Annotated in this window: 37 protein-coding genes; 17 read left to right on the top strand and 20 right to left on the bottom strand. The window is 45.8% G+C overall.

All coding sequences use genetic code 11. The features are described from left to right. Positions 1 to 420: 420 nt before the first annotated feature. Together RIC07_RS10040 and RIC07_RS10035 are read right to left on the bottom strand one after the other, a co-directional pair. Complete coding sequence (locus RIC07_RS10040) at positions 421 to 2,400, bottom strand: PP2C family protein-serine/threonine phosphatase (protein ID WP_446394390.1); 1,980 nt, start codon at positions 2,398 to 2,400, stop codon at positions 421 to 423. A 153-nt stretch (positions 2,401 to 2,553) separates the two neighbouring features. Then, a complete protein-coding gene (locus tag RIC07_RS10035; RefSeq protein WP_446394389.1) occupies positions 2,554 to 2,760 on the bottom strand; it encodes a hypothetical protein in 207 nt (68 codons plus the stop codon). Positions 2,761 to 2,812: 52 nt separating this feature from the next. On the opposite strand from RIC07_RS10035, the gene RIC07_RS10030 reads away from it, so the two are divergent. The 4 genes from RIC07_RS10030 to RIC07_RS10015 all read left to right on the top strand — a co-directional run bounded on the left by RIC07_RS10030 (position 2,813) and on the right by RIC07_RS10015 (position 5,842). Next, the gene (locus RIC07_RS10030; RefSeq protein WP_446375216.1) at positions 2,813 to 3,241 is read left to right on the top strand and encodes an NfeD family protein; all 429 of its coding nucleotides are present in this window, start codon (positions 2,813 to 2,815) and stop codon (positions 3,239 to 3,241) included. A 71-nt stretch (positions 3,242 to 3,312) separates the two neighbouring features. Then, positions 3,313 to 4,308 carry an SPFH domain-containing protein gene (locus RIC07_RS10025; RefSeq protein WP_446394388.1) on the top strand — a complete coding sequence of 332 codons (996 nt, stop codon included), beginning with the start codon at positions 3,313 to 3,315 and terminating at the stop codon, positions 4,306 to 4,308. Positions 4,309 to 4,398: 90 nt separating this feature from the next. Next, a complete protein-coding gene (locus tag RIC07_RS10020) occupies positions 4,399 to 5,367 on the top strand; it encodes an ADP-ribosylglycohydrolase family protein (RefSeq protein ID WP_446394387.1) in 969 nt (322 codons plus the stop codon). Between the two features lie 322 nt (positions 5,368 to 5,689). Continuing rightward, positions 5,690 to 5,842: a hypothetical protein gene (locus RIC07_RS10015; RefSeq protein WP_446394386.1), complete on the top strand. Its 153-nt coding sequence runs from the start codon at positions 5,690 to 5,692 to the stop codon at positions 5,840 to 5,842. 502 nt (positions 5,843 to 6,344) lie between these two features. On the opposite strand, the gene RIC07_RS10010 is transcribed toward RIC07_RS10015, so the two are convergent. Further along, positions 6,345 to 7,442: a tetratricopeptide repeat protein gene (locus RIC07_RS10010; RefSeq protein WP_446394385.1), complete on the bottom strand. Its 1,098-nt coding sequence runs from the start codon at positions 7,440 to 7,442 to the stop codon at positions 6,345 to 6,347. A 290-nt stretch (positions 7,443 to 7,732) separates the two neighbouring features. Here RIC07_RS10010 and RIC07_RS10005 point away from each other — a divergent pair, with 290 nt between their 5' ends. The 4 genes from RIC07_RS10005 to RIC07_RS09990 all read left to right on the top strand — a co-directional run bounded on the left by RIC07_RS10005 (position 7,733) and on the right by RIC07_RS09990 (position 13,768). Then, complete coding sequence (locus RIC07_RS10005; RefSeq protein WP_446394384.1) at positions 7,733 to 8,305, top strand: helix-turn-helix domain-containing protein; 573 nt, start codon at positions 7,733 to 7,735, stop codon at positions 8,303 to 8,305. A 3-nt stretch (positions 8,306 to 8,308) separates the two neighbouring features. Then, on the top strand, positions 8,309 to 11,062 hold the full coding sequence (locus tag RIC07_RS10000; RefSeq protein WP_446394383.1) for a peptidase domain-containing ABC transporter: 2,754 nt from the start codon (positions 8,309 to 8,311) through the stop codon (positions 11,060 to 11,062). Positions 11,063 to 11,320: 258 nt separating this feature from the next. After that, positions 11,321 to 12,922, top strand: a complete 1,602-nt coding sequence (locus RIC07_RS09995) for an HlyD family efflux transporter periplasmic adaptor subunit (protein WP_446394382.1) — start codon at positions 11,321 to 11,323, stop codon at positions 12,920 to 12,922. A 96-nt stretch (positions 12,923 to 13,018) separates the two neighbouring features. Then, entirely contained in the window at positions 13,019 to 13,768 is a 750-nt protein-coding gene (locus RIC07_RS09990; protein WP_446394381.1) for a peptidylprolyl isomerase, read from the top strand. Positions 13,769 to 13,965: 197 nt separating this feature from the next. Here the strand turns inward: RIC07_RS09990 and RIC07_RS09985 are convergent, their stop codons facing one another. The 5 genes from RIC07_RS09985 to RIC07_RS09965 all read right to left on the bottom strand — a co-directional run bounded on the left by RIC07_RS09985 (position 13,966) and on the right by RIC07_RS09965 (position 21,240). Then, positions 13,966 to 17,331 (bottom strand): type 2 lanthipeptide synthetase LanM family protein, encoded by a 3,366-nt coding sequence (locus tag RIC07_RS09985; RefSeq protein WP_446394380.1) that lies wholly within the window; start codon positions 17,329 to 17,331, stop codon positions 13,966 to 13,968. Between the two features lie 336 nt (positions 17,332 to 17,667). Continuing rightward, entirely contained in the window at positions 17,668 to 17,985 is a 318-nt protein-coding gene (locus RIC07_RS09980) for a Nif11-like leader peptide family natural product precursor (protein WP_446394379.1), read from the bottom strand. 429 nt (positions 17,986 to 18,414) lie between these two features. Next, the gene (locus RIC07_RS09975) at positions 18,415 to 19,536 is read right to left on the bottom strand and encodes a T3SS effector HopA1 family protein (protein WP_446394378.1); all 1,122 of its coding nucleotides are present in this window, start codon (positions 19,534 to 19,536) and stop codon (positions 18,415 to 18,417) included. Positions 19,537 to 19,792: 256 nt separating this feature from the next. Next, complete coding sequence (locus tag RIC07_RS09970) at positions 19,793 to 20,995, bottom strand: phosphotransferase family protein (RefSeq protein WP_446394377.1); 1,203 nt, start codon at positions 20,993 to 20,995, stop codon at positions 19,793 to 19,795. Between the two features lie 41 nt (positions 20,996 to 21,036). After that, complete coding sequence (locus RIC07_RS09965) at positions 21,037 to 21,240, bottom strand: hypothetical protein (RefSeq protein WP_446394376.1); 204 nt, start codon at positions 21,238 to 21,240, stop codon at positions 21,037 to 21,039. A 648-nt stretch (positions 21,241 to 21,888) separates the two neighbouring features. On the opposite strand from RIC07_RS09965, the gene RIC07_RS09960 reads away from it, so the two are divergent. From RIC07_RS09960 to RIC07_RS09940, 5 genes are all read left to right on the top strand, one after another. Then, positions 21,889 to 23,619, top strand: coding sequence for an AAA-like domain-containing protein (locus RIC07_RS09960; protein WP_446394375.1), 1,731 nt, complete (start codon positions 21,889 to 21,891; stop codon positions 23,617 to 23,619). Between the two features lie 117 nt (positions 23,620 to 23,736). Next, entirely contained in the window at positions 23,737 to 23,982 is a 246-nt protein-coding gene (locus RIC07_RS09955; protein WP_446394374.1) for a hypothetical protein, read from the top strand. An 18-nt stretch (positions 23,983 to 24,000) separates the two neighbouring features. After that, complete coding sequence (locus RIC07_RS09950) at positions 24,001 to 27,114, top strand: WD40 domain-containing protein (RefSeq protein WP_446394373.1); 3,114 nt, start codon at positions 24,001 to 24,003, stop codon at positions 27,112 to 27,114. Between the two features lie 49 nt (positions 27,115 to 27,163). After that, entirely contained in the window at positions 27,164 to 30,283 is a 3,120-nt protein-coding gene (locus RIC07_RS09945; protein WP_446394391.1) for a WD40 domain-containing protein, read from the top strand. 307 nt (positions 30,284 to 30,590) lie between these two features. Continuing rightward, positions 30,591 to 34,136, top strand: a complete 3,546-nt coding sequence (locus RIC07_RS09940; RefSeq protein ID WP_446394372.1) for a GAF domain-containing protein — start codon at positions 30,591 to 30,593, stop codon at positions 34,134 to 34,136. A 371-nt stretch (positions 34,137 to 34,507) separates the two neighbouring features. Here the strand turns inward: RIC07_RS09940 and RIC07_RS09935 are convergent, their stop codons facing one another. After that, a complete protein-coding gene (locus RIC07_RS09935; RefSeq protein WP_446343132.1) occupies positions 34,508 to 34,648 on the bottom strand; it encodes a hypothetical protein in 141 nt (46 codons plus the stop codon). A 301-nt stretch (positions 34,649 to 34,949) separates the two neighbouring features. Beyond that, the gene (locus RIC07_RS09930; protein ID WP_446343134.1) at positions 34,950 to 35,315 is read right to left on the bottom strand and encodes a phage holin family protein; all 366 of its coding nucleotides are present in this window, start codon (positions 35,313 to 35,315) and stop codon (positions 34,950 to 34,952) included. A 346-nt stretch (positions 35,316 to 35,661) separates the two neighbouring features. Between RIC07_RS09930 and RIC07_RS09925 the strand changes: the two genes are divergently transcribed. After that, entirely contained in the window at positions 35,662 to 35,835 is a 174-nt protein-coding gene (locus RIC07_RS09925) for a YqaE/Pmp3 family membrane protein (RefSeq protein WP_446343136.1), read from the top strand. A 265-nt stretch (positions 35,836 to 36,100) separates the two neighbouring features. On the opposite strand, the gene RIC07_RS09920 is transcribed toward RIC07_RS09925, so the two are convergent. Continuing rightward, complete coding sequence (locus RIC07_RS09920; RefSeq protein ID WP_446394371.1) at positions 36,101 to 37,003, bottom strand: YegS/Rv2252/BmrU family lipid kinase; 903 nt, start codon at positions 37,001 to 37,003, stop codon at positions 36,101 to 36,103. Between the two features lie 225 nt (positions 37,004 to 37,228). Here RIC07_RS09920 and RIC07_RS09915 point away from each other — a divergent pair, with 225 nt between their 5' ends. Continuing rightward, complete coding sequence (locus tag RIC07_RS09915) at positions 37,229 to 37,411, top strand: CsbD family protein (protein WP_446343140.1); 183 nt, start codon at positions 37,229 to 37,231, stop codon at positions 37,409 to 37,411. Positions 37,412 to 37,506: 95 nt separating this feature from the next. Here the strand turns inward: RIC07_RS09915 and RIC07_RS09910 are convergent, their stop codons facing one another. The 4 genes from RIC07_RS09910 to RIC07_RS09895 all read right to left on the bottom strand — a co-directional run bounded on the left by RIC07_RS09910 (position 37,507) and on the right by RIC07_RS09895 (position 42,684). Then, positions 37,507 to 38,958: a TrkH family potassium uptake protein gene (locus tag RIC07_RS09910; protein WP_446343142.1), complete on the bottom strand. Its 1,452-nt coding sequence runs from the start codon at positions 38,956 to 38,958 to the stop codon at positions 37,507 to 37,509. Between the two features lie 311 nt (positions 38,959 to 39,269). Next, the gene (locus tag RIC07_RS09905) at positions 39,270 to 39,680 is read right to left on the bottom strand and encodes a potassium channel family protein (RefSeq protein WP_446343144.1); all 411 of its coding nucleotides are present in this window, start codon (positions 39,678 to 39,680) and stop codon (positions 39,270 to 39,272) included. Positions 39,681 to 39,907: 227 nt separating this feature from the next. Continuing rightward, complete coding sequence (locus tag RIC07_RS09900; protein WP_446394370.1) at positions 39,908 to 40,723, bottom strand: DUF1206 domain-containing protein; 816 nt, start codon at positions 40,721 to 40,723, stop codon at positions 39,908 to 39,910. A gap of 197 nt (positions 40,724 to 40,920) precedes the next feature. Further along, positions 40,921 to 42,684, bottom strand: coding sequence for an alpha-amylase family glycosyl hydrolase (locus tag RIC07_RS09895; RefSeq protein ID WP_446394369.1), 1,764 nt, complete (start codon positions 42,682 to 42,684; stop codon positions 40,921 to 40,923). A 251-nt stretch (positions 42,685 to 42,935) separates the two neighbouring features. Here RIC07_RS09895 and RIC07_RS09890 point away from each other — a divergent pair, with 251 nt between their 5' ends. Both RIC07_RS09890 and RIC07_RS09885 read left to right on the top strand, forming a co-directional pair. After that, positions 42,936 to 44,264: a glucosyl-3-phosphoglycerate synthase gene (locus RIC07_RS09890; RefSeq protein ID WP_446394368.1), complete on the top strand. Its 1,329-nt coding sequence runs from the start codon at positions 42,936 to 42,938 to the stop codon at positions 44,262 to 44,264. Between the two features lie 76 nt (positions 44,265 to 44,340). After that, positions 44,341 to 44,613 (top strand): hypothetical protein, encoded by a 273-nt coding sequence (locus tag RIC07_RS09885; protein ID WP_446394367.1) that lies wholly within the window; start codon positions 44,341 to 44,343, stop codon positions 44,611 to 44,613. Between the two features lie 14 nt (positions 44,614 to 44,627). On the opposite strand, the gene queF is transcribed toward RIC07_RS09885, so the two are convergent. The 5 genes from queF to RIC07_RS09860 all read right to left on the bottom strand — a co-directional run bounded on the left by queF (position 44,628) and on the right by RIC07_RS09860 (position 48,518). Then, complete coding sequence (queF, locus tag RIC07_RS09880) at positions 44,628 to 45,110, bottom strand: preQ(1) synthase (RefSeq protein WP_446394366.1); 483 nt, start codon at positions 45,108 to 45,110, stop codon at positions 44,628 to 44,630. A gap of 95 nt (positions 45,111 to 45,205) precedes the next feature. Then, positions 45,206 to 45,616, bottom strand: coding sequence for a hypothetical protein (locus RIC07_RS09875; RefSeq protein WP_446394365.1), 411 nt, complete (start codon positions 45,614 to 45,616; stop codon positions 45,206 to 45,208). A gap of 47 nt (positions 45,617 to 45,663) precedes the next feature. Then, positions 45,664 to 47,127: an RNA-guided endonuclease InsQ/TnpB family protein gene (locus RIC07_RS09870; protein ID WP_446384131.1), complete on the bottom strand. Its 1,464-nt coding sequence runs from the start codon at positions 47,125 to 47,127 to the stop codon at positions 45,664 to 45,666. Between the two features lie 356 nt (positions 47,128 to 47,483). Further along, a complete protein-coding gene (locus RIC07_RS09865) occupies positions 47,484 to 47,861 on the bottom strand; it encodes a phasin family protein (RefSeq protein WP_446394364.1) in 378 nt (125 codons plus the stop codon). Positions 47,862 to 47,978: 117 nt separating this feature from the next. After that, entirely contained in the window at positions 47,979 to 48,518 is a 540-nt protein-coding gene (locus tag RIC07_RS09860; protein WP_446394363.1) for a Uma2 family endonuclease, read from the bottom strand. Positions 48,519 to 48,748 lie beyond the last annotated feature (230 nt).

The following is a 48,748-nucleotide window of genomic DNA, read 5'->3' as shown; positions in this document are numbered from 1 at the left end:
ATTGGTTTTCTTCCTGCTTGACTTAAATGAGAATGAGAAATTCTTTATAAAACTTCATCTAATCAGACCTCTGACAACTGTTGTGTCAACCCATTTTCTCATGCTTTACCCCCATCGTGATTACTGGACCGGCGCTCTAGGAACCATAACGTACCATTTCAGTAAGCCGTCATAAAAAACCGTGGAACTCTCTAAGTCCCACGATATTTGGCATGAGGAGTTTTAGCTTTACCTTCGATTCTAAAACCCCTCACTCTTTAACATGTCCCCGTAACCATTTTGGTAACGAGATGTTAGAAAAAGTTATTTGTGTTGATTGTTTACCGTTCATTGTTCATTGTTCATAGGACTGATGCATAGGATCTATCTGTAGGGTGCGTTAGCGTAGCGTAACGCACCATTGCCGCTACGCCCTGTCTCTTAATCCTCTAATTCAGGTGGTGAATCAGGGATAGACTCAGGCTGTTCTATCGGTTGGGGAGGCGAAAAGCGATCGCGCATTTGTTTGAATGCTTGGGGATTGAGTAGCCACTGGGCAATAAACACAGCAGCGCCCGCCGAGAAGATAATCAACAGTATGCCAAAAACTCCGATGATGATCTTGAACCAATCCTGACTAGAGGATGCGACTTCAACGTCTATGGGTTCGGACATTTCCTCGTCCTCCTCACCAACAGGTTCCTCTGGGGTTGGCAATTGAGTCTCTAACTCGATAGTCTGGGCATTCTTTTCCAGTTGTAATCCTTCCAGATTCAACACCACTGGATATTGTGGAGAAACACCACAATAGGTGAGAACAACGGAAGCATTATCATAACCATTCCGTTGATTTGCCTGATCAACCAGAAACTGTACTGCTGCTTCTAGGGATAGCTTGCCACTGAACACATCTTTGGCAAAATCCGCATAAACAGACTCGATCAAATTGTTATCACTTACCCCATCGGAACAGAGCAACAATAAACCATCTTCCTCTAAAATCAAGCGGCGTACATGGGGATAAAGAGACTCCGCATCCTTAGTTCCTACGGCTTGGGTCAATGCGCCAGCATCTGGGCGCTGTAAGGCATGACGGTAAAAACTTCGACCCATCCTGACTTCCCGCGTTGTCACATCATCATCGACAGTAAGCTGTTGGCAGTAGTCGGGAGTGATCCAGTAGGCACGACTATCCCCGACACTGGCAATGTAGAGTTCGTGACTATTGCCTTCGCTATCCGATTGAATCACCGTTTGCGGCAATTGTAGGGCTAGGGTTAAAGTTGTACCCATACGCCGCCGGGATTCTCGTTCTTGTTGGTCGTTCTTAGAAGCAATAAGATTATTGACAACTCGAACAATTGCCGATAGTTGTTGTGCCACTAAATCCGGACTCATCAGTTCCGGATCTTCGAGTAACTCAGCTAGCAACGCCCGCACCTGAATTTTCACCGACTGCATGGCGATATGGCTAGCGACTTCGCCGCCTTCATGTCCGCCAATCCCATCACAGACGAGGGAGAGATGAGAAATCAGGGGATCAGGTTCTGCGGTCAAATCCGATCGCAAAGGATAGCAGCTATCCTCATTGTGGTCATGTAAAGGACCCGTATCCGTGAGTCCAGCTACTTCTAAACGTAGGGGTTGTCGCGAAGATTGAGCCAACAGAAGCTGATTAAGCTGAACGGCAATTGCCTCAAAGGAGGGGTTAGGCGTTTGCATTTGCTGGGCGATATCTCGCAGTTGATCCGCCACCGCCACGGATGCTGTGCGACACCAAGATTCCCAACATTTTCCTAGCTGTTGCAGACTCGCCTGAGTTCGGGAGTGGGGTAGGGTTGTTGTACCTCTAGACGCAATGGTTGATGAGTCGGTTTTTTTACCTCTGACTGACAGGGGGACAGGTGTGGGATCAGAATCCGTCGTCCCATTCCTAACCAGTTCCCGCAGTCGCACCCGCCAGCCTTCGACTCGCACCTGTTCGGGATCAACCAGGGTGGCAGCTACGCCTAATTCAACTAACGGTTGCCATAACTCTAAAATTTGCCATAACCAATAAATCTGACGCACAGGGGAGGCTTTTGACCATGCTGTGCTGATGGCTGGATAGAGTTCACCGTTGTTGTTAATTGGGACATTTTCCAGCAAAATAATCGGCGTATCCGATTGAGAGTCTGCCCCGGAACAAACGCCATAAACCTCTGGAACGTGCAAACGATGGGGATAGAGGCGTAGATAGGGGAGAAACATGCCACTTATGCGATCGGGAGCCTGAGGTAACTCCTCTGGGTGCAGATCCAGCCAAATTTGAGGGGCAACGACTTGATACCGTTCGGCAACCATTTCCCCCGCTGGGATCGATGCAGCCGTTGCACCTACTGCCCACAGATAATGATTAGTTTGCGGCTGATCAGTACTCATAAATCTTAAAAAATAATTTTGGAATGAATTGGCAACTGGAGTGTTTTAATACCAAGCGTCCCGATTCAGAGTTTAATTCCCTGTCATTCCCCTCGAATTAATAAGCATAATCAAAACATGGCGCTGTGTCTATAGTTTGTCCCTCATTCTTGGTCATTTTTCATTGGTTATTGCTTCCCCAGCTCCCCCAGCTTCCCCAGCTTCCCCAGCTTCCCCAGCTTCCCCAGCTTCCCCAGCTTCCCCAGCTCCCCCAGCTTCCCCAGCTTCCCCAGCTCCCCCAGCTTCCCCAGCTTCCCCAGCTTCCCCAGCTTCCCCAGCTTCCCCAGCTCCCCCAGCTTCCCAAGAATGGCACAGTGGCAAACTAAACTAGAAGAATAAAATCCTTTCAACCCAGGATACGCTGGATTTTTATATGTCACTCAATCCTTCCCTACTTTGGCTCCTGGCAGGATCAATGCTTTGTCTGGTGGAGCTATTCGTGCCGACGGCGTTTGTTGCCTTTACCATGGGAATTAGCGCTTTAGTCGTGGCGCTGGTGGCGTTAATGATTCCCCTGTTTCCGGTACAAGTTGTGCTATGGTTGGCGCTATCCACAGCGCTGGTGATTGCATCTCGCCGCATTCTCCCAGCCGCCAAGATCGCTAAACGTTTCGATGCGGTGGAAGCTCGAACCCTGACCGAAATTCCCCCAGGAGAAACGGGACGCATCCTCTATGAAGGCAATTCTTGGCAAGCGCGTTGTGATGATGAAATGGCGGCGATCGCACCTAACCAAAAGGTTTATGTTGTCCGCCGTCAAGGTAACACACTCATTGTGGTTCCCCAGGATCTCTTACATTAAATTTTCCGTTTGAAAACTCTGGCTATTCTTTGTCGGTGGCATATTATCAAACTTTTAGGAGGTAGAATAACATGAATCCATTCGCTTGGCTGATTATTTTGGTGCTTGGCGGTTCCACGATGGCTAGCTCCATTAAGATTGTTAATCAAGGAAATGAAGCGTTAGTGGAACGATTGGGGAAATACAGTGGCAAAAAACTGGAACCCGGCTTGAATATTATGGTTCCGATTCTGGATCGCGTCGTATTCAAGGAAACGATCCGGGAAAAAGTGCTTGACATTCCTCCCCAAAAGTGCATCACTTGCGATAATGTTTCCATCAGCGTGGACGCCGTGGTCTATTGGCGGATCATGGATATGGAAAAAGCTTACTACAAGGTAGAAGATCTGCAAGCAGCAATGGTGAATTTAGTGCTGACACAGATTCGTTCAGAAATGGGCAAACTGGAACTGGATCAAACCTTTACGGCGCGTTCTGAAGTGAATGAAACCTTGCTGCGGGAATTGGATATTGCTACTGATCCCTGGGGCGTGAAAGTAACACGGGTGGAATTGCGGGATATTGTGCCATCCAAGGCGGTACAAGACTCGATGGAGTTGCAGATGTCAGCCGAACGGCGCAAACGGGCGGCAATTCTCACGTCAGAAGGGGAACGGGAATCGGCAGTGAATAGTGCCAGAGGGAACGCGGAAGCCCAAGTGCTGGATGCAGAAGCGCGACAAAAGGCGGCGATTTTAGACGCAGAAGCGCAACAAAAGGCGATTGTCCTCAAAGCCCAAGCCGAACGCCAGCAGTCCGTTCTCAAGGCGCAAGCTACCTCAGAGGCGCTGCAAATTGTGGCGAAGACACTCAAGAGTGATCCTGTTGCCCGTGATGCCCTGCAGTTCTTACTGGCACAGAATTATCTGGATATGGGTAAAGAGATTGGCAGTAGCGATAGTAGCAAGGTAATGTTTATGGACCCCCGTGCGATTCCGGCTACGATTGAGGGGATTCGATCCATGGTTGGCGATCGCGAATCGTTGGATTCGGAACCGTTCAATTTTGAGTCGCACAATACCCGTTAAGCTGGTAAAGGATCATTTGTTATTTGTCATCGTTTTCGGGTGGGCTATGCCCACCTTTTTTTTATTGTCTCAAGTGGGGAGAAATTGTTCATGGAAACCCGCCAATCTCAAGTCCTCGCCGGACTCCTGGGAGTCTGTGTGGGCGATGCGTTGGGTGTACCTGTGGAATTTACCACTAGGGAGGAACGCCTGCGATCGCCTGTCACCTCTATGCAGGGCTATGGAACCTATAATCAGCCCCCAGGAACCTGGTCAGATGACAGTTCTCTCACCTTCTGTTTAGCCGAAAGCCTCTGTCAGGGATTTTCCCTCGACGCGATCGCCCAATCGTTTTGTCGTTGGCATGATCAAGACTATTGGACGCCTCACGGAACGGTTTTTGATATTGGGATGACAACAGCAGCCGCCCTACGTCGCCTGCGTTGGGATCATGTTTCTCCCTTAGAATCAGGGGGTAGGGATGAACGGAGTAATGGTAATGGGTCATTGATGCGAATTCTGCCCATGGCTTTTTATTATCAATCCCTCGAATTTCCTGATTTAATTCGCAGAGTTCACCAGGTTTCTAGCATTACTCATGCCCATCTCCGTTCTCAGATGTCATGTGGGATTTATATCAGTATCGCGATTCAATTACTAGAACGTGATGATCCAGAACCTGCTTATTTCAAAGGAATTCAAAAGATTCAGGAACTCTACAATCAACCTCCCTACACCTCACAACTGGATCAATTTACTAGAGTATTCAATGGAAAAATTGCCCAGTTATCCATGGAGAAAATTAAATCGGGAAGCTATGTTGTTCATACCTTAGAGGCAGCATTGTGGTGTTTTTTAACCAGTACATCCTATTCCCAATCTGTGTTAAAAGCCGTTAATTTAGGCAGTGATACCGATACCACGGCAGCCGTTACCGGAGGATTAGCGGGTCTATATTACGGAGTGGAACAAATTCCTCAAGAATGGCACGACCAAATTGCCCGGAAAGATAATATTGTTGACCTCGCCCAGCGTTTAGCGTCGGCTATAGCCTCGGAAAACTTAACAAAGGACAAATGATCAATGACAGGTAAAAGGGTAGAAGGAGGCAAAAGTTATATCGTATTGTCGGGGCGGGCGCGAGCCGTTTAATTGATGGGTATACCGATAACTTATCAACAAAACCCGCCCTCTTGTCGTTAAGATTTGAGACTAATAACCAATAACCAATAACCGCACAGATTAACTGGATCGAAATTATTACCCAGTATATCGAAAAAAGAAAGTTAATCAAAACAATCGAACGGTATAAAATACCTGTACGAAAATGCCGACTTTTCACCCGAATGTCCCATCAACGGATTGAATTCTCCCAGTTCATCTCCCAACGGGAAAGGAGTGGGTGGTTGAGGAAGTAACCGCTTTTCTGGAACATGAATGGTTAGTGATTGCTGATAGGAGTCAATCGCTAGCTGGTATAGCGGTACTAAGACAGGTTAGGACATTCTTTACTGTTCCCTGTTCCCTGTTCCCTGTTCCCTCTTGGACTAACTGATGTCCTAACGTATCCTCGTAGCGCTATATTCCTTTACATATTGGCAAGCAATGCCCAGATTTAGAATTAGAGAACTTGTGGTCTCGCCATTGCCAAGTCAAACCCTGTCAGAAAGTTGGGGGAATCCCCTAATTTTAGCAATATTCCCTAACTGTCTATCGCTTATTGTAGAAAGTTTCTAGCGTCCGGCGCGGGTAGCTGGTTTGAAGGCAATTCCCCCAATTATTCTAAGTTCAACGGTCAAATGACTGCCAAGCACCGCCAGCATGAGGAAGATTGTGATGTGAGTGTGAACAGCAGTCTTGATTTGTTGTGAACTTTAGTTGGCTACAGCCATGTATTACTTTGCACTCATCGGTAACTCTATGTCTACTCACTCTATTCAGGAGGATGATGATGAGGATGATGAAAATGATGTGCCAATTGTTCCTAATCCTTGAAGCCGAACTCTAGTACCGCTACCTGGAACGGAAAACGTCACTCGTTGTCCAGACGTTTTTGCCTAATTGCCTACAGGTTTTAGGCGTTCGCGTGCCTGAAACTGCCAGAAGTCTAATTCCGGAGATCTCCAAGCGACTTCTTTTCGTCTCTTGTCTCTGGTGTCATAGGTAAGGCAGTTTGCCCATGATGCCAGAGCGCTTTCCTCGTCCCCTTGAATGTCTTGCACTTGTGCCAGTAAACAGTAACTAGCCGCACGTTCGCTATCTAATTCAATTGCCTTTTGCAGGTGATATTGGGCGTCAGAATAGTGTTTTTGTAGCAGATACGCCCAACCCAGATTTTTGTGGACAGAGGATTTCACCGAAGCATCCTTAACCTGGTTTATTCTTGGTAAGAGTCGCTCAATTGCTGTAGCGCTGTTTCCTGCCAAAATGTCTAAACGAGCCAGGTTACTCAGGGCAGCATCGGCGGCGCGTCCCTTGTGGTTGGCTGCTGTTTGGTAATGGTGGTAGGCACGCTCAACATCTTCCAGCTTTTCATAGGTTGAACCCAGGTTGTAGTGAGCGCCGCCTAGGTTGGGATTAAATTCAATTGCCCACTGTAAATAAAATGCAGCACTTTGGAAGTCCCCGTCTAGGTAGCGTTCATAGCCAATTTTGTTGAGATTTTTAGCAATTTGTTTCCGTTTGGGTTCCTCGTCAATAAGTTGGCTGAAGGTTTTGAGGAGCTGCTCGCGAACGGGTGGGGTCATGGCGGGTAACTGCCAGATGACATCAGGTTCATCTTGAGAGGGTTCAGCTAACTTTGTCGGCTCAGGGGTTTGGGTATCCCCTCTCTCAGCATCACTGGTGTCTTTGGCATTGGCTGTTTCTGTGACTTCATTGGCAGTGACAGGGGTGGAGTCTGTGAGTAGTTCAGGTTTGTACTTGGCAACGAGCTTAGCGACTTCCAAGCGTTTGTAGCGGCGCTCATCGGCATGGTTATTGTCTAAGCCTAATGTTTGACAAATCCGCTCAATATGTTTTCTGACTGTCGCTTCTCCAATCTCCAGAGACTTGGCGATCGCTCCATCGGTTTCACCCGCCAATACTCGTTGTAACACCTGTTTGCGTCGGGGTGTTAGCCGATTAAATGCTTCCTCGAACTCCTTTTGATTCATTCTGGTTCATCGCTGGCTAGCTCATCCACACTTGTGACTATTACTTAAGCGAGTTGGCTGTGACTTTTAATTCTCCCCAATTCTAGCCGACATACTTTCCTCTGTCTGTAGGGGTGTTCGTCTATTGCCGCAACTAGATTGACAACTAGCGAAATAATTGTCACAATAGTGACTAACAAGTCACAAGCGTGACCAACTCAACCAACTTGTGACTGTATCGGCAAGGGGAAATCATCACCCTGATGGTTGACGCTCAGTGATTCGCCATAACTGAAATTCCATAAGGAGAGATGACGGTGAAAACATCGGGTCAGTATCTAACACCGTTTCAGCGCAAACTACTGCAAAAAAGTCTGCAAGAGGATTTACCGGAAAAGTACCGCCAGCGGATTGAAATCATGTTGCTGGCAGATGAAGGGATATCGCAAGCCAAAATTTGTCAAACCTTGGGGTGTTGTCCAGCAACCGCACGGCATTGGATACACATCGCCCGTGCGGGAATGGCACACCAATGGCAAGAGAGTCGGATTGGTCGCCCGAAGACGGTGAATGATCAGTATTTAGAGCGGTTGAAAGAACTGGTGAGCCATAGTCCTCGTGACTATGGTTATTCATTTGGGCGTTGGACCGGGCAATGGTTAAGTAAGCATCTGGCGAAAGAATTGGGGATTGAGGTGAGCGATCGCAATGTTAACCTTTTGCTCAAGAAGATGGGACTCTCCACTCGACCCAAATCCGATTCAGCACCAGAGGTAACGGAGTTAGAAACCCCTCAAGGCTCTCGCATCAGAATTGGCGACTTGCAATCTGCTTGTGAGTCCGAACTCCCGTGGTCACTCAATTTTATCAAGACCAGTCACTAACTCATGGTTCAGAAGTCATCAGCTTTTTCCCAGCAACAGCTTGGTCAACAGCTTGCCCAAACCTTGGGACAGGCTCTTTCCGAGGCGGAACTCTCAAACTGTTTAGAGCAGATTCAAATTCTAGAGCCAACCCCAGGCAAACGGTTCTGGCAAACAGCAGAGGCGACGGTGGGACTCTATATCATTTTGGCGGGTAAAGTCAGACTGCTCAATAGTACAGATGATTTAATCACGTCACTAGAGACAGGGGCATCATTTGGTGAACTCACTCTGTTTCCAGAGGAGGAATTCCACCCCTATGCGGCTAGAGCTTCCGTCAAGTTGAGGCTTTGCTATATTCCCGGTGATGTTTTGCGATCGCTCATTCGCCAGTATCCTTGTATAAAAGAGCATTTGTACTCATCCGCAGTACGCCGCGATTCACAGGTGAGGGGGGCAAACGCTAGCCAATCGACGGACAACCCCTCGGTTACAGAATATGTCAGTCACTCTGAGGCGGTTGTCATGTCTCAACCGCCTGAGGAACAAAAACCCCAGTCCCAGATAAGTCGAGCGTACTTCCCCAACCCTACTGTAAAAGTGGGTCAGTGGTGGGGGCGAATCACCCGACGCTATCCCTTCTTTGCTCAGCAAAGTGCCTCGGATTGCGGTGCTGCTTGTCTGGTGATGGTGGGGCGCTATTGGGGGAAGCGGTTTAGTGTGAATCGCCTGCGGGATATTGCTAATGTTGACCGCAATGGGGCGTCACTGCGGGGGTTAGCCGCCGCCGCTGAGAGTATTGGGTTTACGACTCGTCCGGTAAAAGCCAGTCTGAATAAACTGGCTGAACAACGGTTACCGGCGATTGTCCATTGGCAAGGGAAGCACTATATTGTCGTTTATGAGGTGACTCGCGATCGCGTGATTGTGGCTGATCCGGCTATTGGTCAGCGTAGCCTAACTCATGCCCAATTTAAAGCGGATTGGACGGGCTATACATTATTACTCCAGCCTACAGCCCTACTCAAGCAGGCTCAAGAAGCTAGCACCCCCTTCTGGCAATTCTTTGAACTGGTGAAACCCCACCAACTCGTGTTGCTGGAGGTGTTGATTGCATCAGTTTTGATTCAGATTTTTGGACTGATTACGCCACTATTTACTCAATTGCTGTTAGATCGGGTGGTTGTACAGCGCAGCACATTGACGTTAACCGCCGTCGGGTTAGGGTTACTCATCTTTGGCTTGTTTCGAGTCGCCATGACTAGCTTGCGGCAGTACCTTCTGGATCATACCGCCAACCGAGTCGATTTAGCGCTGATTGTCGGTTTTATTAGCCATACGTTCCGGCTTCCTCTGAGCTTCTTTGAGTCTCGTTATGTGGGAGACATTATTTCCCGTGTCCAGGAAAATCGCAAGATTCAGCGTTTTCTTACAGGTGAAGCCCTATCCATTCTGCTGGATTTACTGACGGTGTTCATCTATGTGGGATTGATGCTTTGGTACAGTTGGAAGATGGCACTGTTAACGTTAGTTATTGTACCACCATTTGTGTTACTGGCGTTAATTGCGACACCGTTTTTACAGCGGGTTTCCCGTGAGATTTTTGGGGCTTATACGGAGGAAACGGGGTACTTAATCCAATCCCTGACGGGTATTCGTACTGTCAAATCTATGGCGGTTGAGCAGACGGTGCGCTGGCATTGGGAGGATTTGCTTGGCAAGTCGATTAAAACGTCCTTTTCTGGGCAGGTGATTGGTAATACGCTGCAGACGTTTAGCTTAACCATTGAAGCCGTAGTCACGACAGCCTTACTCTGGTTTGGGGCGTGGCTGGTGATTCAAAATGAACTCACGATTGGGCAATTAGTCGCATTTAATATGTTGCTGGGGAATGTAATTCGTCCCTTTCAGCGGCTGATTGTGTTGTGGAATGATTTCCAGGAAGTGGTAATTGCGGTGGAGCGGATTAATGATGTGATTGATACTGAACCGGAGGAAGATTTACACTCGTCATCTCGTCAGTTTTTACCCCCGATTCGCGGACATATTCGGTTTGAGCAAGTCACGTTTCGTTACCATCCCGAAAGTGATCTGAATACCCTAGAAAATCTCAGTTTTGAGGTGCAGCCAGGGCAAATGGTGGCGTTAGTTGGGCGTAGTGGTTCGGGGAAGACGACGATTTCTAAGCTGGTTTTGGGACTTTATCCTGCTACTGAAGGAAAGATTCTCATTGATGGCTACGATGTTACCAGTTTATCGTTGCGATCGCTCCGTCAGCAAATTGGTGTGGTTGACCAGGATACGTTTCTATTTGGGGGTACAATACGGGACAATATTACGGTGGGTCATCCCGAAGCTACGTTAGATGATGTGATTGAAGCGGCGAAACAGGCGGGAGCGCATCAGTTTATTAAGGAATTGCCCATGGGTTATGAAACCCAAATTGGTGAAGGGGGAGGAATGTTATCGGGGGGACAACGACAGCGTCTGGCGATTGCTCGTGCTTTATTAGGAAATCCGCGATTGTTGATTTTAGATGAAGCGACGAGTAATTTGGATGCTGAATCAGAACGGATTATTCAGACGAATCTGAATACAATTCTGACAAATCGGACAACACTGGTGATTGCTCATCGCCTTTCAACAGTACGGAATGCTGACCGAATTTTGGTGTTAGATAGAGGTGTTGTGGTAGAAAGTGGAACTCACGATGAATTAATGGCAAAACGGGGTCAGTATTTTTACCTCAATCAGCAGCAACTGACTGTGACAGGTTGAATTAACGGTTAATCGCTAATGGAAATTAGAGACTTTCTAGTGTACTTTGTCATTTTGAACGCTGACATTTTAATCCGTCTCAGACATGCCCTTAGAAAGGAAGCCTATCACCTTTGTAGTGGCGTGGCACAGCTAAAATAGTGCTTTGTTTGTAGTAAGCACTTTAGTGCTATAACGCATAACTTTAGAGGGCTAAAGCCCTCACTACAAAACAAATATATCCCACAATTAGCTGACAGGCTTTCCTTATAAATTCCAATGAACAATGAACAATTAACAATTAAGGATAAAATGCCAAACCTATCGACACAGGAACCAGGGAGTCGGAATGGTCACTATAGTGGTGAGAAAGAACTGTCTGAAGCGATTATGACTAATAATCCGGCTCAAACAGCACTACCCAATCAGGTAAATTCATCTGAACTGATTAGTGAAGATTGGTCATCGTTGACCAAGGAACTGATTGATACTGTACCGCGAGTTTGGACGCGGGGGTTGTTGTATTTTTTAGTCGTGTTTGCGGGGATTGTCTTACCCTGGGCAATGTTAGCTAAGGTGGATGAAACTGGGAGTGCTAGAGGGCGACTAGAGCCGCAGGGAAATGTGTTTAAAGTGGATGCACCCGTGGCGGGGACAGTAGCTAATGTTTTAGTTAAGGAAGGTCAATTTGTCACCAACAAACAGCCGTTACTGGAACTGGAATCCGAGGAGATTAAGAGCGAACTCCAGCAAGCTCAGACGAGATTAGAAGGGCAACAAAATCGGCTGGCGCAGTTGGAATTGATGAAAAACCAATTACTTCTGGGAGTTCGCGCTCAACAACAACAGAACCAAGCTCAAGCCTTGGAAAAACAGGCTCAAGTGGAGCAAGCACGGCAGAATTTGGAGTCTCTCAGGAATTCTTACAACTTACAAAAGGAGGAGAAACTGGCTCAAGTAAATCAGGCAGAGAAAAACCTCGACTATAGCAAAACTGCCTTGAATTTAGCAGAAATTCGTTTAGCTAAGGCACAACGAGAAGTCCAACGTTACCGCCAAATTCAGGAGCAAGGTGTGGTTCCTGAAATTAAGGTAGTTGAACAGGAAGATTTGGCTCAAGAACGGCAACGATTGCAGGAACAAGCGGAGTCGGATGTTCAGCAATCTAAGCTACGGAAGGAAGAGCAACAAAGTAGCTATCAGAGGATTATTCATCAAGCTCAGTCTGATATTGAGCAAGGCAAACTTCGCTTACAAGAGCAGGAAAAAAGCTATCAGAGTTTGAGTCATTCGGGGGATATTGCTATGCTTAAAAGTGAAGAACAGATCAAAGAACTGCAAACCCAAGTTACGACGCTTAAAGCCGAAATTGCTCAGAGCAAAAGTCAGATTCAAGCTTGGGAATTTCAGTTAGGACAACGAGTGTTACGTGCCCCCGTGAATGGGACAGTTTTTCAGTTACCGATTCAACGAACTGGGGCGGTAGTACAACCGAGTACGTTAATTGCTGAAATTGCACCCAAGAATGCTTCCCTTATCCTGCGGGCGCAGATGGCGACATCTGAAAGTGGAACGCTGCGTAAAGGGATGCCAGTCAAGATGAAGTTTGATGCTTATCCGTTTCAAGATTACGGGGTAGTTGAAGGAACGGTGAGTCAGATTTCACCTACGTCTAAAGTGACGGAAACTGAGCAGGGACAGATAGCGACGTTTGACCTGGAAATTGAGTTGAAACAGACTTGTATTAAAAGTTCGCAAGGTTGTACAGATTTAGCGGCTGGACAGACAGCAACGGCTGAGGTGATTGTCCGCCAGCGTCGGATTATTGATTTTATTCTTGACCCGTTTAAGAAGTTGCAAAAAGGGGGGTTTGAACTTTAGATGTTTTAGGAAATGGATTCGTGGTTACACGAGAATTAGCCCAGCTATGTGGGCTTGCTGAAATAGACAGTCACTAACAGAATTTAGGAGTATATCATGTCACAAGCAATCACTATTTCCAGCGAGGATATCCTTCATCAAGTCAAGTTATCCTGCAAAATCCCCTCTGTCATTGAGGAGATTGTTACCCGCAAGATTATTGCGTCTGCCGCAGCTGAGGCAGGTATTAAAGTGGAGACTGAAGAACTTCAGAAAGCAGCAGATAATATCCGGTTAATGAAAAAACTTGAGAGTGCTGACGATACCAGGGCATGGCTGCAAAAGCATAGTCTATCTCTAAATGATTTTGAAGAATTGGTTTATATAAGCATTATCTCCAACAAGTTAGTTGCCCATCTCTTTGCAGATCAAATTGAACCCTATTTCTTTGAACACCAGCTAGACTATGCCGGTGTACTCATGTATGAAGTCGTCCTGGATGATGAAGACCTAGCGATGGAACTCTTTTATGCGCTACAGGAAGGCGAAATGAGTTTCCCAGAGGTGGCTCACCAATACATCCAGGATAAGGAGCTACGCCGAATAGGTGGATATCGGGGGATAGTGCGTCGCCAAGAGCTGAAACCGGAGATTTCTGCTGCTGTCTTTGCTGCTAAGCCTCCCCAGGTTCTCAAACCCATAGTGACTTCTAAAGGAGTACACCTGATTTTGGTTGAAGAGATTATTCAACTGCAACTGGATAATCAGCTGCGCTCTAAAATTTTCTTAGATTTGTTTTCTGAATGGAGCAAGCAACAAATTGAGCAATTTGAATACCTATTCGCTGTGAATTTGCATGGAATGTAGGGGAGCTTCTAGAGCTTCTGGAGCAGGGAAAGAGCTTCACCCCTGCCACTACAGCCTCTGGTTTCTCTGTGCCAAATAAGTTGCACTCATAAAGCGAAATGTAAAGTTTTGACCAACCTCGACCTAGGCTGTCAAACAGCCTAGGTTTCGAGTGTAAGGCTCACCTCCTGGATACTGTTGCAGTCCGCCAGCAAAGTTTATTCCCACAGTAGCACCGAAGGCAGTGCTTCTGGATACGCTAACCGCAGCAACTCGTAGCCGATGCCAGCTGTTCCCTGAAAAAAACTGGGGCTGAATACAGGGTTGGACAAGTTGTTAAACAGTTGATACTCCCCTATTTTGTCTGCTTGAGCCACCGCCCAAGTGGCTCGTTTCTGAGCGGTTTTTAGCAAATCTGGGCGCGATAGTTTTTGACCCGCCACCAGCAGCGCTTCTATCCGACCAAAGTTGCCGCAGCAGAGATGATCTAAGCCCTGCAAGCCATATTTCTGGGTAGTTTGCAATGCCACTTCCACATCTTGACGTATTTCATCCGTCTCTAAAATCGACAAACCGCCCAACCGTGCTAAGCCAATCCCAGGAGCCCCATGACACCAATTGACTACAAACCCAAATTGACCATTTTGTCCTCCGCTGTCACGGAAATCGGGCCAGTTGGCGGCTGCTGGAGAGAAAACACTGCGTTCATAGGTAATTCCCTCCTCAGCTGCCTCTAAATATGCTCTGTCGTGCGTTACTGCATAGAGCCGCAAGAGTGCATAAGCAATGCCAGCTGCACCATGAGAGAAACCTGTTAACGGCTTCTCCTCCAAAGTTCTCCACGCTCTGGGGGAATTATCAACGCTAATACGGTGCGCCAGCAGATGCTGACCACAGGTCACAGCCTTGTCTAAGACTGCCAGCTCACCCGTCTCAGTATAAAGTGTCAATAGCCCCAAAATTGCACCCGCTGCCCCTGCCATTACGTCAAACTTTCGATCAGCAGCGATGAGTTCGGGTGTAATTAGGTTAGCAGCCCGCTGGGCATCTTCTAAGAGCACTGCGTTTTGAAGGAAGTGGCTCATTCTGACTAGGGAATAGATTATGGAACCAAGTCCCATAGTTCCACCAATCCCGATGCGCCGAACAAATCTTTGAATAAATTCAGCATCAGATGTCTGCAAAACTCTCCGTAAAGACCGTAAAGCCCCCAAAGCTAGGTCGCGGAACTGAGTATTGCCCATGACATGATCCAAAGCTGCTAGAAACAGGGCAATGCCACAACTTCCATCATAGAGATTATCACCTAGAACCTGGATCTGGAAGCGATCAGCATTGGGAACATAGGCTAAACCAATCCAGTTTAAGCTACCGTCCATTGCATTGATGGCACGTTCTTGAATTTGCTGAGCAATTACTTGAGCCTTCTGGAGTAACTGTTTGGACGTCAAAAGACTCCTTTGTGAGAGATCAGCAGCTAAATGAGCCAATGAGTTTGGGACTTCGGGCTTCCCAATTCTACGAGTCTGCGCTACTCTGGCATAAAAAGCCCCCTGGATAATCGCAACTTGCTGAGCTAAATCAGTCTCATTGAGCTTTTGTAGCCGGGAGATAACGTTGCTTTTGCTAGGCTCTTTAAAATACTTTTCTATGGGTTGCTCTAGCTGAGCAGTGAGGGTGTCACTGTCGGAGGATACGCTAAAGTACGGAACATCTAACTGCTCTACTGCCCTTAGTTCTGCCTGCAAAATCGACCAAGCTTTGGACTTATCGTGAGTTGTGAGAAAAGCCCGACTGAGGATATCCAGTTCGATGCTCCTGTCAGCGCCATTATGGAGGAATTGAGGAGCAAGAGACTTTTCTAAAATTACCCCATAAACCTTAGTGCCCCGGAAAACAAACCGCACCTGCTGATGGTTCAGTGCTGCGAGAGGGCCACCACCCGCTAGCAGCACCTCCCGCTGCTGTATCAGGAAGTGATACATCTGCTGAAACCCTACAACAAGTTCGTTGAGATAGTCATTTGGTGACAGGGCAATCCCATTTAAAATGGGTACATTTGCCTGAACAGGTAATGCGACTTTCTCGTGCGCCAGACGCATATTATCCGTATTGATATACTTCCATTGCGGCACCCGCCTGGGGACTTGCTGGGGGTCAACACTCCCCAAACCGCTGACATCGTAGGCGATTCGGTAATCTTGGGTAAACTCCCAGCGGGGCAACAGCCCACTGCACAGTACTGAGTCCCAGACTTGTTGATTAATGGTAGTCTCAGCTTCTACTGCTTCCGGAGAGTCGGACATGGGGTTGGCTTCATGGTGCATCAAGGTTTCCAAGTCAATCAGCACCAGATGTTCGCCGCTGGAAATTAAATTCTCGTAGTGACAATCAGTTCCTCCCAAGGCATACAGAAGGCACAGCAGTATACCTGCCCGCTCATAGAAGCGCTGCGCCGCTGCCTCATCCTCACAGGGCAGGTGATCAACATATTCCACCCAGCCATAGCCCTGGCGATTGAGCACCTTTAGGACTTTGAATGTTAGAGGGACGCCGTGCTGATTGCACCAGCTTAGAAACTGGTTAAAGGCAACTTCTAATCCCAAGTCCTTGGGTTTGTAGATGAGTTTCAACCCGGACTCAAAGGTGAGGGCAAGCACAGAGCGGCCTCGATTGTGGGGATCAGAGAGGGAAGGCTTGATTTCCGTAACTTTTCCTAGCTGAGTTTTGGAGACTTCATTCCCTTTCTCCGTCGAGTGATTGAATACTTGCTGAATTTCGGATAAATCAGCTTTCATACGTTGCAGAAACTCCGCTGTCGCTTCCACCCAGAAATCAATCGCCGTTGCCATTAACCTGCCCAGCACCGGATAGTTCTGGAAAAAAGCCAGCAAACCATCCTGCAATAGTTTCTGAACAAAGGCATTGTAGCGAACTTTGCTATGCGTGCCTTTCGTCTCTCCTCCCAGAAGGGAGAGCAAGGTTTGCCCAAATGGACGAAAATGGGAAAATTCAAATTCCAGGGTTTTGGCGCAGAGCTTCATAAGCCTCTGGAGCAAGCTGCGCTCTAAAGTCAGGTAGGCTTCCTCAGAAAGCAGTTCCAAGGGTAAATAGCCTGGGGATAATGACGGAGACCTCAGCTGAGTTAGTAATTGCTGCCGCGCCACCAAAACGATAGGCAGCAGAACGTCTTCAAATGGCAGCGGATTTTCCGGGTCAAGACAGGATTTGGGATTTGAGATTTGGGAGGGGTCAGTAGCTTCTTCTTGAAAAACAAGTTCTGAGGCGGTTTGAATAATCTCCCTCAGTGTTTCTGCCCAGGTTGGCAGGACTTGACTATCCGCGAGAGGCAGCGCACCCAACACCGGACGCACTGCATCAATATCTAACCCATCCCACCGCAGCCGCTTCTGAAATTTTTCCCAGTTTCCCTGAGCAACGACCTGACACCAATGTGCTAGGCGGTCATCGCTTATCTGCTGTTCACTAACTTGGGCGGCTTCAAGCTTGAAGCCCCGATTGCTGAGACGTTCAGATAGAGATCTGGCCTGGGCAATAATCTGTGCTAAGTCGGATTGAATCATTATAATTGAAGAGAGTAGAAACTGATAAAAAAGTGATCGCACTCAGAGTGGAGTTAACGCTGTTTCCTCTGTTGGCGGCGATTTTTGCTGAGTTTGTTAATAGTTACACTATTGGGGATTCTGCCAACGCTATAAATCTAAAGTGGAGCCAGCCAGCAAGTCTCATATCAAATCCTATTGGTTACTTTTCATTAATTAAAGGGATCAGGTGTCAGGGGTCTAATGTCAGGGTTGCTGAAACTTAGAACCTGAAACCTGTTCCCTGACAGCAATCTAATAAATGATTAACTGAATTTGATATTACAGGGGCAGTAAGCTACTGGCTAGTTTAATAAGTCAGAGCAACTCCATCATTGCTTGTGCTGTGTGACCACAAGTATGCCCACACCTTACTGAGTAGCTGCATCCACCGGCTACAGCCAACAACTCCTCCTCTGGCAGATCTTCTAGAGCCTCCGGTGTGACAAGATGATTTTTCATGGCAGCTTGTAGTTCCAGCTCGGTAAAGTCATAGCCATTCTCAGCGGCAATTTTAATTACGCTTGCTGGACTGTCAGCAGCCTTAAGCTCTTCTTGCAGTGCCTCATCGGTTTCGACAGCTTTGAAAAACTCTAATACTTCAGGGCGCAAGTCGGAGATTGTAATCTTAACCATTTGGAAATGTCCTCTCAAGTAAATTTTTGTCGGTTGGGATTAGACTTTGAATTCCCTCATCCCATGACCATATTATGATACTTGCTCTAGTATTTCCAGACCTTTAAAGCTAGATTATGGCAATAAATATTACAATTATTTCTTAAATTTTGCTCAAATTAACCCACGTTTGAGTTAAATTAATCAAAAGAGTCTGTTTATTCCAAAATAATGACTATTTTAATAAATAATTAAAGCAGTTTATTCTTTTTTTCGTTTCCATTGCCTCCTTCATGGCTCCTCTTAGAAAAGCTCACAAAAAATCAACCCACGGTAAACATTGGGTTGAAAGAGAATAAGACCTGCTGAACGTCAAATCCCCTTTTCTCGTTCCCAGGCTCTGGCTAGAAACGAGGGGAAAGCAAAATCCTCTTCAGAGGCTTAGGAGTATTAGCTGCATAATTGCACCGACGTGTAGATGTTTTCAGAGTTGGCATTGAGGTAGGCACGCTGCCAGTCAATTCCCAGGAGGGAGAAATGCTGAAGAATGGCTTTCATCCGCTCCTCTGGCGATTCATCCCCTTTGTACCAAGCTTCCAGCAACCCATTCGCCACAATCTGACACCGATTCATCCCAAAGCTTTCCTGCTCAGCAAATTTTTGGTCAGGTTCCTCAGCCAACCCCAACCCCGGTGCAAGCGGCATCGTAAATAAAGGAACCTCATCCTGAAAATACGCTTGATTCTCCCCATACACAGCCGACAAAACGTCCCTAACTCCCTCATAGTCACTCTTATCAAAGTACAGCACCCCTGAATCATGCCGCCCATAATCCTTTGGATTGTACAAAACCTTGAAACTAAAAGGAATCGCCTTCTCATTTAGCCGCCGCGTCAGGCTACCCATCACCGCAACTGCACCTTCAGGAGTCAAATTGAAGTAGATACGCACCGTCACCGACTCACCCTTTGCATCCTCAAGACGATTTGACCCCACATTGCCAACCGCCATATAAAAGCCGTTTTGCACAAAATTCTTAGGCATCCGGATAGCTACCGAATCACCCACAACAGCAGCCTGTTCCGATGGTTGAAGATGCTTATCGCGCTGAATATGCAGCCTCAAACTCCCCTTCGTCACCGCTAAACTGCCATCACTTTCCTCCCTGAGAACATACCAACCTCTATCAAAATAGCCAGTACCGCTATTGCTGTCATGCAATCGCTGATAAAACCCCAAATCTACCCCCAACATAGTATTATTCTCCAGGTCTAGTGGCAGAGGATTTGAATCCGCCTCTGGTGCGAGGGCGGTTCGCATCGAGCCATTGTAATAAATCCCGTAGAGAAAACTCCGCAGTTGCAGACTCAGATATTTCTGCTGAATATCCCCAGGCATTTTCTGAAAACGGGCAACCACCTCAGCAGGTAATTCAAAGGGTTTGTAATCAGGATGACGAATCGAGAAATCAGACTGAATCTCAACCTTGTTAACAATATCTTCTAGAACATCCAGTAATCGCCCAGTTGCCTCAGTCGTTCGCTGAGTTTGAGGAGAATCGAGTAATTGCATAATCGTTTGTCACTAAATATCTTGGAACTTACGCTTCCTTCTTACTCCCCTCTCCCCAGGGTGGGAGAGGGGTTGGGGGTGAGGGGGTTGTGGCTTTTGACTTTTCACGGGAAGTCTAGAAACTATTGTAGAGACGCGCCATGGCGCGTCTGGGCGGGTTTAGTCACATCCGGGTGTCACCGAAAAGTTGTAGAGACGTTGCATGCAACGTCTCTACTAACGTTGCGCCACATGCCGTGAAAAGTCAGGTTGTGGCTTAAGTTGACACGGATGGGCACGGCAGTGCCGTGTCCCTACTATCTGTGGCATTTGTGCTACGCTGAGTCAATTGAACCGCCGCAGCACCAAAAATCGTCGCCATCGATTGTTCCGGACGACATAACAACGTCTTAGCAACCTGAAGCATCGCAATCCCCATATTGCCAAAAGACTTTTGATACTGAATCATCGCCTGAATCTGTTGAATCAAGGCAAAACCCGCAAATTGCACCACCCGCCGTAAGAAATCAGGGCGATAGTCTAAGATTTCCGGAAACCTGTCAAAATAAGCTTGAGTCAGAGCCGCAATAGAAGGCTGAAGCTGTTCCAGAGGTGTCGCCGCTAACCGCAGAGACTCTTCAAGACTGAGTGAATTACTGATCACCAAACTACCCAGCCAAATTTGCACATAGCTAGCAATCAATGTTCCCAAATCAAACGCTGGATCTCCCCACGTCGAGCGCTCCCAGTCAATGAAACGCACAATGCTATCATCGGTTTGCTCCCAATCCCTGTGCAGCAGGATATTATTCAACTTCAGGTCATTGTGCGTCAGGCAACAGGGAGAAAAAGCACCGCCCAATTCCGCGATCGCACACCCCAAACTATCATACCGCTGATATAGGGCAAAAAACTTCAACCCATCAGCAGGCACTTGACCAAAAACTTCGGGTCCAATTCGTTCCAACCCCCGAATTAATTTAGGAACTTGCTCAGTTGTAAGAGTATCCGACTGTTGAGTAAAGAAATGCTGATAGTCTTGACAGTTAAATGTATCGCGATGGAGAGTTCCCAGAAACCTACCCATTGCCACCGTAATTTCTGTAGGAAAACTATTTTCCTTCGTATAGAACTCCATTAAATCCCGGTAATCATCCAGATAACGGCAGACAAGAATGGAATGATCCCGATCAAAATGCAGCACGTCTGGCAGAAATGGGCGTAGGTGTTCAACGTCAGGAAATTGTTGCAAAAACAGTTGCATCTGCCACTCCCCCCAAAACTCACCAGCCGCTTTTCCGTCCTGATTGTGCCGTTCCTGCTTAACCAAAAGCTTATGAGTGTCAGTAAATTTTACCAATAAATTAAAGTTTTTGGCAGCAACTGGCTCAACCTGACTGAGAGCTAGATCTGAGGGATGGCAGAAACTACGCTCAACTAAATAATCGAAAATATTATCAGAATTCAACAGGAATGTCATAACCGATGAAGCTATTTAAATATAAGGGAACGAGCAATCCATCACGCAATGTAAGAGATAGACTTAGAGAAAACATCCTCGCCACCGATGGGAACCGTATCAACGATGCTGAATCTAATTAGAGGGAATGGTAGTCCAGCCGTAATCGACAGGTCATCTTCTATTAGATCACTGAGAAAGCTTTCAGCACATTGAAACAACTCAGAACCAGCTAAAGGCAAATCGGAAACGGTAATCCTAGACATAGGTTTACTTCGCTTAACCCTCTGATTAATCCACCGTTACTATAGTTCACTCAAACATTAGACTTCAAGCTTAAGTCAAAACTTGTTTAGAAAAAAATAAAGAAGTTTTATCTCATTTCCTTTAATGCCAACAGAAAACAAAATAGATTGAACTGGGTTCCCCTGTGAGGCTTATGGGATTGAACCCAATGTTAAAGAAAGCCGAATCCACACCGTCTAAAACTACTCAAAGCCAGAACCAGCCTATAACAGAGCCATATTAAATACCAAGACGGTTCCTTACTAATGAGGACAGTAAAAGCCGCTCAAGCTGAACTGGCTTTTTTCCAGAACCTGGATAATTATTGTGACAATTTTTTCCGAATAGCCGCTAGCAGAGGTCAGAACAACTAAACGGGAGCATATAGCAATTTCCGGTTTGATGCGATACATCGTTAAGGGCGCAAGCTTTGCGCCCCTACATTGCCCCTACATTTAGGTGTACCTCACACGCTGGGAAAGCGCTATATCACCGTTGTGGGGCTATGGGAACGTAGGCGGAGCCTTCTTTCCGAGTAACCCAACCCAATCGGGTTAGCCTGTTGGGTAACGCTTACGCTCTACCCAACCTACAAACTATCTCTTATTGAGGTGCTTGAGGCACGAAGCGTGCCTACTACCAACGGCGGAACTACCCTCAACTTAGCTACCTGTGCTGGTAGCGAGAAGTTATCTACAATGGGGGATAAATCGTTAGGGGATGTTACCCAACTTAGGGGAATCCCCCAACGTTTTACTGGGTGGGATTTGTCGATGGCTAGACCGAACTATGGACCTCAAGCGAAAAAACGGGCAAAACGCCTGTTAGAAGCGTTGCTGGCTTACGCCAATGACGAGTGGGAGAATACAGAACATCTACAGATAAAGGTCAACTGGCAAAGTGAGAACCAGTTGGTTGTCAGGACAAAAGTGCGATTTCTCCAAGAATTGACATCCTTAGATCCCTATGAAGGCAAATTAAATAGCGAACAAATTAAGGAAGCACTGAGACGGCTGGCAGATTTTGTCGAGATTCTGGAAGATAATCGTCCGGGAAAGAAAGGATTACATGATTGGCACTTTACCCTGAAACTCTGGCACAAACGGTACGATAAAGAGGCGATTATGCAACGGTTCAATCTAGAGTGGGAACGTCGCCGCCCGGAAAAATCCAAACAAGTCGCCCCTAGTGCATCACCACCGCCTTCTGTAACCACAGGCGTGCCGCAACGGGAACAGAAGCGCTCTGTTGTAGGGGCGGGTTTTACTGATAACATTCTGGAGACAACCCCCTTGTACAGACGCGCCATGGCGCGTCTCTACACTAAACCCGCCCTTCTTGGGCAACTACCGAATAGTGCAGTGGAACTCAATTCGCAATTTTATATAGAACGCCTACCTATTGAGGAGCATTGTTATCAGACAATTCGTCAACCTGGGGCGCTAATTCGGATTAAAGCACCTCGGCAAATGGGTAAAACGTCGCTGCTGGATCGAATTCTGGACTATGCAGAACACCAGGGTTATGCCACAGTGCGGTTAAATTTGCTACAAGCTGAGGCGGACGTTTTTAGCAGTCTGAATCGATTTTTGCGCTGGTTGTGTGTTTGTATCAGTTCTAAACTCAAACTGGATGCTCAACTGGATGAGTATTGGGATCAGGATCGGGGTAGTATTGTTAATTGTACAACCTACATCCAAGAGCATTTATTAGAACAACTGGATTCACCTTTAGTCTTGGCATTAGATGAAGCGGATCGAGTGTTTCAGTCCCCCGATATTGCACAAGGATTCTTTCCCATGTTACGCAGTTGGCATGAGGAAGCCAAGACGGTTGATATTTGGGAAGAATTGCGATTGGTGGTGGCGCATTCAACGGAAGATTATGGACCGTTGGATATTAATCAATCCCCGTTTAATGTGGGATTACCGATAGAATTGCCAGAGTTTACCTCGCAACAAGTCGCCGATTTAGCTCAACGCTATCAACTGGATTGGGATGAGACGCAAGTTCTACAGTTAATGGCAATGGTAGGGGGACATCCCTATTTAGTGCGATTGGGACTGTATCACTTAGCCCGTCAGGATGTGACACTCGGCAAATTATTGCAAGATGCGCCAACCGAAGCAGGAATCTATGAAGCACATTTGCGCCGACATTGGGGAATGTTGAAAGAAAATTCAGAATTAGCCGCCGCCCTAAAACAGGTTGTCAGTGCCACCGAACCCGTACAAATCGAAACCATGCAGGCGTATCAATTATACAGTATGGGACTGATTCAGCGAAAGCGCGATCGCGTCATTCCTCGTTGTCAGTTATATCGGCAATATTTTCAGAGAATTATGAATTATGAATTCTAGCGACCCAAATTGTAGAGACGTTGCATGCAACGTCTCTACGGGGTTTTTGTTACTGGGATTACACTAGCCGATGCTATAGCAATTTACTATCAATTCCAACTAATCTAAAATGACTCTATGTCAGATAGCGATTATTACAAAATAGGAGGAAGTTTAGAGTATCACCACCCGACTTATGTGGTGCGACAGGCGGATGCTCAATTGTATCAGGGATTAATTAACGGAGAGTTTTGCTACGTTCTCAACTCCCGGCAAATGGGTAAATCCAGCTTGCGGGTGCAGATGACGAAAAAACTGAAAGCCCAAGGTGTAAAATGTGCCGCTATTGATATGACTCGCATTGGTAGCCATGTGACGCCATAAGAATGGTATGGCGGATTGGTGTCTGAGTTGTTGCGCGGGTTTCGACTTTCGAGGAAAATTAACTTTAGCAACTGGTGGCGCGATCGCGAAATTTTATCCCCGGTACAACGGTTGAGTGAATTTATTGATGATGTCCTCCTAATTGAGTTATCCGACAAGATTGTTATTTTTATTGATGAAATCGATAGTATCCTGAAAATTCAGTTCAAAGATGACTTTTTTGCCTTTATCCGGGCTTGCTATAATCAACGGGTGGATAATCCCGACTATCAACGTCTCACCTTTTGTTTGTTGGGAGTGGCTACGCCATCGGATTTGATTACCGACAAACAGCGCACCCCATTTAATATTGGTCAGGCAATTGAGTTAACCGGGTTGACTTTTGCCGAAGCCAAGTCAGCGTTAATCAAAGGATTGCAGAATCACGTAGAGAATGCTGAAGCGGTTTTATCTGAGGTCTTGGATTGGACAGGAGGGCAACCGTTTTTGACCCAAAAATTGTGTTATCTCATTGTTCAAGAATGGGATACAATGGGTCAGGAATTCTATCCCGACAATCCATCGGCGGCTAATGAGATTGAGCCGTTAGTGCAGCAGTGTATTATAGAAAACTGGGAAGCCTGGGATGAACCAGAGCATTTGAGAACGATACGCGATCGCATCCTGGTAAATGAACAGCGTGCAGGTAGATTACTGGGACTCTATCAGCAAATCTTACAGCAGGGACAAATTCCCACAGATGAGAGTCCGGAACAAGTCGAATTGCGACTGACAGGCTTAGTCGTTAGACAGCAAGGATATTTAAGAGTTTATAACCCCATTTATGCCGGGATTTTTAACCATCGTTGGGTAGAGGAGGAATTAGCCAATTTGCGACCTTACTCTCAAGCGATTAGAGCCTGGGAGGTATCCAATCGTCAAGACAAATCCCGACTGTTGCGCGGCGAGGCATTACAAGAAGCCTTGGCGTGGGCAGCGAATAAAAGTTTAGGGGTTGTCGATTATGCATTCTTAACCGAAAGCCAACAACAAGAATTAGAGGCAGAACGGCAAGCCAAACAAATTTTAGCTTCAGCCAAACAAAAAGCCGAACAACTCTTAGCAGAAGCCAAAGAAGGGTCACAAATTGAGAGGGCAGGTGTGAAAGCACTGCGACAGTTTGAGTCAGGTTTCGGCGAAATCGAAGCCTTACTCGCCGCCATGGAGTCAGGGGAAGCGTTACGACAGCTAGTGCAAGATGGTCACCCCGTACAAACCTATCCAGCAACCAGTCCGCTACTGGCATTACAGGTGATTTTGGATAATATTCGAGAATACAATCAATTCTCCTTCAATCAAGGCAAGGTTAGACATGTAGATGTAATGTTTAATTCCAATGGGAAATACTTTGCCACAGTCACAGAATATGCCTCCCCCAGACTATGGAATTTATCGGGTAAGCAGCTAGCCAAATTTAAAGGGCATCAGGGCATGGTGAAGCGTCTCAGTTTTAGTCCAAATGGGCAATATCTTGCTACTGCCTCAGAGGATGGAACTGCAAAGGTATGGGATTTATCGGGTAACCTGATTGCTGATTTGATTGGACACAGCAAAGGGGTCAGGTCAGTTTGTTTTAGTCCCGATAGTCAATATCTTGCCACGGCTTCTGCGGATAGTACGGCAAGGTTGTGGGACTTATCCGGAAAAAAGATTACTGAATTTATTGGACACAACGAATGGGTCAATAGCGTCGATTTTAGTCCCAATGGTCAGTATCTTGTCACGGCTTCAGGTGACAGCACAGCCAACTTGTGGGACTTATCGGGGAAACAGATTGCCGAATGTAACGGGCATCAAGGAGTCGTCACTTGTGTCAGTTTTTCTCCTCAAGGTGACTCCTTCGCCACCGCCTCTACCGACCAAACGGCACGATTATGGGATTTATCCGGTAAACAGATTGCCACGTTTAACAGACATCAAGGGGGAGTCACTTGTGTCAGGTTTTCCCCTCAAGGTGAGTTTCTCGCTACCGCCTCTGCCGACCAAACGGCACGATTATGGGATTTATCTGGTAAACAGATTGCCGCATTTAACGGACATGCCAACTGGGTTAAAAGTATCTCTTTTTCTCCCCAAGGGAATCAGTTAATTACTGCCTCAAGTGACAGAACGATTAAACTGTGGCACTTATTGCCCAACCCGCAACCGGAATTTAAGGGACATACAGACTGGGTTGAACAGGTTAGTTTTTCTCCTCAAGGTGAGTATCTGGCTACCGCATCTGCTGACGGTACAGCGAAGTTATGGGATTTATCGGGCAAGTTAATTGCTGAATTTAACGGACACGAGAGTTGGGTGAGAACGGTATGTTTTAGTCCAAGGGGAGAACATCTTGTCACTGCTTCAGAGGATGGTACGGCAAGACTATGGAACTTAGCTAGCCAACAGATTGTAGAAATTAGGGGACATCAGGGCATTGTCACCTGTGCCACTTTTAGTCCAGATGGGAAGACAATTGCTACAACTTCAGATGATCGCACACTGAGGTTGTGGGATTTATCGGGAAACCAATTGAGGGTACTCAAATCCCATAAGAGTCGGGTATGGCATGTCTGTTTTAGTCCAGATGGAGAACGCCTAGCCACGACATCAGGTAACCGCAAAGCCCAGCTATGGAACGTGTCAGGAAAGCTATTGGCAGAATTTAAAGGACATCGAGGTAGAGTTGGACATATTAGTTTTAGCCCGAATGGTCAGTCTATTGCCACCGCGTCCACTGACCGCACAGCACGACTATGGAATTTATCAGGAACGCTGTTAGCCAAATTCAAGGGACATCAGGGCGGAGTATCAAGTGTGAGTTTTAGTCCGGATGGTCAGTATCTTGCCACTGGCTCAGGTGACGGCACAGCCAGATTGTGGGACTTATCGGGAAATCCAATTGCCGAATATAAAGGACATCAAGGCAGAGTGTCAAGTGTGAGTTTTAGTCCAGATGGTCAGTATCTTGCCACTAGCTCAAATGACTGTACGGCAAGACTGTGGCGGGTAGAAGGATTAAATCAACTCCTTTATCGAGGTTGTCAATGGCTGAAGGATTATCTGGCTAGTCATCCTCAAGCACGTAGGAGAGTTGGAGAGTGTAGAGAGTGACGAGGTTAAGTAGGTGGGCACAATAAAAGTTAAGTCATTCGTCAAGGGTATGCCAGATATAAACTATTACAAAGTCGGTGGAAGTCTAGAGTATCAACATCCAACCTATGTGGTGCGACAGGCGGATGCTCAATTGTATCAGGGATTAATTAACGGAGAGTTTTGCTACGTTCTCAACTCTCGACAGATGGGTAAATCCAGCTTGCGGGTGCAGATGACGAAGAAGCTAAAAGCCCAAGGGATTAAATGTGCCGCGATTGATATGACTCGCATTGGTAGCCATGTGACGCCAGAAGAATGGTATGGCGGATTGGTGTCTGAGTTATTACGTGGGTTTCGTCTTTCCAGGAAAATTAACTTTAGCAACTGGTGGCGCGATCGCGAAGTTTTATCCCCAGTACAACGGTTGAGTGAATTTATTGATGATGTACTGTTAATTGAGTTATCTGAAACCATCGTCATTTTTATCGATGAAATCGATAGTATCCTGAAAATTAAGTTCAAAGATGACTTTTTTGCCTTTATCCGGGCTTGCTATAATCAACGGGTTGATAATCCCGACTATCAACGTCTAACATTTTGTTTGTTGGGAGTGGCTACGCCATCGGATTTGATCGCAGATAAACAGCGCACCCCGTTTAATATTGGTCAAGCCATTGAGTTAACCGGGTTTACTTTTGCCGAAGCCAAGTCAGCGTTAATCAAAGGATTGCAGAATTACGTAGAGAATGCTGAATCCGTTTTATCTGAGGTATTGGATTGGACAGGAGGACAACCGTTTCTGACTCAAAAATTATGTTCTCTCATTGTTCAAGAATGGGATACAATGGGTCAGGAATTCTATCCCGACAATCCATCGGCGGCTAATGAGATTGAGCTGTTAGTGCAACAGTGTATTATCGAAAACTGGGAAGCCTGGGATGAACCAGAGCATTTGAGAACAATCCGCGATCGCATCCTGGTAAATGAACAGTGTGCAGGTAGATTACTGGGACTCTATCAGCACATCTTACAGCAGGGACAAATCCCCACAGATGAGAGTCCGGAACAAGTTGAATTGCGACTGACGGGGTTGGTGGTGAAACGGCAAGGATATTTAAAGGTTTATAATCCCATTTATGCCAGGATTTTTAACCGTCGTTGGGTGGAGCAAGAATTAGCCAATCTGCGACCCTATAGTCAGAGAATTACTGCCTGGGAGGAATCGAACTGTCAAGATCAATCACGGCTGTTGCAGGGACAGGCATTGCAAGAAGCCTTGGCGTGGGCAACTAATAAAAGTTTAAGCGATCGTGATTATCAATTCTTAGCGGCTAGTCAAGAATTGGATAAACGAATGGCGTTGGAGTTAGAGAGAAAACAGAAGGAGGCAGTCGAACAGGCAAATCAGATATTGGTTGAGGCGACACATAAAGCCCAACGCACAATTCGCATGGGCTTGGGCATCCTGTTCGTTTCTTTATTTAGCGCAACGGTTGCAGGAATCGTCGTCAACTTAGTGATTAGAGAACTAAAACAGACGATGGAAACTACTCGACTTGAACGGGTCAGTTTTCAAGCTTTGCAACGGTTCGAAAGTAGGGGTGGCGAAATCGAAGGGTTACTCTTAGCCATGGAAGCAGGGCAAGCCTTGCAAAAGCAGGCGCAAGATAGTCGTCTCCTCCCAGAGGAACTCACCACCCGCCCCGTTGTCGCCCTACAACAAATTCTTGACAAAATTCGAGAAAGGAATCAAATCAAAGGGCATCAGCAAAGAATATGGCATGTCAGTTTTAGTCCGAATAGTAAGTACATGGCGACGGCTTCATCAGATGGCACTGCCCGACTGTGGGACTTGTCTGGCAATCAAAAAGCTGAATTAAAGGGACATCAGGGTTGGGTAACCCATGTCAGTTTTAGCCCCAATGGAGAATCCGTCGCCACGGCTGGGGAGGATGGTACTGCCCGGTTGTGGGATTTATCGGGGAAACAGCTTGTCGAATTCAGGCAGCATCAAGGTCAAGTCTGGAGTGTCAGCTTTAGCCCCAATGGTGAATACATTGCCACGGCTGGGGAAGACGGTACTGCCCGATTGTGGGACTTATCGGGAAAACAGTTGATGGAATTCGGGGGGCATCAAGGTCAAGTCTGGAGTGTCAGCTTTAGCCCCAATGGTGAATACATCGCCACGGCTGGGGAGGATGGTACTGCCCGATTGTGGAATTTATCGGGGAAACAGTTGATGGAATTCGGGGGGCATCAAGGCAAAGTCTTGAGTGTCAGTTTTAGCCCCAATAGTGAATACCTGGCGACGGCTTCGGCTGACGGTACTGCCCGATTGTGGAATTTATCCGGGAAGCAACTCGTTGAATTTCAAGGGGGGGTTCAGGGTACAGTCTTGAGTGTCGATTTTAGCCCGAATGGTGAGTATATTGCCACTGCCCATGACGATAGCACGACCCGGTTGTGGGACTTGTCTGGCAATCAAATCGCTGAGTTGAAGGGGCATCAGGGTTGGGTAACCAGTGTCAGTTTTAGTCCCAATGGTGAGTACCTTGCCACAGCGAGTGAGGGCGGTATTGTTCGGTTGTGGGATTTGTTTAGCCACCAAAAAGCCGAATTTAGGGGACATCAGAGCTGGTTAACCAGTGTTAGCTTTAGCCCCAATGGGCAATACATTGCTACCGCTTCATCGGATGGCACTGCCCGATTGTGGGATTTGTCTGGCAAGCAAAAAGCTGAATTCAAAGGGCATCAAGGCTGGGTAACCAGTGTCAGCTTTAGCCCGAATGAGCCGTATATTGCCACGGCTGGTGAGGATGGCACGGTTCGATTATGGGATTTATCGGGTAACCCGCTAACGGGATTTCAGGGGCATCAGGGTTGGGTAAGGAGTGTGAGTTTTAGCCCGAATGGAGAATACATTGCCACGGCTGGTGAAGATGGTACTGCACGGTTGTGGGATTTATCGGGCAACCCGCTAGCAGAATTTAAGGGGCATCGGAGTGCCGTAACGAGTGTGAGTTTTAGCCCCGACGGAAAGTACCTTGCCACTGCATCCCATGATGGTACGGCACGGATATGGCGGGTTGAAGAATTAAATGAAATGCTCTTGCGAGGCTGCAATTGGCTCAACTATTACTTTGTTACTCATCCGAAAGCCTTAGAAAAATTAGAGGTTTGCCAGTAGTCATTTAACTGGGTTTACTCAATTCAAGAAAATGCTCCACCTTCTCATTTATTGACCAAAGAATTTAAGTCTATAATTTATGTCATATTAGAGAGGAACTATTTTGGCGTCTATTGGGTACAGAAGCAGGATGCCTAGACAAACAAATCGCTTGGGAAACTATGCTTCAACAAATTATTATGGATTTATCGAGGATTCACCAAAGAATACTCGCAGTTTGCTCCCGCAGCTTGCCATAGTGCCATGGCACGTCTGGAACATGCTTCCCCTGCATCCTACCCCCACAACAAGACTTATTCAGTAGACCATGTACGAATATAAAGTCGGTGGGAGTCTCCCAGCTGATGCTCCCACCTATGTTTGGCGAAAAGCCGATCGCGCTCTCTATACGGCATTAAAAGCGGGACTCTTTTGTTATGTCCTGAATTCCCGACAGATGGGTAAATCCAGCTTGCGCGTCCAAACCATGACGCGACTCCAATCGGAAGGAATTGCTTGTGCGGCGATTGATTTAACTGAAATCATTAGTCCCGATATTACGCCAAGTGAATTTTATGGCAGTATTACCTATACCCTAGCTGATAGTTTTCATCTCCTGGAGAAAATTGGCGATTTTGATAGCTGGTGGAGCAAATATGAAACTCTGTCCAGTACCCAGGGATTAGTGCGATTTATTAAAGAGGTTCTTCTCAAACATGAATCGCTTTTGGAAAAAAAATTAATTATCTTTGTTGATGAAGTCGATAGTGTTCTGCGCTTGCCTTTTTCCGTGAATGACTTTTTTGGTTTAATTCGCGCTTGTCATAATAATCGCGCCGATCAACCAGAATATAACCGCCTCACATTTGCGATTTTAGGCGTGGCGTCGCCAACGGATTTAATTCGTTCCCAAGCCTATAGTCTTCCCTTCAATTGTGGAGAAGCGATTGAACTGACGGGTTTTCGCTTAGACGAAGCCGAACCTATTACCCAAGGATTAACCGTCAAATCCGCCAATTCCCAGGAACTGATGAAAGCGGTACTTAATTGGACACAGGGACAACCGTTTCTGACGCAGAAACTCTGCAAGCTAATCGTCGAAGCCGAGGATGCACCACCGCTAGGACAAGAATCTCACTGGGTTGAGCAACTGGTGCGATCGCGCATTTTGGAAAACTGGGAAAGCCACGATGAACCCGAACATTTACGCACCATTCGCGATCGCTTACTCCGAAATGAACAACGCAGTCGTTCCCTGTTAAAACTTTACCAAAAAATCCTATCTTCGTCTCATTCCTCTGCCATTCATGGGATATCAGACTTTGGCACTTCCCCGAATCGATACGGAGAAATTATTGATGATGATAGTCCTGAACAAATGGAACTGAGATTGTCGGGATTAGTGGTCAAACAAGGGAGTATTTTAAAGGTTCACAATCGCATTTATCGGTCAGTTTTTAACCTCAGTTGGGTCAAAAAACATCTAGCAGCATTAGAACCTGAACCTCAGCATTCACAATTTCATAAAACCCTCGCTGAACTGGAGCGAAAACTGTTAGTCTCTCAACTAGCTTGTGTTGCTGATGGTAGAGATTCGGCGCAGGCGCTGTATGAGGTGTTGCGAGACGTAACCTTACGCATTGGTGATTTACTCAGCGCCGATCGCGCGACTATCTTCTTACTCAATGAAGACAAAACTGAACTTTGGTCAGTCGTGGCTGAAAATGAAGGGAGTGAATTTCTGGATATTCAGGTACGATTAGGGGAAGGAATTGCGGGTCAAGTGGCAAAAACTCGAAAACCCATTAATATTCGCTCGAATGTTTACCAAGATGCGCGGTCTGAATTGGTTCAAGAATATGACGAAAAATACAATTATTATACCTATAATGTCTTGGCGTTGCCAATTACCAATGAAAATCAGCAAGTTATTGCTGTCATTCAATTACTCAACAAATTAAAGCGACCCAAAAACTCCGATAATCAAGGACATTGGTTAATCAATCGCCACGGCTTTAGTCAACGGGATCAAAAGCAATTAGCCGAATTTGTTCCGGCAATTCGCCGAATTCTGGAAAGCTGCCAATCCTGTTATCGTGCCACAAAGAAACTGCGAGCAACCGCCGCTTTAGCCGAAGCCACTCGTTCTCTAGATAGGAGTAGTTTAGACATTCAAGAAATCCTGCCACGGGTTATGGACGCGGCGAAGAAACTGATGAATGCTGACCGCAGTACCTTATGGCTTTTGGATCGCGAGCGCCATGATTTGTGGACGAAAATTCTCCAAGCTGATGGTTCCTTAACCCAAATGCGAGTCCCTGTCGGTGTGGGATTTGTGGGTAAGGTGGCTAAAACAGCTCAACCCCTGAATATTCTCTTTGACCTCTACGATCATCCTGATGCAACCAATTCTCGAAAATTTGACCGCACTACAGGATATCGCACCTGTAGCTTACTCTGTATGCCTGTCTTTAACGCGGATGGTGAATTAATTGGCGTGACGCAATTGGTTAATAAACGTAAACCCGGAAATTTCCCGTCCTATAAACCTGAACATTGGCCCCAACCACCTGAACAATTTCAAGCCAGTTTTGATGAGCATGACTGTCAGTCCATGCAAGTGTTTAATGAGCGAGTGGGTGTGATTTTGCAATATGCAAAGACTCACGAAACTTTAAAGCAATTTACCCAAATTCAACCCAAAGAAGGGGTTCACAATACCCTGGTGATGCTTAATCAAGCCGTGGGCAACCATAGCGATGAAGTGATGCATAACATGCTAAGTTTTATTGCCAAATCAGTGACCAAGACCCTGGATACTGAACAGACGACGATTTTTGTCTTGAATAGCGAAAACCAAGCGTTTTGGTCATTAATTGTTGATAATGAAACGGGGAAATTAAGAGAAGTTCAGCTTGCTGCTGATGGAAGCGAGTTAGCCTCTATCTCTAAACCAATGCGACATCGAATTAGTCAGAAGCATCCCAGCCTCTCGACGTTAATTCAAACAGCTACCCCTCAGTTTAAGGATTATCTGATTCACAGTCATTTAGTCTATCCTATCGTCAATTCGCAGCAGGCTGTGGTAGCACTGATTGAATTAATTAATAAACTCAAACCTACTAGCGATCGCGGTGCACCATTATCTGAACGCATTGACCCTAAAGGGTTTAGGAAAGACGATGAAAAACAACTGGCTCAATCTGTCCCTTCAATTCTGCCGATTCTGGAAGGCGTACAATCCTTTTATCGAGAAATGCGGATCATTCAGGGGCGACAAGCGATCGATGCGTTATGGTTAGCGATTAGTTCGATTAGTCAAGGGAATTGGACATCTCAGGAAATTCTGCAAAAAGTCATGGATGCGGCGCAAACGTTGACCAATGCCGATCGCAGTATCCTGTGGCTAGTTGATCGCCAACGGGGTGATTTATGGACTCAACTTCCTGGTGCTGGCGAAATTCGCAGTGAAATTGGTATGGGGTTTGCGGGTCAAGTGGCAGCATCTAGTAAGCTAATGATGATTCCCTATGACTTGTATGACCATGATGGCGCATTACACGCCAAACAAATGGATTTAGAAACCGGATATCGCAGCTATAGTTTACTCTGTATGCCTGTTTTAAGTCGCGATGGGGAGTTATTGGGGGTGACGCAGTTACTCAACAAGCGCAAACCGGGAGCTGTTTCGGAGGATAATCCCGCTGATTCTCTTGATGTTCCTGATTATTTCAAGACAAGTTTTAATGAACGCGATCGCCGATATATGGAGATATTCAATAATCAAGTCGCTGTGATTGTTCAAAGCAATCAACAGCAGGATGTATTAAAAAGTGAAATTTTGGGTAGGCTGTCTAGAGCGTCAGTTCAGTAACTAAAGTTAGGGATTAAATCGATTGTCTGGTTTCCCTTTAGACACGATAGGGGCTAGGTTTGGCACAATTGTAGGGGCAGGTTTAGGCACAATTGTAGGGGCAAGGTTTAGGCACAATTGTAGGGGCGGGTTTAGGGACTAAATTACGCTATTTACCGATAATGGAACAACAAAACCCGCCCTCCTCACCGATAACGGAACAACAAAACCCGCCCTCCTCACCGATAATGGAACAACAAAACCCGCCCTTCCTCACCGATAACCGAATGAGGACAAGATCCCCGACTTCTTGAAGAAGTCGGGGATCTGAGCAAGGGATCTGAGCATCTAGCATTTCCCAACTTAAATAGGATGGCTAGATCGCACCTAATTTATTGCCGTTCCTTGGGGCGATCGCCTTCAAAGGGTTGAACACCTGTATCTGGATATTCATCATCGTTAGCGCCAAAAATTCGCTTGACGCCTCCCCACAGATAGTCAAACATCTCCTGTACTCGTTCTAAAACTGTCATAGCTTTCCTCCACAGGTTATCGTCAAAACCGATTTAAAATACGTTATTGATAAATAAGGGTGAACACCCATCCCCAATTTAGGATAAAAGAAGACGTTGTGTCTAGTTCGCTTAACCGAATCCTAGTTTTCACGCTTGTAGACGTGAGTCAACCTCTGTGTATTTATACTCAAAGCTTGAGATCAAGGGGGATGAGTCATTCTATCACAACCGTATTGCCCTTAAATATAGCGCTAACCTATCATCCTCTCAAAGAGGTACTCTGACAATCCTAGCGATTTCCAGCAATACAGCGCTGTCCTTATTCCATCTCAAGTTCAGGTTCTCGTTGAGCAAAGTAGTTACTCAAGAAGGTATTAACCAGAGATAGGACAATCGGACCCAAAATAAACGCGGGTAAGCCCTGAACGGCAAATCCAGGTACAGCTACAGCAGCTAACCAAAAACACAATCCATTGACCACCAAAGAAAATAATCCGAGTGTCACGATATTCAATGGGAGAGATAGCACAGACAGAATTGGCTTGATAAATGAGTTCACCACGCCAATGGATGCAGCCCCTAATAAAGCCGCTATAAACGTGGCTAGGTCAACACCTGGCACAATTAGATCAACAACCAATAAGCTCAAGGCTGTAGCTAACAAGGTAAAAAAGAATGCCTTCATAAATTTTTCCTCACTTGTAATGTTCAAATATCTGAAAAAACGATATTACTCTTACTATCCATCTCTATGGGTCTGATTGTCATCTCTACAGAGATAGATTTTGCCACCTGTTAGATTAGCTGGATAAATTGAGGTAGGTTGGGTCGAGGGACGGACTCCACACAAGCTAGCTTTAGTCTGTTGGGTTTCATGTCGTTCAACCCAACCTACCCAAGTGATACAAAGGAGTTGATTCACCTTGCCCACGCCATAATTACGACAAAATCATTCTCCAGATGGAGGTTAACAACCGAGTTTAGCCGTTAATCTTTATAGAGTAACCGACAAACTGAATTTATTAATCCTTATGAAATTACTCCGAATAGTTTTGGGAATCCTGCTCCCACCTGTGGGCGTTTTTCTGACCACAGGAATTAGTTCAGCCTTTTTAATTAACATTTTGTTAACTTTACTGGGTTTGCTTCCGGGTTCCATTCACGCGGTTTGGGTTATTGTCAAACATGAAGAAAAATACGCTTAATACCGCCCCTTTGTAGAGACGTGCCACGGCACGTCTCTTTTTTAGTTAGGGCTTGCTGCACAAAGCCAAAACCGCAAAGCCCATCAATACTTTGAGCCTTATTGACAGAGGGTTTGATTCAAGGAAATGGGGTAGTATTCTTTAAATATATGACATTACCTTGCTCAGGAAAAATGTACCCTTGCTCCCCCAGCTCCCCCAGCTTCCCCAGCTTCCCCCGCTCCCCCTCACCACAACATCTTATTCAGCAGCCCCTAGTTAGTAGTTAGTCTGGCTGCATTGGCACGAAAACCGTTAAGCCTCCAGGAATACAGTCCACCTTAATTGGAGTTTCGCCAATAATTTCTCCATCCAAGACAATTTTCTGGGCAGGTTGCGTGGTCACTTTAACATAGCGAGTTCTGATATATTTAATATCCTCATGTTCTGCACTTTCCCCCAAAATCGCCGATTGTAGAAGTTCATAAGAGGCGGCAATTACATTGGTTTGATCTTTGGGAGTGACGACGGTTAAATCCAGAAGTCCATCATCATAAACAATACCAGCCGGTCCTTGAGCCAAAATAGATGTCGGCGGTGCGGCATTAGCTACCGTTACTGCCCCGGCTGCAATTGTAAAGGTATTCTCGTCTGTCTCAATCTTTGCCTCAAAGGACTCCAACTCACTGAGATTTTGTAGTCCTGATACGACATAAGCCAGCATACCAAAATTATTTTTTAGCTCTCGATCTGCCTCTTCAACGGTTTTAGCTTCAAAGCCAATTCCGGCTAGCAGTACCATCGGCTTGCCATTACATCGACCCACATCAATTTTCTTAGTTTTTCCGTCTAAAATCGTTTGACACGCTGCTTTAATCGTGTCATGAATTCCCAAAGCGGAGGCAATAGCGTTAGCCGTTCCCCGGGGAATAATACCCAAAGGAATACCTGTTTCCACCAGTGCGCCAGCCGCCGCCGACAGCGTCCCATCTCCTCCAGACGCAATGATAGTCTGAATACCTCGCTCAACGGCAGTTTTCGTCAGTTGAGCCGCATCCTTGTCTGGCGTGGTGCATTGAACATCGAGTTCAATTTCTGGCTCCAAAATATTAACGATTTTATTTAAATCTTTGTCGGGGTCACTTTGACCCGCAACAGGATTAAAAATCAGGCACGCTGAACGAGTCATGACTATTAATTACTGTCTTAAGAGTTTTGATTAGGCTAGGGCAATGTAAAAAAATAATGCCACTGCTTAGGGTTAAGCTTGTGGTTTATTTTATTATAATAGCTAGCCTAAACTATCGCTATCTATAATAATGCCTATTTCTAAAGGAGTACGTCTTCCGCTAGACGTATAAGTATACCGGATTCGATATAATTTATGGTGTAGAAGTTAATTAAATATATCACTATGAGTACTGAAGATCGAATGAAAGCCACAGCTAAGAATATTGAAGGGAAAGCCCAGGAAGCTATCGGAGAAATTACGGGCGATCCAGAAGACAAGGCAGAAGGTAAAGCTAAACAGACTGAAGCTCAAGTACGACATTCGGTGGAAAATGTAAAAGAGGATGTCAAGAAAAAAATTGACTGATCTGTCTGTTTAAATTTCCATATAAAGCTACATAAAGCTACCTGTAGGGGCAATTTACGAATTGCCCCTACGATTGTATACTTGCGTAAGTCTGGTTACATCCGACGGATTTTCCTGCCAATCATCTTGCCTACGCCACCTAGGGGCCAAGATAGCAAAAGCAGTACGGGAATAATCTCCAAGCGTCCCATCCACATGAATAAAATCAACGTCAACTTACCTAGCCACGGTAAATTAGGATGGGTAATGCCTGTAGACAAACCGACACTTCCCAGGGCAGAGGCGGCTTCAAAGATAATGTCACTTAAATTATATTGGGGTGTGACGATATGGAGTAAAACCACAACACCAAGGGCAATTGAACTGACCCAAAGTATTGCCAGAACAGCCGCCGACTCAATCCGACGATTCGCTTCATTTTCCTTAATGACTTTGCCATCTAGTTTATAGCGCATCATCTGATGGGGTTTTAGAGTAATGCGTTGAAAGCGCCACAGAATCCCTTTGAACAGGGATACGACACGAGTCAGTTTCAACCCACCCACTGTAGAACCGGAAGCCCCACCGCAAATCATGCCAAAGGTTAATAAGAGTTTAGTGGTGGGACTCCACAATCGCAAGTTTGTCGTACTAAAACCACAAGTTCCGAAGGCTGAAGCCCACTGGAATATACTATCAATCCACCGAATTTGACCTCTAAACCAATAGTCTTCGAGAACCAGGATCACGACACCCCCAGCTAGCAATATCCACAGCGCCCGATGTTGAGTATCCTGCCATAATGCTGATAGCTTTCGCTGACGAAGCAATTGATAGTGAATGGGAAAACTAATCGCCCCCGCAATCATAATCGGGATGACGGCTAACTGGATTTGGGGACTATAGGAACCAATACTATTATCAGTTATGGCAAATCCCCCCGTAGAAATTCCTGTCATGCCATGATTCAGCGCATCCCACCATGGCATTCCGACTAAGCGCAACCAGACGACACTTACCACCGTGTATAGAAGATAAATCCACCAAATTTGACGTACTGTTTCTGTAATCGTTAAACCAATTCGCTTCTGGCGTCCTTCAGCATAGTAAAGTTGATAAGCATCAGTACTGGGTTCTAAGACTGAAACCATCAACACAATCACACCCACGCCACCAATCCATTCCATAAAGGAACGCCACCACTGGATACTACGCGGCAAATCACTCGATCGCAGCGCCATGCTTAGTCCTGTACTCGTAAACCCGGAAAACGCTTCAAATAAAGCATTCCAAGGTTCCTGAAAATTAAGCATAGTCATGGAAGGAAGAGTAACATTGGCTAAATGAGACGCAATTAAGACCAATGGGATCGCACCAAAAAAGGGAATTAGCCCCCAACTGAGGGCAACAGCCACCAACGCATGAGGTAGACGTGAGGCTTCTGCATGGCGAAACAGACGATAAAGTCCTTGTCCTGCCGCTAATGACGCTAATGCTGTCCCGAAGAAGGGCAATATTGCATAATATTCACCCAACAAAATGGCGATAGGTATAGACACTAATGCCATGGCGCCTGGAACATACAGAAATAAACCCAGGTCACGCAGGATTGTTTTAATATGTCGATTCACGATAACTTAAAAAAATGAGGTCTGAGTTTTGACACATGGCTTCGTGTGAGGGAACTAGTTTTTGGGTGTAGAGACATGCTTTTGAAGCGTCTGTAGGGGCGGGTTTCACTATTATCGTTTATGGCTGTACCTAAATGCAACTAAACCCGCCCAGACCGAGTTTTGACTTGCCGAGTGAGAATTCAATTGTAATGATTTAACCTATTCGGTCTAACCAATCAGTTAGAAAATTGCTCATGGTTTAACTTTTATTCATTGTCAGAATCTTCCATCATCCCATAGAGAGACTTGGCAATAATCATTTCTGGATTAGTGAGAACCTGTACTCCCAAACGTTCAAAAAGAGACTGATGATTGGATTGATTGACCATGCTAATCAGCGTCTTAATTTCATACTCTTTGCCCAGAAACATCGCCATCAGATTAGCTGAATCATCACTCGTTGCGGCGATCAGGGCATCAGCCCGATCAGCGCTGGCTTCTTCCAGGAGATTACCCTTGGCAATATCCCCTTGAAATACATTAATATCGTGGCTTTTGAGAACCTTTCTGGCTCGTTCTACATCCTCTTCAATCAGGGCAACCTCATGACCATCTTTAAGGGCTAACTCAATTAAGCTAGCCCCCTCCGGTCCTGCGCCTAAGACAATCAAGTACATGACAATGGTTCTCTAAAAAAACAAGCAATCACAGATAAGTAGGTGGGGACAATTAAAGTTAACGGTGGGCATCGTCATTCGTCATTTGCCATTTGTAAGGGTTTGAGGCTTGTTAACATAACTAAATAGGGTTGAGTTTATTTACACCAACCTACTTAGCAAATATCTTACCTGAAAATATTTTCATCGATGACTTCGACAATCTTAACTCTAAAATACTATTGAGTTTACGCCCGAATCCGCCGATATTCTGCCATAACAAACATGTGAATTCCGTAGGCAATTAAACCAATGGCAACAATTCCCAATAACCAAGCTCCATAAGGTTGTCGAGTCAGTGTTTCTAACGCCCCATCGAGTCCTCTGACTTCGCTAGAATCATACTGGCGACCTGCCTGAATAGCAAAGAAACCAATCATCACAAAGACTAAACCCCGCGCAGCTAAACCCAGTCTGCCCGCACGAGTTGCCCAAGTTTCCTCAGTATCACTCATCTCGTACAACTTCAGCTTTTTGCGGAATTTAGCTTTGTAAGCTTTATAAAATTGGTAAAAGCCATAACCAATAATAATTGCCCCAATTATACCCACTAACCACTGACCAAAGGGTTGGGCAAGCAGGCGGGCTGTCCACGTTTGCTTTTTACTTCCATCGCTAGCACTCTGAGTCGCACTCACAATGATTTGAATCGCAGTGAATCCTAAACTGGCATAAATCAAACCACTAATTCCGTAACCAATACGTCTGACAATATCGTCAGCATCATTACTTTTGCCTGTATGGTCAGGGTCTTGAATCGCTTGGACAAAACGCCAAACTACGTATCCAATCAGACCCAAGGCGACTACTGCTAACATGAACTGACCAAAGGGCTGGGCTGCAATTGTGCCTAAAGCACCTTTGGTATCTGTGGTTTTCCCACCGTTGCCTAATGCGGTTTGTACTGCTAATAAGCCGACAGTTGCATACACAATCCCTTTGGCGGTATACCCCAATCTAGCCAATTTGTCGATCCATGTACTTTTATTACTTGCTTGAGACATAACAATACTTTGCCCTCAACTCTTCTCTTTGGGAATGTACAAAGATTACCGATTGGCAGGCAAAATTATATCTATCGTCGGGATGAAATTTAAACCTCGGCTCTATATACCAAAATGATGAGGGTGTGTGGTAAGTAGGTGGAGACAATTCTAAAGTCGGGGATCTGGAGTACCTCACTTATGCCTTCGATTCTCAATTAACTATCGCTGCCAAACGTATTGGTAATCCACGCTGATTGGTAAGGCTGTAGCGTAAACGTATTATGGATATCGGGAATAATTTTTCCACTAATCAAGTCACACCACTCATCCGTGGCAATTAAATTTAATTCCAATAACGGTAATGTTTGGGGCTTATCGCTCAAATTATGGATCGAGAAAATACTCTGATCTCGCTTCATACTCTGTCGCCAAAATACCAACAGTGCCTGATTTAAGGGATGTAGTGTATATTGCGTTGCATTGGGATTAAATGCCTGCTGACGGCGACGAATTTGAATCAATCGAGACAGTTCCCGAAACACGATCGCGTGAGGTGAGTTTACCTGTTTTAACTGCTCCTCCAGTTCCGCTATATCCCAACGGTGGCGGTTAATTGAGCGTTTTCTACCCGTCTGCTGCATCAGGGCGCGATCGCTACCTGTCCCTAGCAAACTGTGAATGTAAAATGCGGGAATTCCTTCTAAGGACATCATAATGGTTTGTGAGCAGATAAAACGATTAATTTGCCATTGATCTTCCCCCTTTATGGTTCCCTTAAGGGCATCAAATAAAGCAATATTAATTTCATAAGGAGTTTCCGTCCCATCGGGTTGACGGCGATAGCTAATTTCTCCGCCAAATTGAGTAACACATTGGAGTAACGTCTCATATTCGTCATCCGACAGCAAGCCCTCCGCCGGACGCAAACCGATGCCATCATGAGATGCGGTAAAATTCAAATAGGCACAACCCATCGGTGCAGGGGGCATACTCATCATCCAGGTTTTTAGATGATCGGATTTTCCCTGAAGTAAAGCATTCAGCAACAGCGGCGGCAAACTAAAATTGTAAATAATATGCGCTTCATTTCCATTGCCAAAATAACTCAAATTTTCTCGGTTCGGCACATTGGTTTCCGTAATAATTACCACCGCTGGATCAACGAGTTGTAACAGTTCTCGCAGTAGTCGGATCAGGGCGTGAGTTTCGGGTAAATGAATGCAGGATGACCCGATGCGCTTCCACAAATATCCCACGGCATCCAGTCGAATATATTTAGCGCCAATATTGACAACATAAAATAACAGAATTTCAACATACTCTACCAACAGATCTGGATTGGCAAAATTGACATCAATTTGGTCGTCGCTAAACGTCGCCCATACATGCTTTTCGCCGTTTACGGTATCCAATTTGACTAATAAAGGGCTACTCCGGGGACGCACTACTTGCGATAAATCAGTCGTTGGGTCAATTTCAATAAAATAATTACACCCCGGTTTAAGTCCCTGTTTAAACTGTTCAAACCAGGCACTTTGACTAGAAACATGGTTCAGGACTAAATCCAGCATCAAATCAAAGGGTTGGGCAATGGTTTGAATATCTTCCCAGGAACCCAATTCTGGATTAACTTGCAGATAATCAATGATGGCAAATCCATCATCGGAACTGTAGGGACAAACGGGTAAAATATGAACGCCAGTTATTGTATCCTGAAGATAGTGTTCGAGAAACTGTTTCAGTGTCACCAAGGGTTTTTGATCACCCTGACGATAGATACTGTCGCCATAGGTAATCAGTAGTATCTGCTGTTCATTCCACTTATCGGGATTTTTCGCTCCTGAATCGCAATAGTGGGGGTGCAGCAACTGCAATAAGTGAGCCGCTAGTTGCTCGATATCAGTCTCTGGATAGATGACTTCTAGTAGCGGCTTGATGCGTGACTCAAACGAGTTGACCAGTTGGTTTGACGGTGACATAACGTTCAAACAGATCATTGGGAAATAGTTTGTCGGGAGGATATCAGACTGAGTAAAGTTCAATTTTTCCCGACACCCGACACTCAGTAGTACCTTCAAGTTCCTTGTCACTCCCTCAGGTTTATGGCACTAAAGTGCCTACTACGAACCTACGAACCCTGTTCCCTGTTTCCAATTTGTATAGATTATCACAGCATAATTTTCAGATTAATTGAATAATCAAACGGTTGTGCAGAGGTGTCATCAGTCTGATGGACTATAAGCAAGAATTAATCACAACGATTCATGACTTTGGCTGTAATCTGGATGCTCTTGTAACCCGATTGACCCGCTTAAGTGAAGAATCGCCCACGGCGGTTTTAATTCCAGCGCTTTACGAGGAACTCAAACGACCCGCGTTAACTAAAATTCGCGATCATCTGGCTACTTGTGAGTTTGTCAAGACGGTTATCGTTTGTGTGAATGCGCCAACGGTGACTGATTATGCCAAAACCTTACAATTTTTTCAAACCCTACCGCAAACTACGCTAATTATTTGGGAAAATGGTCCACGAGTTACTCAGCTTCTAGCCGATGTGCAGGAGAGGGGGTTGGATTTACTGAAGTATAAGGGTAAGGGGTTAGCGGTTTGGTTAGGCTTAGGCGTCGCCTCTCTGAGTGCTGATGCGATCGCACTCCATGATGCTGATATTATTACCTATGACTGCTCCTATCCACTGAAACTGCTGTATCCCCTGCTAGATAAGGAATTCGGCATTGACTTTAATAAAGCCTACTATACCCGTTTAGGCAATTATCCCCAGAGTTTTCATGGGCGAGTGGTGCGTTTGTTTATTGCGCCGTTACTTAATGTGTTAAAGGAGGTGTTCGGTGAAAAGAACTACTTACGCTACCTGAGTGCTTATCGTTACCCTCTAGCTGGTGAATTTGCTTTGACTAGCGATTTAGCCCTACACACGCGCATTCCGTCAAATTGGGGTTTAGAAATTGGCTTACTTGCCGAAGTCTATCGCAGTATGCCATCCAAACGCATTGCTCAAGTTGATTTAGGTATTTTTGACCACAAACATCAACCATTAGGTGAAGATGTGAATTCGGGGTTGCAAAAAATGTGTCGCGATATTTTCCGTTCCATCCTGCGAACCTTAACCGAAACTGAACAGGTGGTGATTACCAGGGAGCATATCCATGCGCTGCGCGTCAAATTCCGCCGGGAAGCTCAAAGCTTCACTCGTAAGTATTTTATCGATGCTCGCTTCAATGATTTGTCCTATGATCGCCACCAAGAAGAAATCGCGATCGAATGTTTTGAACAGGTTATTTCGCATGCAGGTGAGCAGTATTTTAATGATCCAGTAGGCGCTCAGATTCCCGATTGGACAAGAGCATTAGCGGTTATGCCTGATCTGCGCGAACGACTCATCTATTGTGTTCAACAGGATGTTGCTCAAGTTACCGCCCAAGTTTTAGCGTCAACCCTGACACCGAAGATGGTAAATCCCTTGCATCTTGAATCGCCAGGATTACCAGCAGAAACCATAGGATTGAAAAACGACGCTGGAATTTCTATATCTCGATAATATAGATCTGTAGATAGTTTCGTCAGTTGAGTTGCTCGGTTTAATTTGGGTAGAAAGAGACTCAAATCCTAAACTCATGATTCATAATGATGATCAGACTCAACCTCAGACTCGATACACCTTAATCAAGATAGGAGCCGCCTTAAGTGCGATCGCGGCTATTCTAGCTGTTATCCTAGCGATTTGGTGGGCATTTCGCACGCCCTCTGAATCTCCGGTATCTCCATCCAATGTCTCACCCGCCTCACCCTCTCCACCCGCTTCGCCACTGACTCCGGAGTTGGTTCCCCCGCCTTCAGCGTCACCGGAGTTATCCGGAGAACCAACAAATCCAGAAAATCGAAATTGATGCTTTTATCTTATTCAAGAAGTTAAGGATCTAATTCTTCCCCTTCTTCTTCTGCTTTTTCTGCTTCTCCTGAGTCTCTTCTTTCTGTTCTGGTGTTGAACTTCGATGACGGTGTGTACATTCCCTCGTGGGGAAAAATCGCCTTTTATCGTTACCTCTAAAGGATCACAGGCTTCTACAAAGTCATCCAAAATCTGATTAACGGATTCTTCGTGAGAAATATAGCGATCGCGGAAACTATTGATATACAGTTTAATCGCTTTGAGTTCTACCACCCGCTCATTGGGAATGTAGCGGATATGAATGGTGGCAAAGTCAGGATAACCAGAAAATGGGCATTTACAGGTAAACTCTGGCAACGTGATATCGATGTGGTAACGACGCCTAATTCGAGGGTTAGGGAACGTGATTAGCTGTCCTTCAGCAATGGCACGTTCACCATATTTCATCGGTTGTGCATCTGAGACAGCAGAGTTCTGAGTGGGTAGATGAGTCATAAGCAGCGAAAAGGATTATTTTTGTCCCCATAATCTAGTACAACGACCTACGTTTCCCTGAGAGGTCAGACAAGGGAAACCCATCACCGGAACAGCTAAAACGGGTTAAAGTCATCATAGCTTGAAGGATTCGATTCCCAGTCTGGGCAATTCTCACCATCCCAACCATAGGGATGCATTCCACAGACTAATAAATTTCCGCCATAGACTTGACCATGGTAATGACGACAACCGATACAAGCAGGATGTCGTTCCGGCGTAGGATCTCCGGGATAGGTAAAACCCATGTCCGAATCAGTCGTCATATCTATCTCGTCATACTCTAAATAAATCTCAATAATGGGTTCAAAGATATCCTCTAAGCATTTATCTATTTCGGCACCAATGGTATTTTGCCATTCTTCAGCAAAGTCTTCGATGATGTCCGCGACTTCCACGACAACCTCATCGACTACATCTACCAATGATTCCAGGGATTCCAAAAAACTTTTAGACCACTCATCCATAGGGAAACGGATAGAAAAAACTCCGAGTTGGGCAAATCCTCACTTAGCTAGAGGTCAAGGTCATGGCTAAGGGGGTGTTTGTTTAGGTTGACATCTCCTCTCCTTAAAAGAGAGAGGATTCTGAGCTGATGTGAAGCGACAGCTTGAAAGACTGTCGCTTCACATTTCTCACGATATGATCGTTTCAAATTAGTAAACAGGTCATATCGTTTTGGCAGTGCCAAACTGCCTCTACCCACCTTGGCTAGGTTTACCCCTAGCTGTGTGGCTACTTTTCTGATTATGTTGGCTGCACCGTTGCAGTCAGCATTAATTAGCTGACCGTCAGATGTTCTATACAACCCGCGTTTCACTCTTGTACCTGATGGTGTCCATCCTTCGGGTTTTTCACCGTATTTCGGTAATGAATCACCATCCAAGAATGATGCTTGACTTGTATAAGCTTCCTCGGTCAAGGTCAATACAATCCCATATTCTCCTGCAAGCTGCTTGAGGCGTTCAATTAACCTCCCCGTGGGAATGGGCATGAAGTTTTGGTTCCCCCGTTTACCCATCTGGGGACTGATTTTTTGTCCCTCATTCCAGCCAATAACCAGATTACCGATCCCGTCAGCCAAGCATCGGTTAACGATGAATCGTGCCGCTTTGTTAATGGCATCTCGCACCTTCTTATTTCGCTTGCATTGCACTCGGTCTAAATTGGTATCCCAGTAAAATTCGGACTTGCCATGCTTATACTTAGTAACCAAGCGGCAATACCCCTGATTCATTGACTTAAGCTTGCGCCCATCAACAATTAGACTTTTCCCTTGAGTTGATACTCCGGTTAACCAATTGGTGCCACCGTGGTCAAACCCCCAGGCTTGAGAGTAATCCAGATTTGGATTAAACTTAATGAGTTTCTTTCCATCATCTATTACCCAGTCAATCCAAAGTTCACCAAGATAAGGGCGAATCGCCACTTCCTTTACCCAATCTGAATCAATGAACTCCGGCAATGGTAACTCAATCTGAGTGATTAATTCAGGCTTGGATTCTTTACTAATGGATGGGCGAAAACATCCGTCTTTGTAAGTTAAAGCCTGCCTAGGGAAAGTTACCGCCGCCAAGCCACCTTTTTTTCTGTACTTAGGCAATGATGGACGATTAACATTTCCCTGATAATAGGCGTCAACCAAGCTGTTATAACTCTTAATTGATTCCCCTACAGACTTCAGCGTTTGCTGTGCAGATTGAGCGGCTAGCGCCTTATAATGTGGGTTAAGCTTGAGCTGCCTGTCTAGCTCTGGGTAAGTCGTGCGACACCTGTAAAGCTTCCAGCCACACCGAAACTCATCGCCGAGCCAATAAAAAGCCAGAGCGTTGGGCTGTTTTTCCCTCCACTGATAATGACTCTGCCTGGTGTGATAAATTGCACAATTAATTAGACTATTGGCATTTTGACATTGATCTATCCAGTACGCTTTTTCTTCATCCGTAAACTTAGCTTTAATCGGGATAGTTCGATACAGTTTAATCACCTCCTTTATTGCTTTCTATTGTATATCATTTAGCCAAAAATAACACCCTAAAACGTCAGGTTAAAACCTGAGCCAAACTTTCATACCCTGGTTAAAACGCAGGGGTTCTCAGTTTCATCCATGATAGTACAACCATAGCTAATTATGAGGGATTGAGTCGAATCCTTTGTGCTGACTACAACAGTCAAGCACGTTATATTAAGTTGTCGTACATTAAATTTACACCTTTTCCCGTAGTAGACGCCGTTTACTCGGTGATTCTCTTGCTTCTCCTGCTCACCATAGCACCATGGCACTTCTGTACATAGCGTCTCCTGATTCGGAAGCTATCTACACCTGTGAGCCACTTATTCCCGCTTGAGCCGACGTAGTTCCTCTTGCATCGCCTGAACCTGTTGGCGCATAGCGTCAATATTCTGCTCTTCGCTAGAGGTTTGCTCCTCGTCGTCAGAAATAATTTCAATCCGGCGGGGTTCAGTTCCCGTCTTGTCGGGTTGCGGAGGTTGAGCCGATTGCTGCTGCTGTTGAGCTTGTTGCACCATATCATCAACCATCTTGCGAGCTTCTTCAGTGGTCATTTCACCACGAGCAACCAGTTCATCCGCCAGTTTTTGAGCTTGAGTTCGCAGTTCCCCGATTGTTCCCCCAGCTTTCTCACTAGCATACGAGGCTAAACCAACGCCCAGATAAAACGCTTTTTGAAACAGATTTCCCAAGTCCGCCATAATAACTGATGCTCCTTTAAGTACGCAAGAACTCTTTTCTAAGATACGAGTGACGCTGGCAAACTGCCTACTTCTATAGTGTATAGAGAAACATGAGGGGATGGGAAAGGATGCAGCTTACGCCAACAACTCATCCACAGATACGGTAAAACCCTGTAAGGCTTTCTGGGTACTCACCTGTTGACCCGATGTAAACATCAACCCCTGATTTTCCGTCATCACCATCACCCAGCGACTCTCCGGAAACACCAGCCACACTTCTTCACCCCCCGACTCTAAATACTCCTGGGCTTTGAGCAACACCGTCTCGGCTATATCTGTTGGCGAAACAATCTCAGCACACAAGGGAAAACTCTGAGGCAATGTAGCTACATTGCCAAACTGCGCTACCAGTTCCGGGGTCAAATATGCCACATCAGGAGAACGTCCCTGTTTATTGGTGCGACAAGGCACATCAGTATAAACCTCTCCACCTTGTCCACTGGAGTTTTTGTAATCGTCCCAGTAACGACCTAGCCTCAATTGAATTTTGCCATGTCTGAGTGTCATACCGTTTTTTTCCACCAGTTGACCATTTACCCACTCCATTTTCTCAGGCGGATTGACCATAAAGTCGTCCAGTGAGAACTTGTCTGGGATAAGAGTTGCTGTTCCCATTGTTATTTCCTCGTCCTGATTACGCTTTCGAGTATTTCCCTATTCTAATTTATCCAAAAATAACAACTCTAATTTGAATGGTACGAGCCTTGAGCCGAGAACTAAAGTTCTGGCTTAAAGCTTAAACCCGTTAAAACGGGTTCAAAGATTTACTCAGCAAGCTACATTGATAGTTCTGGTTTCTACTTGGGTTCTCGAATGGAACCCATGAATAAAATCGTTCCCGTTTG

Origin of the sequence: Coleofasciculus sp. E1-EBD-02 (assembly GCF_040218245.1) — a bacterium.
In the GTDB taxonomy this organism is placed as follows: domain Bacteria; phylum Cyanobacteriota; class Cyanobacteriia; order Cyanobacteriales; family Coleofasciculaceae; genus Coleofasciculus.
The sequence above is the reverse complement of the archived record's forward strand: the minus strand, read 5'-3'. Positions and strand labels throughout refer to the sequence as shown.

Excerpts from the sequence above, each read along its gene's own strand:
- RIC07_RS10030 (WP_446375216.1), top strand. The coding sequence starts at position 2,813 with ATGTCACTCAATCCTTCCCTACTTTGGCTCCTGGCAGGATCAATGCTT.
- RIC07_RS09890 (WP_446394368.1), top strand. The coding sequence starts at position 42,936 with ATGGACTATAAGCAAGAATTAATCACAACGATTCATGACTTTGGCTGT.
- RIC07_RS10000 (WP_446394383.1), top strand. The coding sequence starts at position 8,309 with ATGGTTCAGAAGTCATCAGCTTTTTCCCAGCAACAGCTTGGTCAACAG.
- RIC07_RS09980 (WP_446394379.1), bottom strand. The coding sequence starts at position 17,985 with ATGGTTAAGATTACAATCTCCGACTTGCGCCCTGAAGTATTAGAGTTT.
- RIC07_RS09895 (WP_446394369.1), bottom strand. The coding sequence starts at position 42,684 with ATGTCACCGTCAAACCAACTGGTCAACTCGTTTGAGTCACGCATCAAG.
- queF (WP_446394366.1), bottom strand. The coding sequence starts at position 45,110 with ATGACTCATCTACCCACTCAGAACTCTGCTGTCTCAGATGCACAACCG.
- RIC07_RS09920 (WP_446394371.1), bottom strand. The coding sequence starts at position 37,003 with ATGACTCGTTCAGCGTGCCTGATTTTTAATCCTGTTGCGGGTCAAAGT.
- RIC07_RS09975 (WP_446394378.1), bottom strand. The coding sequence starts at position 19,536 with ATGCAATTACTCGATTCTCCTCAAACTCAGCGAACGACTGAGGCAACT.
- RIC07_RS10025 (WP_446394388.1), top strand. The coding sequence starts at position 3,313 with ATGAATCCATTCGCTTGGCTGATTATTTTGGTGCTTGGCGGTTCCACG.
- RIC07_RS09925 (WP_446343136.1), top strand. The coding sequence starts at position 35,662 with ATGAAATTACTCCGAATAGTTTTGGGAATCCTGCTCCCACCTGTGGGC.
- RIC07_RS09930 (WP_446343134.1), bottom strand. The coding sequence starts at position 35,315 with ATGAAGGCATTCTTTTTTACCTTGTTAGCTACAGCCTTGAGCTTATTG.
- RIC07_RS09945 (WP_446394391.1), top strand. The coding sequence starts at position 27,164 with ATGCCAGATATAAACTATTACAAAGTCGGTGGAAGTCTAGAGTATCAA.
- RIC07_RS09905 (WP_446343144.1), bottom strand. The coding sequence starts at position 39,680 with ATGTACTTGATTGTCTTAGGCGCAGGACCGGAGGGGGCTAGCTTAATT.
- RIC07_RS09885 (WP_446394367.1), top strand. The coding sequence starts at position 44,341 with ATGATTCATAATGATGATCAGACTCAACCTCAGACTCGATACACCTTA.
- RIC07_RS10010 (WP_446394385.1), bottom strand. The coding sequence starts at position 7,442 with ATGAATCAAAAGGAGTTCGAGGAAGCATTTAATCGGCTAACACCCCGA.
- RIC07_RS09915 (WP_446343140.1), top strand. The coding sequence starts at position 37,229 with ATGAGTACTGAAGATCGAATGAAAGCCACAGCTAAGAATATTGAAGGG.
- RIC07_RS09990 (WP_446394381.1), top strand. The coding sequence starts at position 13,019 with ATGTCACAAGCAATCACTATTTCCAGCGAGGATATCCTTCATCAAGTC.
- RIC07_RS10020 (WP_446394387.1), top strand. The coding sequence starts at position 4,399 with ATGGAAACCCGCCAATCTCAAGTCCTCGCCGGACTCCTGGGAGTCTGT.
- RIC07_RS09935 (WP_446343132.1), bottom strand. The coding sequence starts at position 34,648 with ATGACAGTTTTAGAACGAGTACAGGAGATGTTTGACTATCTGTGGGGA.
- RIC07_RS10040 (WP_446394390.1), bottom strand. The coding sequence starts at position 2,400 with ATGAGTACTGATCAGCCGCAAACTAATCATTATCTGTGGGCAGTAGGT.
- RIC07_RS09955 (WP_446394374.1), top strand. The coding sequence starts at position 23,737 with ATGTCAGATAGCGATTATTACAAAATAGGAGGAAGTTTAGAGTATCAC.
- RIC07_RS09865 (WP_446394364.1), bottom strand. The coding sequence starts at position 47,861 with ATGGCGGACTTGGGAAATCTGTTTCAAAAAGCGTTTTATCTGGGCGTT.
- RIC07_RS09970 (WP_446394377.1), bottom strand. The coding sequence starts at position 20,995 with ATGACATTCCTGTTGAATTCTGATAATATTTTCGATTATTTAGTTGAG.
- RIC07_RS09875 (WP_446394365.1), bottom strand. The coding sequence starts at position 45,616 with ATGGATGAGTGGTCTAAAAGTTTTTTGGAATCCCTGGAATCATTGGTA.
- RIC07_RS10005 (WP_446394384.1), top strand. The coding sequence starts at position 7,733 with ATGACGGTGAAAACATCGGGTCAGTATCTAACACCGTTTCAGCGCAAA.
- RIC07_RS09910 (WP_446343142.1), bottom strand. The coding sequence starts at position 38,958 with ATGGCATTAGTGTCTATACCTATCGCCATTTTGTTGGGTGAATATTAT.
- RIC07_RS09940 (WP_446394372.1), top strand. The coding sequence starts at position 30,591 with ATGTACGAATATAAAGTCGGTGGGAGTCTCCCAGCTGATGCTCCCACC.
- RIC07_RS09965 (WP_446394376.1), bottom strand. The coding sequence starts at position 21,240 with ATGTCTAGGATTACCGTTTCCGATTTGCCTTTAGCTGGTTCTGAGTTG.
- RIC07_RS09900 (WP_446394370.1), bottom strand. The coding sequence starts at position 40,723 with ATGTCTCAAGCAAGTAATAAAAGTACATGGATCGACAAATTGGCTAGA.
- RIC07_RS09985 (WP_446394380.1), bottom strand. The coding sequence starts at position 17,331 with ATGATTCAATCCGACTTAGCACAGATTATTGCCCAGGCCAGATCTCTA.
- RIC07_RS09995 (WP_446394382.1), top strand. The coding sequence starts at position 11,321 with ATGAACAATGAACAATTAACAATTAAGGATAAAATGCCAAACCTATCG.
- RIC07_RS09860 (WP_446394363.1), bottom strand. The coding sequence starts at position 48,518 with ATGGGAACAGCAACTCTTATCCCAGACAAGTTCTCACTGGACGACTTT.